This window comes from Streptomyces sp. NBC_01294, from assembly GCF_035917235.1.
Lineage (GTDB): Bacteria > Actinomycetota > Actinomycetes > Streptomycetales > Streptomycetaceae > Streptomyces > Streptomyces caledonius.
This window is the reverse complement of sequence record NZ_CP108423.1, coordinates 1,079,533-1,137,203: the sequence shown is the minus strand read 5'-3', so window position 1 is coordinate 1,137,203 and position 57,671 is coordinate 1,079,533. Positions and strand designations below refer to the sequence as shown.

The window sequence follows — 57,671 nt, the reverse complement described above, 5'->3', positions numbered from 1 at the left end:
CGGGCCGGAGCGTGAGCGGGGGCGCGGTCCATGGCTCCTCCTGCGGGTCGGCACACCCACCCATGGAGCGGGGGCCGCCCCCGCCCCCGGAAGGCCCGGCGCCCGCCGGCCCGTTGAAGATGCGGCGGCGTTGAAAGCCTGCACGGATGTGCGCCCACCCGGGAGTTCGCACAGGCGTGCAGGGCTTCAACCGCCCGCGATTTTCAACAGCCCCCGGGCCGGCGCGGCTACCGCACGTGACGCCCCGCGCCGCACCGTGAGCGTGCAGCACGCTCCGCGTGGACCGACGCAGGGAGGAACCCCGCATGACCGCAGAGGCGCAGCCACTCCTGGACCCCGCCGACGACCGGCGGCTGAGCCTGAGCACCGCCGCGGCCCGCAATCTCGCGACGACCACCAAGTCCGTCCCCCAGATGCAGGGCATCAGCTCGCGCTGGCTGCTGCGCATGCTGCCCTGGGTGGACCTGGGCGCCGGCACCTACCGCGTCAACCGCCGGCTGACCCACGCCGTCGGGCGCGGCCGCGTCTCCTTCGTCCAGGCCGGCGCGGACGACGTACGCATCCTCGCCCCCACCCTCACCGAGCTGCCCGTCCTCAAGGGCTACGCCGACTCCGCCGTACTGGAGGAGCTGGCCCTGCGCTTCGTCACGCGCGACCTGCGCGCCGGAGACGTCCTCGTCGAGGCGGGCGCCCCCGTCGCCGAGGTGTTCGTCATCGCCCACGGCCGCTTCGAGAAGCAGACGCCGGGCAAGTACGGCGGGAGCGAACTCCTCGGCGTCGTCACCGACGGCGACCAGCTCGGCGACGACGCCCTCGGCCAGGCCGACCCGCGCTGGGGCTACGGCGTACGGGCCACCACCGCGGCCACCGTCATGGTGCTGCGCTGGAGCTCCTTCCAGGAGGTGCTCGGCCGCGCGGCGAGCCTGCGGGCCCACCTGGAGCAGTACGTCGAGAACGGCCGGCGCCCCGTCAACCGGCGCGGCGAGGCCGACATCGAACTCGCCTCCGGGCACGCGGGCGAGGCCCTGCTGCCCGCCACCTTCGCCGACTACGAACTGCAGCCGCGCGAGTACGAGCTCAGCCTCGCCCAGACCGTGCTGCAGATCCACACGCGGGTCGCCGACCTCTACAACGACCCGATGAACCAGTTCGAGCAGCAACTGCGCCTGACCGTCGAGGCGATGCGCGAACGCGAGGAGTCCGAACTGCTCAACAACCGGGAGTTCGGCCTCCTGCACAACGCCGACTACGGACAGCGCATCAGCACCTGGTCCGGCCCGCCCACCCCCGACGACATGGACGACCTGCTCAGCATGCGCCGGGGCACCGCGTTCTTCCTCGCGCATCCCAAGGCCGTCGCCGCCTTCCTGCGCGAGTGCAACAAGCGCGGCCTCGTCCCGCAGACGGTCGAGGTCCACGGCAAGCAGGTGCCGTCCTGGCGCGGCGTCCCGCTGCTGCCCTGCGGCAAGATCCCGGTCGTGGGCGGCCACACCAGCTCGATCCTGGCCCTGCGCACCGGGGAGGACAACGGAGGTGTCATCGGCCTGCGCCCGGCCGCGATCCCGGAACAGGTCGAACCGGGCCTCAACGTCCGCTGCATGGGCATCGACCAGAAGTCGGTCATGTCCTACCTGGTCAGCTCCTACTACTCGGCTGCGATCCTCGTGCCGGACGCCATCGGGATCCTGGAGAACGCCGACATCGCCGCCCCCCGCTCCGACTGACTCCGACTGACTCCGCCGGACGGGGCGCACGGGCGGACGGGGCTGCGTAGTTCCCGTGGTCCGCGTGACGTACGTGCCCGGGGCCCGGCCCCTGGGAACGGTTGTCCGGAAGCCGGTAATGGGCTCTACTGCTGTGCAGCCCCCACTCGGGGCATATTCGCGGGAGGGACCAGGATGACAGCGGACCGGCGAACGGACCGGCGAGCACGGCGCCGGGCGGCGCGGCGGACGGAACACACGGACCGGGCGGCCGGGCCCGTGTCCCACCGGCGCCGGCCCGCCGTCCGCGGCGGCAGGCCGCTGCTGGCCCTGCTGCTCTCCGCCTTCTTCCTGGTCGGGGTCTGCGCGGCCACCGGCATCGCCTGGGACCCCCTCAGCGCGGGCGCCGCGGGCAGCCGTTCGGCCCCGGCCGCAGACGTCCCGTGGTCCGCCGGCCCCGGCGACGCCCCCGGCCCGGCCTCCTCGCCACCGGCCACGCCGCCGCCCACCAAGGGCGCGGCCGCCAAGGGCAACCCCAAGGGCGCCACCGACACCGGGGCCGAGCGCCCCACCGGCGCCCTGCCCTTCGACATGCCCCAGCCGGCCGCCCTGCGCTCCGGCGAAGCGGGCAAGAAGCTGGTGTTCGCCCACTACTTCACCCCGTACCCGCTGTCCCTCGACAACGCGGGCGCGGACAACGACTACTACACCCGCAACTACCTGAACCCCGACGGCGAGAGCGGAAAGCACGGGAAGTACGGCGGCCTGCTGCGCGACCGGCCGCTACCCGTGGCGCCGAAGAGCGGCGACTGGGAGTTCGCCAACCTCCAGCAGGAGGTGCGCACGGCCCGCGCCGCGGGCATCGACGGCTTCACCCTCGACCTCCTCTCCCTCTCCGGCAAGAACTGGGACCGCTCCAACCTGCTGATGGCGGCGGCCCGCTCGGTCGACCCGGCGTTCAAGATCATGCTGATGCCGGACATGACCTCGCTGAAGACCGACGACCCGGGCGTGCTCGCCGGGGCGATCGCCACGCTCGCCGACGCCTCCTCCGCACACCGGCTCCCCGACGGCCGGCTCGTCGTCTCCCCGTTCAAGGCGGAGGAGAAGAGCGTGGCCTGGTGGACCGAGGTCATCGGCATCCTCAAGGCCGAGCACGGCATCCGCACCGCCTTCGTCCCGCTCTTCCTCGACTTCGGCGCACACAGCGGCGAGTTCGCCCCGATCAGCCACGGCTTCTCCGAATGGGGCAGCCGCAGCTACGTAGGCCAGGAGAGCTCCACGCGCGACGTCCAGCGGGCCCACGGCATGGGCAAGATCTGGATGCAGCCCGTATCGGTCCAGGACGCCCGCCCCAACCAGGGCATCTACGACGAGGCAGGCAACACCGCGACCCTGCGCGCCACCTGGACGCGCGCCATCGAGGACGGCGCCGACTGGGTGCAGCTGACCACCTGGAACGACTACTCGGAGGGCAGCCAGTTCGCGCCCTCCCTGCACAACGGCCACGCCTACCTGGACCTGACCTCGTACTACCTGACCAAGTTCAAGACGGGCAGCTGGCCGAAGATCGTCCGCGACACCGTGTACCTCTCCGCGCGCACGCAGTTCGCCCACGCCGATCCGACGGGCGACCAGTCGCTGGTGATGTCGCTGCGCAAGGGGAGCGCCCCGCCCCGCGACAGGGTGGAGGTGCTCAGCTTCCTCACCGGACCCGGGGTCGTCCGGACGACCGTCGGATCAGCCCAGGACAGCCACGAGGCCCCCGCGGGAATCCACTCCGAGCTGCTCCCGCTGAAGGCGGGGACGAGCGCGGCGCACGTCGTCCGGGGCGGGAAGGCCACGGCGAAGGTCGAACTGCCGTACCGGGCGGACCACACGGTGGAGGTACAGGACCTCCAGTACTACGCGGCGACGAGCGGCCGCGAGCCGTAGGCCCCGGCGGGGCTGTATTTCAGCCCCGCCGGCGTTTGAGGCGCGGGGTCTGGGGCGGAGCCCCAGGTGCCCGGGCGGAGCCCGGGGCCCTGCGCGGCGGCGCTCTTTCCGGCTGTGGCGGCGCCGGGAGATGATCCGGGCGACAGCCACCCCGCATCCCCGGAGGAACCGTGGCCGAGCAGACACGCCCTGCCGATCCCGATCTCCCCGCCGAGCCGCCCGCAGGGCACCCGCACCCCGCGGAGTTTCCCGGCGGGCCCGCACTCTTCCGCCTCGACCCCCGCGTCGCCCACCTGAACCACGGTTCCTTCGGCGCGGTCCCCGTGCCCGTCCAGGAGGCGCAGGCCGCGCTGCGCGAAGAGGCCCACGCCGACCCGGACGCCTTCTTCCTCGCCGTCCCGGACCGCCTCGCCGCGGCCCGCGCCCGGATCGCCGCGCACCTCGGCGCCGACCCCGACGGCATCGCCTTCATCTCCAACGCCACCGAAGGCGCCAACCTCGCCCTCGACGCCGTCCCGCTCGCCGACGGCGACGAGATCCTGGTCACCGACCACGGCTACGGCACCGTCGTCGCGGCCGCCGCCCGCCGCGCCCCGGTCACCACCGTGGCCCTGGATCCCCACCTGCCCGACGAGGACGCCGTACGGGAGACGGTGCTGGCCGCGCTGACGCCCCGTACGCGCGTGGCCGTACTCGACCACATCAGCTCGCCCACCGCCCGGCTCATCGCCTCCCCCCGGCTCCTCGCCGACCTGCGGGAACGCGGGGTCACCACCGTCGTCGACGGCGCCCACGCGCCCGGCATGCTCGCCGACCCCCTCGCCGGCGGCGCCGACTTCTGGTTCGGCAACCTCCACAAATGGGGGTACGCGCCCTCCGGCAGCGCGCTCCTCGCCGTCGCCCCGCAGCACCGCCACCGGATCCGGGCACTCGTACCGTCCTGGGAGGACCAGCACGGATTCCCGCGGTCCATCGAGAACCGCGCCACCGCCGACTACACCGGCTGGCTCGCCGCCCCCGAAGGGCTGGACCTTCTCGAACGCCTCGACGCGACCAAGGTCCGGGCCCACAACAGCGCCCTCGCCGCCCACGGTGCGGCGCTGCTCGCCGAGATCCGCGGGCTCACGCCGCTCCCGTACACCGCCGGCCTCGCCATGCGCACCCTGCGCCTGCCGCCCGGGGTCGCGGACACCCCGGACCGCTCCCGCGCACTGCGCGAGGAACTCGCGGCACAGTTGCGCATCCGGGTGCTGATCTGGCCCCGGCAGGGCGGCGGCGGCATCCGGGTCTGCGGGCAGATCTACAACCTGCCCGAGGAGTACGCCCGCCTCGCCGCCGCCCTGCCCGACTACCTCGCCAGGGCCGTCAGCCGCGCCTGAGCAGGTACGTGTCCATGATCCAGCCCTTGCGGGCGCGGGCCTCGGTGCGCAGCTCCTCGATCCGCCCCGCGACCTCCGCCAGCTTTCCCGAGACCAGGATCTCGTCCGGGGTGCCCACGTAGGCCCCCCAGTAGATGTAGAGGTCCTGGTCCAGGTGGGCGGTGAAGGCGTGCCGCGCGTCCAGCATCACCACCACGTCGTCCACGTCCTGCGGCCAGCCCGCGGCCAGCCGGCGCCCGGTGGTGATCTGGACCGGGCGCCCGACCCGGTTCAGGTTGGTCCGGTGGCGCGCCAGCAGCGCCGAGATGCTGCTGATGCCGGGCACGACCTCGTGCTCGAAGGCCACCCGGCCGCGCTCCAGCACCTCGTCGAGGATCGCGAGCGTGGAGTCGTAGAGCGAGGGGTCGCCCCACACCAGGAACGCCCCGGTCTCGCCCTCCGCCAGGTCCTCTTCGATGAACCGCTCGAAGAGCGCGGCCCGCGCGCTGCGCCAGCCGTCCACCGTCGGGGTGTAGTCGGCGGGGGTCCGGTCCCGGTCAGGGTCGCGGCCCTCCACCAGCCGGTGGCCGGGGCGGGCGTGCGCGTCGAGCATCGCGCGCCGCAGCCCGGTCAGATCCGCCTTCTCCTCGCCCTTCTCCAGGATGAGAAATGCGTCCGCCGCGCCGATCGCCTTGACCGCCTGGAGGGTCAGGTGGTCCGGGTCGCCCGCGCCGATGCCGATCACTGAGAACTTCTTCACCCGGCTATTCTGCCCGTCATGCGCGTCGCCCTGTTCGTCACCTGCGTCAACGACGCGCTGTACCCGCGGACCGGCATCGCCGTCGTACGTCTCCTGGAGCGGCTCGGCGTCGACGTGGACTTCCCGGCGGGCCAGAGCTGCTGCGGGCAGCCGCAGTACAACACGGGCTACCGGTACGAGACCGAACCGCTGCTGCGGCGCACGGCGGAGGCCTTCGCCGGCCACGCCTACGTGGTCACGCCCTCCGGGTCCTGCGCGGCGATGATCCGCGAGCACTACCCGCGCATCGGCCGGAAGGCGGTGGGGGAGGGGCGCGGCAGCGAGCTCGCCGCGCTGGCGGAGGACCTCGCGCCGCGCGTGTACGAGCTGACCGAGTTCCTGGTCGACGTGCTCGGAGTGACCGACGTGGGCGCGTACTTCCCGCACACCGTCACCTACCACCCCTCGTGTCACGGCCTGCGCGGCCTGGGACTCGGGGACCGGCCGCGGCGGCTGCTGGCCGCGGTCAAGGGCCTGGACCTGGTCGAGCTGCCGGGCGCCGAGGAGTGCTGCGGCTTCGGCGGCACCTTCGCCGTCAAGAACCCGGACGTCTCGACCGCCATGGGCGCCGACAAGATCGCCTCCGCGGCCGCCACCGGCGCCGAGGTGCTGTGCGGGGCCGACAACTCCTGCCTCGCCCACCTCGACGGCCTCCTGCGCCGCGCGGACGCCCCGCTGCGCACCCTGCACCTCGCGGAGATCCTGGCCGCGACCGAGGAGGAGCCGCTGCCGTGACCCGTACCCACCTGGGCATGCCCGCCTTCCCCGCCTTGCCCGCTTTCCCCGCCTTTCCCGACGCGGCCCGCGACGCCGTACGGGACGACGTGCTGCGCGCCAACCTCCGGCACGCCACGCACACCATCCGCGACAAACGGGCCCGGGCGGTCGCCGAACTGGAGGACTGGGACCGGCTGCGGGCGGCGGGCAAGGCCGTCAAGGACCACACCCTGCGCCACCTAGACCGCTACCTGCTGCAGTTGGAGGAGGCCGTCACGGCCGCCGGCGGCACCGTCCACTGGGCCGCCGACGCCGACGAGGCCAACCGGATCGTCACGGAGCTCGTCCGGGCCACCGGGGAGCGCGAGGTCGTCAAGGTCAAGTCCATGGCCACGCAGGAGATCGGGCTCAACGAGGCGCTGGAGGCCGCCGGGATCGCCGCGTACGAGACCGACCTCGCCGAACTCATCGTGCAGCTCGGCCACGACCGCCCCTCCCACATCCTCGTTCCGGCCATCCACCGCAACCGGGCCGAGATCCGCGACATCTTCCGCACCGAGATGGGGAACTGGGGCCGCCCGGCGCCCGACCCGCTCGGCGACGACCCGCGGGACCTCGCCGAGGCGGCGCGCCTGCACCTGCGCGAGAAGTTCCTGCGCGCCAAAGTCGCCGTGTCCGGAGCCAACTTCATGGTCGCCGAGACCGGCACGATGGTCGTCTTCGAGTCCGAGGGGAACGGCCGGATGTGCCTGACCCTGCCCGACACCCTGATCTCGGTCGTGGGCATCGAGAAGGTCGTCCCGACCTTCCGCGACCTGGAGATCTTCCTGCAGACGCTGCCGCGCTCGTCGACGGCCGAGCGGATGAACCCGTACACGACGATGTGGACCGGGCTGGGCCCTTCGAGAGGGGCGGACGGCGACGGCCCCTCCGCCTTCCACCTCGTCCTCCTCGACAACGGCCGCACCGACACCCTCGCCGACGAGACCGGCCGCCAGGCCCTGCGCTGCATCCGCTGCTCCGCCTGCCTCAACGTCTGCCCGGTCTACGAGCGCGCAGGCGGCCACGCCTACGGCTCCGTCTACCCCGGGCCCATCGGCGCCATCCTCAGCCCCCAACTGCGCGGCACCGGCAGCGCGATCGACGCCTCGCTGCCCTACGCCTCCACCCTGTGCGGAGCCTGCTACGAGGTCTGCCCGGTCGCCATCGACATCCCGGAGGTCCTCGTCCACCTGCGCGAACGGGTGGCCCAGGGAGGCCCGGCGACCCGGGACGGCATCCGCGTACGGATCCGCCCCGCGCAGCGCCACACCGCCGAACGGGCCGCCATGCGGGCGGCCCGGCTGCTCATGGACCACCCGGGCGCCCTGCGCGCCGCGGAGCGGCTGCTGGCCCGGGCCCGTCGGCTGGCGCCCCGCAGGCTCCCCGGCGCCGGGCGGGCCTGGACCGACACCCGCGAACTGCCCTCACTCCCGGCGGAGTCCTTCCGCGACTGGTGGGCCCGAGAACGGGGGAACCCGCAGTGAGCAGCAAGGACCGCATCCTGGCCCGCATCCGCCGGGCCGTGCCCGCGACGGGGCCGGGCGCGGGCTCGGGCTCGGGCTCGGGAACGGACCCGGGCTCGGACCCGTATGCGGAGATCCCGCGCGACTACCTCCACGTACACGGCGCGCGCACCGCGCAGCAGCGGGTGGACCTGCTCGCGGCGAACCTGACCGAGTACCGGGCGCGGGTCCACCGCACGGACGGGGACGGCTTGCGTGACGTGCTGGGGCGCCTGCTGGCGGACGCCCGGTCGGTGCAGATCCCGCCGGAGCTCGGATTCGGCTGGCCGGCGGGCCTGTCGACGACGGTGGTACACGACCGCGCGGCCCAGTCGCCCCGGGAACTGGACCGGGTCGACGCCGTGGTGACCGGCTGCGCCCTCGCCATCGCCGAGACCGGCACGATCGTCCTCGACGGCGGCCCGAGCCAGGGCCGCCGCCGCATCACCCTGGTCCCCGACCACCACATCTGCCTCGTGCGCGTCCCCGACCAGGTCGTGGACTCCGTCCCGCAGGCCCTGCCGCTCCTCGACCCGACCCGCCCGCTGACCTGGATCTCCGGCCCCTCGGCGACCAGCGACATCGAACTGGACCGGGTGGAAGGCGTCCACGGCCCCCGCAGACTGGACGTGCTCCTCGTGGCCCCCTCCCAGGAGTGAACCGGGCCGCCCGCACAATAGGGGGCATGCCCTCCCACATCGCCCTCACCGCCCTCGTGGTCCACGACTACGACGAGGCCATCGACTTCTACACGCGCGCCCTCGGCTTCGACCTCGCCGAGGACACCGCCCGCCCGGACGGCTCCCGCTGGGTCGTGGTCCGCCCGCCCGGCGCCACCGAGTCCGCCCTGCTGCTGGCCCGCGCCAAGGACGACGCCCAGCGCTCCCGCGTCGGCGACCAGACCGGCGGCCGCGTCGGCTTCTTCCTCTACACCGACGACTTCGCGCGCGACCACACCCGGATGACAGCCGAGGGCGTGCGCTTCCTGGAGGAGCCGCGCCACGAGGCGTACGGCTCCGTCGCCGTCTTCGAGGACCTCTACGGCAACCGCTGGGACCTACTCCAGCCCGCCGCCCGCTAGCCGGGGCGCTTCCCGTACGGGATCGACCGCCGGAGCGCCGTCGTCCGCCACCCGGCCGGCCAGCTCCCGGGCCCACCGCACCAGCCCCGGTACGTCGATCCCGTACGGCCCCCCGTCCAGCTCCTCGATCCCGGCGGCCCCGCGCCGCAGCAGCCGCGCCCCGCCGACGGCGTTCCCGCGCGCCGCGTGCGTCAGCCCGACCGCGAGCTGCGCGAGCCCCCGCCAGAGCGGGGCCGCAGCCTCGGGCCCCGACTTCCAGGCGTCCTCGAAGACCTCGTGCGCGTGGAACGGCATCCCGGCGTCCAGCAGCCGCTGCGCCTCCCGCACCGTCTCCGAGGGCGAACGCACCACGCCCTCGGCCTGCCGCTCCACCCCGGGCGCCCCGTAGGGCAACGGCCGCCCCAGCCCATCCCTCGGCCGCGCGCTCCGCGCCCGCCCTTCAACGTCCCGATCCCGTGCGTTCACCACCCCATCCTCCCCCTCGCCGATTACCCGTGCATGCACACCCCTCGGCGTGGGGTAATGTTCTGCATGTGCCGCCGAGCACGGGGAAACCCGCAGGTCGAAGGTACAACGGGACGTGGCGCAGCTTGGTAGCGCACTTGACTGGGGGTCAAGGGGTCGCAGGTTCAAATCCTGTCGTCCCGACTGTGCTTTATGCACGTCGGAGGCCGTTCTCTCATCCATGAGAGGGCGGCCTTTTCCATGCCCGGAGTCCTGGTGGTCGCAGTGTGGTGGCACGCCCGGTTCGGGGCTGGTCCGCCGTGGTGCTGAATGCGGGCGTGGCGGGGGAGTGGAGCCGGTTGAGGGCTTCGCGGAGGTGCTGGACGTGGTCGCGTGGTGGTCGCAGCCGCTCCAGCCAGGCCCGTCGGTCGTTTCGCTTCTGGGCCCGGGTGAGGGTGTGGTCGATGGTGTCGACGGCTTCGCGGGCGGCTTGTTGGGTGAGGTGGCTGTAGATGTTGGCCGTGGTCGAGAGGGTGGAGTGCCGCAGGGTCTTGGAGATGACGGTGAGGGGGACGCCGGCGGTGATGGTGATCGTGGCGGCCAGGTGCCGCAGGTCGTGAACGGTCACCCGCGGTACGCCGGCTTCTTGGGAGAGTTGCCGGAGCCGGTCGAGGACGGTGTGGAGTCGCAGGGGTCGGCCGTCGGGTCTGCAGAAGACGAGTCCGGTGAATGGATCGCTGGGATCGCTGTGGCGGCGGGCCCTTGACCGGGCTCGGTGCTCGAGTGCGGTGGCGACGCGGGGTGAGACGGCGACCCAGTTCCGACGGGTACGGGTCTTGGGCGTGGTGATGACGAGGTGGTTGTTGTCGATCGCCGAGAGCGTGCAACGTACATAGAGGACACGCTCGGCCAGGTGGACATCGTCCCAGTGAAGCCCCAAGGCCTCTCCTTTGCGCATGCCGGTGCCGATGAGGAGCTCGACCAGGTCGGCCATGTCCGGGTCTGCCTGATGGCAGTGCTGGAGGAAGCGGACGGCCTCGTCCGCGGTCCAGATCCGTCGCTCGGGCGACGGTGGCCGGTGAAGTGCCGGGGGACTGGCGGGGTTGTGGGCGAGGCGATGCTGGCGGACCGCGTCACCGAGAGCGCTGGAGAGGGTGGCCAGGCAGCGGTAGAGGGTGGTCTTGCCGCGGCCTGCGGCGAGCTCGCTGGTGACGAACGCGGCGATGTGCCGGTGCCCGAGCTCGTCCAGCTTGAGGGTGTCGAAGGCGGGCGCGAGGTCGTTGTGGACGTAGTCCCGGTAACGGGCCATGGTGGTCGGCTTGAGCACGAGGGCCTTGGCGGCGAGCCAGGCGGTCAGGTAGTCGTCGACGCTCTGGTTCGGGTCGGCGTTGAACCCGCCGGCCTCGCCCTCCAGGAACCTCCGCAGCGCCCCCTCGGCCGCGTCGTGGCTGACGAAGCCGCCACGGCGGACGGTCGTCCGGCGGTGGCGCGGTGCCGGGACGTCGACGGCGAAGGTCCACGTCCCGTGGTCACCGTCGGCGAACAGGTGCGGGCAGTGCGCTCCGAGCTGGTGACGCAATGTGTCGCGGCAGCCACACCTGCGGTAGATGCGGCCGCGCTCGGCGGTGGTACGCATGGGGATCGCCTCCAGGAGGCGGAGGAAGGGCCGACACCTCCAGTCTCGTGCGACCACATGCGACCACCACGATCCATGCGCCCCCTGTGACCTGCGTTTTCCCCCTGTCTTTGCGCCAAGGGCAGCGCCTTGACTTACCTCCGCAGACGCCCAGGAGATTCTTCGTCTGCTGGCGGTACAGACGCCGCACCAGGCTGACCAGCCATAATGGCGGACGCTGGGCCAAGTTCCCGCCTCCTGGCCCGCGAATGGTCCGGATCTTGCTGCGCTGATCGGTTTCGGCCTGGACTCGGTCATCGAGGTCTCCTCGGCCGCCGCGGTCGCCTGGCAGTTCTCCGGCCGCGACCACGCTGTCCCCCGAGGCACGGGAGAAGACCATCCTACGGATCATCGCCTTCTCGTTCTTCGCGCTCGCCACGTACGTCGCCGTCGACGCCGTCCTGCCGCTCTCTGGCACCGGAGAGGCCGAGCGGTCCATCCCCGGTATCGTGCTCGCCGCTCTGTCCCTGGCCGTGGTGCCGTTTCTGTCGGCCGCCCAGCACGAGGCCGGGCACGAACTCGGCTCCGCCTCGGAGGTTGCCGACTCGGACGCTTCCAGGGTGCGACCACAGGCGACCACCGCGCTCCCGAGGCCGCCGCGACCAGTGCCTTTCCCTTGTTAGCGCTCGATGAGCGGCTTGGAACCGCCGGGCCGGGTGCCGGGGAGCGTGCGCCCACTGCACCCGCGTCGCTGCCCTGCACAAGGGTTCACGATGTCCGGTCGTAGGCACCGGCTGAGGATGGCGGCTTCGGATCGCAGCGGCCGCAGTCCGGAGCTCGGGGCGCAGCAGGCCAGGTGCGTTTGGTCCCGAGGCCGTCGACGAGCACCGTCTCCGGTCGTCTCGCCGGTACAGCGGCCAGGTCCGGCCCCGCCTACCCCGCGCAGCGGTACTCGCAGCGGGCCGGCGGCACCAGCTCAAGGCCTCGGGCCGTCGCCGCGGTCTACGGACGGCCGTGGCGCTCGACGGGCTGCCCGGGCGGTGAGGCTGCGGAGCGGGTGCCCTGTCTTCGCCGCACATGCTTCAGGTTGCGGGTGTGGCCGTCGTCTGTTCGTCGGTCAGGCGGGCCCGCCAGTCCCTGACGTAGTCGTCGGGCATGGACGCCAGGCGGGCGATTTCCCCGTCGCTGCGCCCATCGGACCAGGCCAGGATCCGTGTCACGGTGCGGTTCCGTGCCGCGCGGAAGTCCTTGAGCATGTTCTCGAGGCGTTCGACTTCCTCGGCTTCGCGGACGAGCTGCTGGTCGACGGCGGAGCGTTCCTCGGCGCGCAACCGGCGCAGATGGGCGTCCAGGCCCGTCAGGACCAGACCCTCCTCGTGCGCGGAGTTCTGGAACCCTTCGGCCAAGGCCGCCAGCACGCAGTCGGGGACGTCGGCGAGGGTGGCCCCGGGGGGCTTGGCCGCCTCCCAGGTGCCCCGACCCGCCTCTGTCGTCTCCAGCCAGACGCGGGCGTCTGTCGGAACACGGTCGCCGCACGCCTGCGCGCGGTAGGCGTACAGGGCGGCACGGTGGCCGTAGAAATTGAAACCGTCCTCGATCTGCCGGTCGGCGGCGCGGCACATCCGCCCCGGTACACCGCCATAGCCGCTCTCGGGACTGTAGCCGGCGTAGGCATCGAGTTCCGCGTCCGTGGCCAGGCCCCAGGAGGGATCGCACAGACCGGGGTTCATGGCGAGGAACGCGCCGACCTCGACACGCCAGGCAGGGATCGGTGTCGTGCGCAGCCTGGGCCAGCGGAGATCGCCGGAGGGATCGAAGGTGTGGGTCGCGGCCTGCTCGATGTCGTCCCAGGCGGTGGCGGCCTCGGCCGACCACTCCAGTTCGTCGCCCGGTCCGATGCGGTGGATGGAGTCCACGAGCCGCTGCACGGCGGGGAGTATGCGCAGGGCGAGCGCGTGCAGTTCCTCAGCGGTGAAGAAGCGCCAGGAGCAGCCGCGCTGTTCGTCATGGGCCAGGTGGCCGAGCAGCTGCACCATTATTCCGGAGGCCGGGACGGCCCCGTCGCCGAGTGCCCTGCGGGGGAGGCCGGGGAGCTGGCTGCCGAGGTCTTCGGACGGGGCCCGCCAGTCGATGTCGCCGAACCATACGGCGCCGTCGCGTGCGTCCACTGCCACCCACTGGTGGTAGCCCGCACCCGGGCCGTAGCGCTGCTCCTGCTGCTCGGCGTGCTCGTCGTGCCATACGTACTCGCCCGGAGGCGGGTCCAGCTCCACGGCCATGAAGCCGTCCTCGGGGCGGTAGCCGGTGAGGACGCGGGCCGTTCGCGGCGCACTGTCGGCGGCGGTCATGAGGGGGTTCCTCTCGCTGGAACGTCAACCGCCGCAAACGTAGGGCGCCCGCCACACAATAGTTTAACTTTCAGCCACCGCGTCCGGTAGTCGGACAAGCCGGGAGAACTGGCGTCACCACCCGGTCTACGCGCGTGCGGCCGCCGTCAACTTGGCGCATTTCACGTGGGTTCACGCTCCGTTCGCCTCCGGTGGCCGCCCGCCGCAGCCTCATGCGAGCGCGGCCAGCGCTTGCGCGGCGAGCATCTGCTCCAGGTCCAGGACGGCGCGCGGGGCGTGCCGGGTGTCGATGCGGACGGCGTAGATGAAGCGCGTCAACTGCGGCTCGGCCAGCGGGCGGGCCACGACCTGGGTGTTGGCGCGGGGCAGGGCGAGTTGCGGCATGACGGCCACGCACAGGCCTGCGGCCACGAAGCCGAGCACGGTGTTGAAGTCGTCCCCCTCGTATTGCAGGCGGGCCTGGAAGCCAGGCGTCTTGGCCATCTGGGAAAGCAGTTCCAGGCGCAGTGCGGCCTCCGGAGCCGCGATCCAGGTCTCGGACGCGAGGCTGGCCAGGTCGATGACCTCCCTGTCGGCCAGGCGGTGGTGTGCCGGGACCACGGCCACCACCGGATCCCGTGCGACCAGCGTCCGGCGCAGCATCCGGGGCGGCGGGACGGGGATGAAGTCGTAGTCGTAGCTGAGGGCCAGGTCCATGTCCCCCCGCTTGAGCCGGTTGTGGCAGGCCTCGGGTTCCAGTTGGCTGAGGCTGACCTGCACGTGGGGGTAGGCCGCGTGGAGTTGGGCCAGCGCTTGCGGAACGATGCTGGTGGCGGCCGAGGCGAAGGCGCCGAGGCGGATCCGTCCGGCCGTACCCGCGCGCATGGCATCGAGTTCCACCGATGCCGTCGCCAACGCGTTGCGGACGCCCTGCTCGGCGTCGAGAAGGACTTCGCCGGCCGGTGTGGCGCGCACGGGTCGGCGCTCCAGCACTCTCAGGCCCGCGCGGCGTTCGAGTTCGGCGATCTGCTGGGAGACCGCGGGCGCGCTGTAGCCGAGCTCGCGTGCGGCGGCGTTGAAGGAGCCGTGCCGCACGACGGCTTCGAGGGTGGCGAGCAGGCGGGGGTCGAGTCCGTGCACGGAGTTAAGGCTCACTTATCTGTCGCGAAGATGTGTTTTCTTGTGATTGCGGATGAACGCCAGCAGGATTCTTGCCAGCGGCAAGAAAAACGCAAGCCCGCGCTCCCGGATCGTGACCGCCCCTCCACCTTGTCGCCGGGGCGCCCTCCGCCAGTGCCCCGTCCGCCCCGTCCGCCTTTTCTGCCGCAGCCCGCCGTGGCCGGGGACGTCCGGCGGGGCGGGTGTGCACCCGGCCGTCGACGATCACCCCTCACGCCCTGAAAGGAAGTGGTATGCCCCAGCCACCACTCATCGGACTCACCACCTACCTGGCCGACGCCCGGTGGGGCGAGTGGGACCTGCCCGCCGCAGTGCTGCCTGCGGCCTACGCCGGCTGTTTCCAGGCCGCGGGCGGCCGGGCCGTCCTGCTGCCGCCGGACGCCCCGTCGGCAGCGGCCGATGTGGTCGCACGTCTGGACGCGATCGTCCTGACGGGAGGTGAGGACGTGGATCCCGCCCTGTACGGCGCCCGGCCCCACCCGCGCACGGGGCCGCCGGTCCGCGAGCGCGACCGGTGGGAGCAGGCTGTACTGGCCGCTGGTCTCGCCCGCGACATACCCGTGCTCGGAGTGTGCCGGGGTATGCAGCTGATGAACGTACACGCCGGAGGCACCCTCATCCAGCACCTGCCCGACAGGGTGGGCCATCACGGCCACAACCCCTACCGGGGCCACTTCTGTGCCCACACCGTCACCACCGCGCCGGGGACCCGGATCGGCGCCCTCCTGCCGGGGACCCGCGAGGTCGCCACGCACCATCATCAGGCCGTGGATCGCCTTGGCTCCGGGTTCATCGTGGCAGCCCGTGCGGCGGACGGCACCGTCGAGGCGATCGAGAGCACCCGGCACCGCTTCGCCGTGGGCGTCCAGTGGCATCCGGAGATGGGTGTCGACACGCCGGTGGTGCACGCCCTGGTGGATGCCGCCGGTTTCGCCGCAGACACCGATCGGGCGGCTTCGGTGGCAGGACGGAAAGTGCGCACGGTACGAAACTCGCCGGGCCGGACTTTCCCGACACAGGTGTCTTGACACCCTCCGGCGCACCCATCAGGATCACACCGTGAACCTGTCAGACAGCCAGACAGGTGGCCAGGCCCCGCGGCGCGTCAGCGCGATGGAAGCGGTCTTCGGCCACCTGCGCAGCGCCATCGAGCGCGGTGAGTACGTCGTGGGCGACAAGCTCCCCTCCGAAGCCGAGTTGTGCCGGACCCTGGAGGTCAGCCGGCCCGTGCTGCGGGAGGCGCTCCGAGCCCTCCAAGCCATCGGCCTGACCGCCTCCAAGAGCGGCAAGGGCACGTTCGTCCTGGCGAGCACGGTCGAGGACCCCACCTTCGGCGACTACGTCGCCAGCGACCTGCTGGAGGTGCGCCGGCACGTCGAGATCCCGGTCGCCGGGTACGCCGCGCTGCGCCGCACCCCGGAGGACCTGGACCATCTGGGCCATCTGCTCGACCGGATGGAGCAGGAGACCGACACCACCGCGTGGGTGGCGATGGACACCGTCTTCCACCTGGCGGTGGCCGAGGCATCCCGCAACCCCGTCTTCCGCCGCGTCATCGAGGAGATCCGCGACGCACTGGCGCGTCAGTCGACCTTCCTCAATGAACTCGGCGGCCGGCGCGAGCAGTCCAACTGCGAGCACCGGGCGATCCTCGAGGCGCTGGCCGACGGCAGCGAGCACGACGCGGTGGAGGCCATGTCCCACCACCTCCTGCGGGTCGAGACGACCCTCACAGAAATCGTGCGCCCCCAGCGCGCGGCCACCTCCACGGAAGGCAGCCCCGAGGCGTGAGCGAGCAGTTCCTCAAAGACGAGAAGCGCCCCACGACCCGTCACGTGGACGCCGGGGACACCGGCTACAGCAAGTCCTTGACACCCCGGCACGTCAACATGATCGCCATCGGGGGTGCGATCGGCACCGGGCTCTTCCTCGGCGCGGGCGGACGCCTCGCCGACGCCGGCCCCTCACTGTTCGTCGCCTACGCCGTCTGCGGGATCTTCGCGTTCCTCGTCGTACGCGCGCTCGGCGAGCTCGTCATGTACCGGCCGTCCTCCGGCGCCTTCGTCTCGTACGCCCGGGAGTTCCTCGGGGAGAAGGGCGCGTACACCGCGGGCTGGATGTACTTCCTCAACTGGGCGACCACCGGCATCGCCGACATCACCGCCGTCGCCACCTACACCCATTACTGGCGCCTGTTCTCCGACGTCCCGCAGTGGGTGATCGCGCTCATAGCCCTGGCCGTGGTCCTCACCGTGAACCTCATCTCGGTGCGGATCTTCGGCGAACTGGAGTTCTGGTTCGCCATCGTCAAGGTCGGCGCGCTGGTCGTCTTCATGGCCATCGGGATCTTCTTCCTCGTGACCCGGCACCCCATCGACGACGCCGTGCCCGGTCCGTCCCTGATCACCGACAACGGCGGGATCTTCCCCAACGGCCTGCTGCCCATGCTGCTGATCATCCAGGGCGTCGTCTTCGCCTACGCCTCCGTCGAGCTGGTCGGAGTCGCGGCCGGTGAGACCGAGAATCCCGAGGAGATCATGCCGAAGGCGATCAACTCGATCATGTGGCGCGTCGGCCTCTTCTACGTCGGCTCGGTCGTCCTGCTGTCGATGCTGATGCCGTGGAACAGCTACAGCGCCGGCCAGAGCCCGTTCGTGACCGTGCTCTCCCACATCGGCATCCCGGCGGCCGGCGACGTGATGAATCTGGTCGTTCTCACCGCGGCCATGTCCTCGCTCAACTCCGGCCTCTACTCCACCGGCCGCATCCTGCGCTCGATGGCCGTCAACGGCTCCGCCCCGAGCTTCACCGCCCGGCTGAGCCGCACCCAGGTGCCCTACGGCGGCATCCTGCTCACCAGCGGCATGTGCGTCCTCGGCGTCGGGCTCAACTTCGTCGTTCCGGCGGACGCGTTCGAGATCGTGCTCAACTTCGCGGCCATCGGCATCCTCGCCACCTGGGGCATGATCATGCTCTGCCACCTCTCCTTCTGGCGGAAGACCCGTGACGGCGAACTCACCCGCCCCTCCTACCGCCTGCCCGGCTCCCCGTGGACCGAACTCGTGACACTGGCCTTCCTCGCCTCCGTCCTGGTCCTCATGTACGCCGACGGAGGGGCGGCGCGCACCACCGTGCTGTGCGTGCCACTGATCGCCGCGGCGCTGGTCGCCGGCTGGTACGCCGTCCGCGGCCGCGTGGCGCGCGCCGCCGCGAAGAGCGAGGGCTGAGCCGGGCGGCGGGCCCGGCCCGTCCCCCCGGGCCGGGCCTGCCGCCGGCCACCCCGGTCAGCAGCAACCCACCACCGAACGAGGCAGTGATGCGCAGCAGTCTCCTCGCGGACGCGCCCGCGATCCGCGAGCCCCAGCATGCACCCGTCGCCCACGTCACCCGGGGCGGCGTGATCGAGGGAGTCCACTACGGATCCGTCGTCGTCCTCGGCGGTAATGGCGACGTCCGGTTGAGCATCGGAGACATCGAGGCCGCCTGCTACCCGCGCTCAGCTCTCAAGCCGGTCCAGGCCCTCGCCATGGTGCGGGCCGGGCTGCCGCTCGACGGCGCCCTGCTCTCCCTCTCGATGGGCAGCCACTCCGGCGAGGAGCACCACCTCGCAGGTACCCGGCTGATCCTCGAACTGGCCTGCCTCACCGAGGACGACCTGCGCAACGTCCCCGACGTGCCGTACGCCCCGGCGGTCCGGGATGCCTGGGTGCGCGAGGGCCGCGGGCCTTCCCGGCTCGCCCAGAACTGCTCCGGCAAGCACGCGGCGATGCTGTACCTGTGCAAGCTGGCCGGCTGGCCCCTGGAGAGCTACCTCGACCCGGGCCACCCGCTTCAGAGGGCGATCGCCGAGGTCGTCGAGGAACTCACCGGCCAGCACATCGCGAACGTCACCGTCGACGGCTGCGGAGCCCCGCTGTTCGCGGTGTCCCTGCACGGCCTGGCCCGCGCCGCCGCCCGCATCGCCACGGCCGGTCCGGACACCGCCGGGCGCCGGGTGGCGGACGCGCTGCGCATCCACCCGGAGATGGCCTCCGGCACAGGGCGAGACACGGCCCAGCTGATGCGCGCGGTGCCCGGGCTGCTGGCCAAGGACGGCTTCGAGGGCGTCCAGGTGGCCGCGCTGCCTGATGGCCGGGCCGTCGCAGTGAAGATCGCCGACGGGGCGGACCGGGCGCGCATCCCGGTGACGGCCGCAGCCCTCGCCCGGGCGGGAGTCGAGCCGCGGCTGCTCGCCGGGTTCGAGGGCGAGCCGATGACCGGCGGCGGCCGGCCCGTCGGCGGCATCCGGCCGGTGGCGGCGCTGAACCCGCCCAGCGTCCCCGCCACCGCCTGACTCCATCCCCTTTCACCACCTTGACCCACCTACCTCAGGAAGAGGGCCGCACACCCATGACCGCCGCCACCCGCAGCGAACACGACCTGCTCGGAGACCGCGACGTCCCCGCCGACGCCTTCTGGGGCGTCCACACCCTGCGCGCCACCGAGAACTTCCCCATCACCGGCACGCCCATCTCCGCCTACCCGCACCTGATCGACGCCCTCGCCGCCGTCAAGGAGGCCGCAGCCCTCGCCAACGAGGAACTCGGCCTGCTGGAGCCCGCGAAGGCCGCCGTGATCGTCGCCGCCTGCCAGGAGATACGCGGCGGCAAGCTCCACGACCAGTTCGTCGTCGACGTCATCCAGGGCGGTGCCGGCACCTCCACCAACATGAACGCCAACGAGGTCATCGCCAACCGGGCGCTGGAGCTGCTGGGCCACGCCAGGGGCGAGTACCAGCACCTGCACCCCAACGAGGACGTCAACCTCGGCCAGTCCACCAACGACGTCTACCCGACCGCCGTTCGGATCGCGACCGTCTCCGCGGTGCGCGGCCTGCTCGACGCCATGGCCGTCCTCCAGGACACGTTCGCCCGCAAGGCCGCCGAGTTCCGCGACGTGCTGAAGATGGGCCGCACCCAGCTGCAGGACGCCGTGCCGATGACGCTCGGGCAGGAGTTCTCCGCCTTCGCCGTCATGCTCGACGAGGACCGCAGCCGGCTCGCTGAGGCCGTCGAGCTGATCCTTGAGATCAACCTCGGCGCGACCGCGATCGGCACGGGTCTCAACGCCCCCGCCGGATACGCCGAATCGGCCCGCCGCCACCTTGCCGACATCACCGGGCTGCCCCTGGTCACCGCGGCCAACCTGGTCGAAGCCACCCAGGACTGCGGCGCGTTCGTCCAGATGTCCGGCGTCCTCAAGCGCATCGCCGTCAAACTGTCCAAGACCTGCAACGACCTGCGCCTGCTGTCCTCCGGGCCGCGCGCGGGCTTCGGCGAGATCAACCTGCCGCCGGTGCAGGCGGGCTCGAGCATCATGCCCGGCAAGGTCAACCCGGTGATCCCCGAGGTCGTCAACCAGGTCGCCTTCGAGGTGATCGGCAACGACATCACCATCACCATGGCCGCCGAAGCCGGACAGCTCCAGCTCAACGCCTTCGAGCCGGTCATCCTGCACTCTCTGTCGAAGTCCATAACCCACCTGCGCGCGGCCTGCCTCACCCTCGCCGAGCGCTGCGTGGCCGGCATCACCGCGAACACCGAGGTGCTGCGCGCCACCGTAGAGAACTCCATCGGCCTGGTGACCGCCCTGAACCCGCACATCGGGTACACGGCCGCCACCGACATCGCCAAGGAAGCCCTCGCCAGTGGCCGGGGTGTGGCCGAGCTGGTCCTGGAGAGGGGCCTGCTGCCGGCCGAGAGGCTCGCCGCCCTGCTGCGGCCCGAGGTGATCGCGGGAACCGGCGCGGCTATGGCCTGACACGGGTCCGCTGTCGGCTTACCGGCCGCGTGCGACTCCGGCGCTGCTCCTCACTCCGGCCGTGGCCAGCCGTGGTGCGGAGGGTGGGGTGGCGGTGGCGGGATGGTGGCCGTTCCCGCTCCACGGCGATGCGCTGGGCGCGGCCGCCTGCGGGTGCGCGGACTCGTCCGAGCGGACGGCGACGACGTAGTCCAGCCCGCGTTCCGCCAGGCCGTGGCGGAACGCGGTGATCTGGCCGTAGCCGGCGTCGGCGACGATCACCATCGGCTCCAGGCCCCAGGCGACCGCCTCGTCAGTGAGGTCCAGGGCCAGGCGCCATTTCTCCCGGTGCCCGACCTCTTCGGGTAGGCCGGCTTTTATGCGGCGTTCAGTGTCGTCCTGCCACTCGGCGGGCACAAGCAGGCGCCAGTCGCCGTGGGACCACGCGGAGGTGCTGCGGGCCGTGTCGCTCCCGTGCTCGTGGACCACGTGCGACCGCAGGCCACGATGCGTCGCCGTCCGAGTCGAAACATCCAGCCACCCGTCAGGCCACTGGCACTTCGGAGGGTGCGACCCGGGAACTGCTGTGGAGGGTGCGGTGCTGGCTGGGTGTCGTTCCGTAGTGCTCCAGGAACACCTGCCTCATCGTCTAGGCGGAGCTGAACCCGCAGCGCCTGGCGATCGAGGCCAGCGGCAGTGCCGTGGAGACGAGGAGTTGTGCGGCCGCCTCGGCTCGGGCGGTCCGTACGAACTGGGCAGGTGTCTGTCCGAGCTGGTCGAGGAACAGCCGGGCCAGGTGGCGCGCGCTGACTCCCGCGTGCGCGGCGAGCGCGGTGGCGCCGAGGTCGTCGTCGAGGACCGTGACCACACCGCTCGTACCAACGTCTCTGCCTGACTGGGCATGGGAGCGCGCAGATGTCCGCCAAGCCCTCCGCACCCGCGATATCGGCACCGTGTTCCGCCACGGCCAGCAGTACAGCAGGGCCAGCCAGGCGCGCATCGCGGCTGCCGTCGGCATGACGCAGGCCCGCGTCAACGCCATGGACAGCAAGGTGTCCCTCTGGAAGATCTTGGCACTCCGCCCGGTGGAGCGCTCGAGCTGACTCGCCAGTTCCTGGCGGGCGGTCGATGTCCTCGCACACCCGATTGAGCCTTTCCGGGGTCGTGCCGGGTGACGATCAGACGGGCGTGGGCTGTCGCCCGTCAGGGTGTTGTGGAGCCTGGCCAGATGGCCGAGGCGTCGTCGCGGTGCGGGTCGGGCAGCCGGATCGGGCGGACAGGGATGGTGCGTTCGCGGCCTTCGGTGGCGGCCGTCCACGGGGCGGGGTGCCCGGAGTAGCACAGGGTGGTCAGGACGAAGAGGCCGTCGGCGTAGACCTCGACGTACTCGCCAATGGTGAGGATGCGCAGCGTGGCGGCGGGTTCGGTCAGGACGGTCTCGCCGAGCCGGGTCCCCTCGGGGCCGGTGACCCAGAGGTTCTTGCCGTCGCAGCCGACAACGAGGGCGGGGCTGCCGTCCGGGGAATCGGTGCGGAGAATAACGTCGACGGGCCCGGTGAGGCCGATGTCGCCGACTGCGTGCGGGGCGGGGTGCTCCGTTTCCTCGCCGAGCCAGACGTCCAGGCCGGGCCACCATTCCAGGCGGGGCGTCGAACCGTCCAGCATGACAAGGGACTTGGGCTGGGCGAGCATCCCGCGGCAGGTCTCGCCGGAGTCAGTGAGGCCGACCCGGCGAGGCGTAGTGTGCAGCACGACGCGGGAGCCATCGGGCGCGACGATGACGCGCGGGGCGTAGGCGCCGGCCGGGCCGAGGGGACCGCGGCGGGTCCAGGGCCCGCGCAGGCTGGGGGCGGTCCACGACTCGAAGCCGCGGGTCGCGCCGATGGAGCCGAGCAGCAGCCAGCTTCCGTCGTCGAGGCGTTCCAGGACCGGGCACTCCAGTTCATCGACGTCACCGGGGGAGATGAGCGGCGGATGGACGGTCCAGTGCTCCAGGTCCGCCGAGGTGGCCAGGGCGACACAGCCGCTGACCTCCACCGGGAGGGAGGCGTCGCTGGCGCAGACGACCATGACCCAGCCGTCCGACGCGTCATCGCGTACGACGAACGGGTCACGCCAGGCCATCTTCTCGCTGGTGCGGTACCAGCGCGGGTCCGCCTCGACGACCGGCCTGGTGCCATGGCGGCGCCAACCGGTGCCGTCCGTGCGGTCCGAGTACGCCAGTCCGACCGACTGGACCGGCCAGCCGCCCGGTGTGAGACCGAAGACGCCGGTGTAGAACATCGTCATTGCGTCGCCGTGCCGGATGGGGTGCATGGTCCACACGGCCTGCTGGTCGAAGCGGCCGGGCAGGCCGTTGCCGAAGGCGGTGCCCTGGGGCTGCCAGTGGACCAGGTCGGTGGAGGTTGCCCGGCCGTAGGAGGTCTCCATCCGCAGATGATCGAACTCCGTTGTCCAGGGCCCCTGCAGGTGCAGCACCGCGTATGTGCCGTCCTCGTCCCGCAGGAGGGCGAAGTCGTTCACGCAGAGGCCGGGCGGGGCGTATCGCATGCACATTCCTGTCGGCTCACAGCGCCCAAACGTATGCGCTGATGCTTGATAACAAAAAGGTCTCTCAAGGATCAGCCCAAGTAAATCCGAACGCAAACGCTTGCGCAACAACGAGGGCGGGTTTACGGTCACGTCACCTGCAGATCACATCGACGTGAAACCAACGGGAGGGAATGCGCCGTGACGGCCAGCATCACCGATGTCGCCCGCGCCGCCGGAGTCTCGACGTCCACCGTGTCCCGCGCGCTGCGCGGACGGCCGGGCGTGTCCGAGGAGGTGCGGACGCAGATCGCGGCCCTCGCCGCCCAGCTCGGCTACACCGCCTCGCGTTCCGCGTCGAGCCTGGCCAGCGGGCGCACCTTCACCATCGGGGTCGTGGTCCCGTACGTGGGCCGCTGGTTCTTCGGCACCGTGCTGGACGCCGCCGAGCAGGTCTTCAGCGCCGCCGGGTACGACGTGCTGCTGTACAACCTGGGATCGCCGGAGACACGCAAGCGTTTCTTCACCAAGCTGCCGGTCCGCAAGCGGGTGGACGCCGTGCTGTCGCTCCTCATCCCTGACGAGGAGGAGTCGGCTGCACTGCGTTCACTCGGGGTGCCGCTGGCCACCACGGTCGGCGGAGCCCGGCCCGGCTTCACCGTCGTCGGCATCGACGACCGGGCCGGAACGGAGAGCGCCGTACGCCACCTGGTGAACCTCGGTCACCGACGGATCGGGATGATCAGCGGGTCCAGTGGGCCGCTGCACTGGACCACCCCCGTCGAAAGGCGCAGCGCCTACCTGGACGTCCTGACCGATGCGGGGATAGAGCACGATGCGGCCCTGGAAGCGGACGGCGACTACACCGTCGAGGGCGGTGAGCGGGCCATGACCGAGCTGCTGGCTGTCTCCCGCCCGCCGACTGCCGTGTTCGCGCAGTCGGATGAGATGGCGATGGGCGCACTGCGCGCCCTGCGCCGCCACCGGCTGAAGGTGCCGGACGACGTGTCCGTCGTCGGCTTCGACGACCACGAACTCGCCGACGTGGTCGGACTGACCACCGTCGCCCAGCCGGTTGCCGACCAGGGCGCCGAGGCCGCCCGGCTGCTGCTGCGGCAACTGGACGAACCCGACGCCGAGCCGCCGGGGCAGGTGCAGATGCCCATCCGTCTCGTCCTGCGCGAGACCACCGCCCCGCCGCGCCTGCGCGGCCCGAGGTAACCCCCCGAGCGCCGCACCCCCACGCCCCGGAAAGCTCCCCCCGCACTTCGAACCCTCGCCACAGCACGGAGGCACAAACCATGAGCTCGACCAACAGAAAGTACCGCCGTACCGTCCGTACGGGCCTGGCCCTCGCTCTCCCCGTGGTGGCGCTGGCCGCCTGCGGCTCGGGCGGCGGCACCGATGCCTCCGCCGAGGCCGGAAGCGGCAAGGGCACCATCAGCGTCTGGGCCCACCAGGGCCAGAAGAACGAGGCCAGTGCGCTGCAGAACGCGGTGAAGTCCTTCAACTCCTCGCAGGGCGACATCAAGGTCGACTTGAAGCTGATCCCCGAGGCCGACTACACCAAGACCATCACGGCCACCGACGCCTCCAAGCTGCCGGACGTGATGGAGTTCGACGGCCCGACCATGGCGAACTTCGTCTACAACAAGAAGCTCGCCCCCATCGACACGCACGTCTCCACCGAGACCATGGACAACGCCACCGACGCGAGCAAGGCGCAGGGCGAGGTCGGCGGCAAGCACTACGGCCTGGGCATGTTCGACTCCGGCCTGGGGATCTACGGCAACAAGAAGCTGCTCGACGCGGCCGGGGTGAAGTACCCGACCAGCCTGTCCAATGACTGGACGGCGACGGAGTTCACCGCCGCGCTGGGGGCGCTGAAGGCCATGGACACCGACGGCAAGACCCTCGACCTCCAGGAGACCGGCGGCTACGCCAACGAGTGGGGCACCTACGGTTTCGCCCCGGTCGTCTGGTCCGCGGGAGGTTCCCTCCTCAAGGACGGCAAGGCGGAAGGCGCCCTCGACACCCCGGCCGTGATCTCGGCCATGAAGACCTTCCAGTCCTGGAAGACGTATGTCGACCCCAACACCGACGGCAACGCCTTCGCCAAGGGCCGCGTCGCCCTGAGCTGGGTCGGCCACTGGATGTACCCCGCCTACAGCGAGGCCCTCGGCGACGACCTCGTCGTACTGCCGCTGCCCGACTTCGGCAACGGCCCCAAGACCGGCCAGGGCTCCTGGGCCTGGGGCATCGGCGCCGACAGCAAGAACGCCAAGGCCGCCGGCACGTTCCTGGACACCCTCCTGAACGACGCCAACATCACCGCCATGACGACGGCCAACGGGGCGGTGCCCGCCACCAAGACCGCGCTCGACAAGAGCGAGCTCTACAAGCAGGGCGGCCCGCTCCAGCTCTACGCCGACCAGCTCGCCAAGCCCTGCGGCGACAAGGACATCACCAAGTCCTGCGTCGCCGTCACCCGCCCGGTGACCGCCGGCTACCCCCTGGTCACCTCGAAGTTCAGCGAGGCCCTGAACTCCATCTACGGTGGCGCCGACCCCGAGAGCGCTCTGCAAAAGGCCGCCCGCGCCATCGACCAGGACTTCTCCGACAACGACGGCTACAAGATCCCGTAGGACCCATCGGCCCGGGCGGCCGCGGCTGCCGCGCCCACCCCGCCAGGAACAGGACCCTCCCGTGACATCCGTGGAACCCGCGCACGCCGCGCCGCCCGGCCCGGAGCAGGCCTCATCCGTGACATCCGTGGAACCCGCGCACGCCGCGCCGCCCGGCCCGGAGCAGGCCTCATCTGTGACATCCGTGACATCCGCGCGATCGACGCGATCAGCGCGGCCGGGCCGCAAGAACCGTGACTGGCTGCACGGACTACTCATGTCCGCCCCGGCCGTCGTCGGACTGATCGTCTTCGTCGGTGTGCCGTTCGGCTACGCCGTGGTGCTCTCCTTCTACAACGTCCGCCTCGGCTCCCCGCTGGAGCCCAGCTTCTTCGGCTTGGAGCAATACCGGAGGCTGTTCACCGACCCCGACCTGTCCGGCCCGTTCCTGCGGGCCCTGCTCAACAACCTGACCTTCGCCGTGTTCGTCGTACCCGTGCAGACGGCCCTGGCACTGGCCCTGGCGATCCTGCTCAACCGCAAGCTCAAGGCCATCGGATTGTTTCGGTCGCTCTTCTTCATGCCGGTCGTCTTCCCCATGGCGCTGGTCGCCGTGATCTGGCGACTCATACTGGCCCGCAGTGACCAGGGCATGCTCAACTCCGCGCTGGACGCGGTGAGTTTCGGCAACTGGGGCGCCTTCGACTGGCTCGGCGACTCCGCCACCGCGATGGCCTCGATCGTCGTGCTGTCCATCTGGCAGGGCGTCGGCTTCCAGATGGTCATCCTGCTCGCCGGCCTCCAGCAGATCCCGGGTGAGCTCTACGAGGCCGCCGAACTCGACCGCGCCAGTCGTTGGCAGCAGTTCCGCCACGTCACCCTGCCCGGCATCCACTCCACCCTCGTCTTCGTTGCGATGCTCACCTCGGTGCTCTCCTTCCGGGTCTTCGACCAGGTGTACGTCCTCGTCCGCGGGGGCGGTCTGGATGAGGACGCCACCCGCACCGTGATGTACCAGGCCGTCACCACCGCCTTCGACCAGAACAACATCGGCCAGGCGTCCGCGATCACCGTCGTCTTCTTCCTGATCGTCGTCGTCCTGACCCTCATCCAGCGCCGCGTCGTCCGGCCCGGAAACGAGGACTGACTCATGGGCACGACCCCTACGCCCCTGCGCCGCTTCATGGACTACGCCGTACTCAGCGTGCTGGCCTCCGTCTTCGTGCTACCGGTGATCTACCTGTTCCTGGGCAGCCTCAAGCCGTCCGACGAGATCCTGAACGGTCTCTCCGGCTTCCTCCCGACCGACCTGTCCTTCGACAACTACTCCGCCGTCCTGAGCAGCCTCAACTCCGACAGCACCGGCTATTTCTGGCGCTTCATGGGCATCTCGCTGCTGCTGGCGTTCGTGGTCGTGACGGGCGGCCTGTTCGTCAACTCGATGGCCGCGTACGGGCTGTCACGGCTGAAGTGGCGCGGACGCGAAGCCGTCTTCACGCTCATTCTGCTGCTGATGTTGGTCCCGTTCGAGTCGGTGGCCGTCCCGCTCTTCTACATGTTCAACGACCAGCGCAACACCCTCTACATCCTGGCGCTCCCCTTCATCGCCAACGCCTTCTCGGTCTATCAGTTCCACACGTTCTTCCGCTCGATCCCACCGAGCATCGAGGAAGCTGCCCGGATCGACGGCGCGGGCCCCTGGCGCACCTTCTTCGCGATCATCGTCCCGATGAGCAAGCCGGCCTTCGCCTCAGTGGCGATCCTGACCTTCCTTATCCAGTGGGGCTCGTTCCTGTGGCCGGTGCTGATGGTCTCCGACCCGTCGGTCCGCCCGCTGCCGCTGGAGATGAGCGTCTTCCAGGGCCAGCAGCCCCCGGACTGGGGCCAGATCCTCGCCTTCGGCGTCCTGCTGGTCCTACCGGTGCTGATCGTCTTCGCGTTCTTCCAGCGGTGGTTCGTCCAAGGCGTGGCCAGCTCTGCGGTCAAGGGCTGAGTCCGGCGCGTGTCCATCCGCAAGGTCAAGGACGAACGCTACGACCGAGCCCCCCGCACTGCGCTTTTACAGAGAGACAGCCCATGAACATCCCCACCAGCAGCGTCACCGTCCTCGGCGAGTGCGTCGCCGACGCCTTCACCGACCCCGCCCTGTGATGCCCTGACCCTCGAAGGCACCACCGACGCCTGCTCCTTCGCCGCCCGCGTCGCCGCCCTCACCTGCTCCGTCCCCGGTGCAGACCCACCCTGGGCAGAACGTTTGGCGCCCCGGCCCGCCCAGAACCCGGGCGCACGAGGGCACATCCACAGCACATGAGCCTGGGAAACGGCGCCAACCCGTGAGAAGCAGGGACTAACCTCCACCTCCACTTCTCAGGACCGGCCCTCGGATACGCCTCGGCCGGCGGGTCTGTAAAGTTAACGGTGGTTCTGGAGTTGTCGGGGGGTTCAGCGGCGGGCGGCTGGGAGTCGGCCGTCGAAGGTGATGTCGAAGGCGTTCAGAGCGGCTTTCCAGCGTGGGGTCCAGCGCTTTCGGCCCTGGCCGGTGGGGTCCAAGCTCATGACGGCCATGCAGACGCACTTCAGAGGACGTTCGCATCGTTAATGCGCCGATATAGGTGAGTTTGCCGCATGCCGGACTCGCCGCCATATAGGGCTTTTGTTGAAATTGCCCCGCTCTTGAAGAGGGGTCGACGATCCCGTTCACCCCGAATTTAGCGATAGCTCCTGTCCGGTTCGAAGATGGGCCAATATTCCATTTTGCCTCGCCCGATCGAGCGATAGCGGCCGTGCGAGGCGCGTGCGTCAGTGTCTCCATGACCTCGCGATCGCCCCGCCTGCCCTACCCCAGTGATCTGTCCGATGCCCGCTGGGCGCTGATGGAGCAGACCTTGACCGCATGGCGGGCCGAGCGGCAGAAGACCTCGCTCAACCTTGGAGGTAAAGTCGCTGACCTGCGGGAAGTCATGAACGCGATTCTCTTCCTCAACCGGACCGGGGTGCCTTGGCGCTACCTGCCCCACGACTTCCCGCCGCACACCACGGTCTTCGGGTACTTCAGCGCCTGGACCGCCGACGGCACGATCGAGAAACTCGGCGTCCACCTGCATCGAATGGTCCGTGAGCAGGAAGGACGTGCCGCCGAGCCCACCGCATGCGTCATCGACGCCCAGTCCGTCAAGACCGCTCCCAGCGTGCCCGCCGACACCCAGGGCGCCGACGTCGGCAAGAAGATCGTCGGGCGCAAGCGCAGCATCGTCGTGGACACTCTCGGCCTGTTATTGCTGGTCATGGTGACCGCCGCCAGCGTCTCGGACAACGAGGCCGGCATGCAGCTCCTCACCCGCGTCGCCTCCGACCACCCCACCATCAGCAAGGCTTGGGTCGACACCGGCTACAAGAAGAAGGCGATCGAACACGGCGCCACGCTCGGCATCGACGTCGACGTCGTCCCGCGAAACTCGCAGGTCAAGGGCTTCTCGGTGATCCCGAGGCGGTGGGTCGTAGAGCGAAGCTTCGGGTGGATCATGATGCACCGTCGCCTCGCCCGCGACTACGAGACCAAGCCCGCTCACTCCGAAAGCATGATCCGTCTCGCGATGATCTCCAACCTCGCGAGATGAGCTACTGGTGAAACAGTCATAGCCTGGCACAAACCATGAACTACCGCTTCTTTAAGCGGAACGTCCTCTCAGGTCGCCCGTGGGAGTGAGAAGCGTCACAATTGAGAGGAGTGGGAGTCCGGCTCGGCTGGGGGAGTGGGCTGAAAGCCCAGGGCGTGCGCGGCCCGCCCAATCCGTCCGAACCTCCCGAGTGGAGCCTTGGGGTGACGACTGGTTGGGGACCAGTTGGGGACCAGTGCCGCTGCACGCAGGTGCACGGCACGCGCATTGGCACACGTTCCTCGCCCTCAAATAGCGCCACATGTCCTGATTATGGGCCTGGCGCAGCCATCTGGGGGTCAAGGGGTCGCAGGTTCAAATCCTGTCGTCCCGACTCGAAAGAGTCGCAGATCAGGGGCCGTTTCAGAGCAATCTGAAACGGCCCCTTGGTCATTTTCGGGACCATGTGGGGGACGCGCGGCCGACTCGGCAGCCAGGGGCTTCGGCCGGCTCTGTGAGCGTCTCCCGGTCGGGCAGAGCCAGTGCAGCACGCGGCCAGGGCTCTCGACTGCGTGGCAGGAGTCGGCGGGCCACGGCCACCAGGTCCATCCGATGGCGCAACGGCTCCGACTCCCCGACGTCCCCAAACTGCCGGAGGCTCAGTCCTGCGGCCGCACTCCGGGCCTGTCGCGGTGTGCCAGGCGCGAAAGGACCTTGGCGTACACCATGGTCGCCGCCGCGGACACGGTCACCATGACCGCCAGCGCGAGGATGCCCAGCAGCGCGGGCCACTGGCGCAGCGGGTCCCGGCACTCGACGTCCTCGGACGACAGGTCGACCAGCGGGCCTCGGCAGATGGCCCTGTCCCCGAACTCGGGGCCGTAGTCGGCGAGCATCAGGAACGCGAACCATCCCCAGATCACCAGGGACAGGAGCATCCACGCGATCGACCACCCCTCGATACGGCGTGCTTGCCGACGCTCTTGTTCGGCATGTGCCTCTGAGGCGTCTGCGGAATCGGGCGTATGGCGGGCCGGCGCGTCGGCAGTCATGTCTCCCTCTCTTGGACAACGGTGAACGCACGGCAGTTCATCACACCGCGCGGGCCCCTACGGCCTCGCCCCGTCCATCCCCGTCCCGGTCACAGCCAGGTCCAGATCCCCTGTCAGTGGTTGTTCATGTACCAGATCGCGCCGCCGAGGCAAATCGGAAGAGTGAACGCGATCTGCAGCATCCAGGGAATACCCGGCCCCTCGTCATCGGGCTTTCCCGGGTTTTCCGCCCGCCACGTCATGAATGCGCGCAGCGCCTTCCCATGGCCCACGACACCTAGGGCGAGGCCCAGCATGATCCCGCAGTAGACAGGAAGCATCTCGTTCAGAGATGAGTCGTAGGTGGCGCTGAAGGCCGTGAGCGCCAGGAACCCTGCCACGGGACCGCATGACACCCAGATCCTTTGCCGCCGGTTCACCGTCCCGGGGAACATCGCGGCGAGATACACCGCCACACTGATCGCGGCGAACAGCCACCACAGCGGAGAGGACTTCTCCGGCATCAAACCCCCCTTGTCCACCCTTTGACCTGCGACTTCAAGCGGGTGGAGGGTCTCTGGCGCGGATGCCCACGATAGACCGTTCGGGCGTGACGCGTTCATGCCGGACTTCGGCAAGGTTCGGCCCGCCGGGCTGCCGTTGGCGACCGTCGGAGTGCTGCCCGGCCCCGGCGAGGGCACTGCGGCGAGGGCACTGCGAAGGTCGAGCGGCTGCCTGCTCACGGGCGCCGGTCGCGCACCTTGCCGACTGCTTTCAGCGTGTGCACGGCTGCGGTCTTGAGCTGGGGCTGCTCCCTCACGAAGCGGCGGGCGGCGCGTGCGGGCTCGCGGCTGAACCAGTGGAGGACCGCACCGGGACTGCGCCGCAGGAGGGCGCCTTCATGAACCGTCAGCTCTCGTGTCTTGAGGGAATCCTTGTAGGCGGCGTCACCTCTGCCGAGGTCGAGCAATTCGATGCCGGCGGCAGCGGCCGCCTCGATCATGCGGAGATGGAGAACGAGACCGGGGGAGAATTGCGCGAAACCCCGGTCGTAGGCGGGAAACCAGTACGACAGCACGGTGCGTGAGCGCAGTCCGAAGTGCGCGGCGACAAGCCTGTCGCCTGCGTAGAGCACCGACAGCAGGCCCGAACAGCCGGGTGTGGCCGTGTCGGCAAGGATGCGGACCAGCTGGCTGATCCATTCCTGGGTGAACCGGTCGCGTCGGCCCGTTCGGCGGTACTGGGCAGATTTCCATGCCATCAACGTCTGCAGGGCCCCCGGGTCTCGTTCGTCGAACACGAACCTCAGAGGCCCGACCCGGCGTCCCAGCCGGCGGTTCTGCGCCAGGGCCGACTTCAGGAACTTGCGGGAGCGTGTTCGGAGCAGGTTCTCGTAGTGGGCGTAGCCGCTGCCGAGATCGATGACGGGCGAGGCGAATCGCCCTGTTGCGAACGGCAGGAACAGGTCCTGGCCGCTTTCGAGATGGTTGAACTCCCAGACGCTCAGGGAACTGGCGCGCAGGAGCTGGTGCGGATCCACGCGTACGTCGGGGTGCAGGACGGCGCCTTGGCAGTCGGAAACGCCCAGGCCGATCGCGCGGCCGCGGCCCCACCGGCCCCGCTCGTAGGAGAAGAAGCCGGCGGCCTCGCCGTCCTCGCGCACGACCGCGACCCTGGCACCCGGCCGGACGCGGCCGACGGCCTGGCAGAACTCGGGGCTCATGAAGGGATTGGCGACGGGCGCCGTCCTGGCCCGCAGCGCGTTCCACGACTGCAGGTCTGTCGGGCTCATGTCGGCAGGGTGCATCACGTCGATGCGTTGAGTGGGCACGTCGGCTCCTGGTTCATCGGATGGCTCGCGGGGCCGTGGCCGAACTGCCGCCACACGGGCAGCGGGTTGCGGCCAGGCCGGGGACAGCGGGCGCACAGGCAGGCACGGGCAGGCACAGGCAAGTACTGCAGTACTGGCAGGCACAGGCAGGCGTCAGCGGCCCGGGAGGGGCCGTCTCCGGCGGCCCCGCTCGAGGGCGAGGCGGCGTCGGGATGCGCGGGCGCCTATGGCTTGACGACTGCCGAAGCGTCGGGCAGCCGCAGGCGGCGCCGCCGAGGCGGACCTCGGCGCACCACCGCGTCGGCGAGGAGGGCTTCGTAAGGGGGCGCGCCCGTCCGGCTGCTTGGAGAGCCGACGAACGGTCTCGGGTCCAGCGAACCGGTCGGTGTGATCCAGGGGACGAAGAGAGCGCGCAGGCGCACGGCCAGGGAGCCCAGCTCCCCTTGCACTGCGTTCCCGAGCCGTGAGCAGGCGGTGTCGGCGGTGTGCAGTGTCCAGCCGACGGCGAGCGTCAGGGCGAGGTAGGACAAGCCCCACGGGCCGTCGTGGGCAGAGGACGGCGCAGATGTGGGGACATCTCCCAGGTGACCGAACCACCAGCAGGTGGCCGCCTGGGCGGCGGCCATGGCGCTCAGGTCGTTGGTCAGCGAGCCCCGCCTGCCGGCTCGCGGCAAGGCTGCGGCGAACAGTCCCAGTACGGCCATCAGACAGGTGCTTGCCGCCAGCGTGCCGGCGGAGATCAAGTGGTGTCCTGCGGCTGCCAGCGCCGTCGCCATGACGGCGAAGGAGGCAGCCCGCGTCACTCCTCTTCCGGACGTCGAAACGAAACGGGGAAGAAGAGGTGAGGGGAGGAAGAAGGAGCACGCCACCATGACCGGACCCATACTCGGCGACGCGGTGCGTGCGGCGCCGTGGAATGAGAAGGCCGGTGTATCCGAACCTTCGCTCTAAGCCGCCTTCGAAAGAGTGGGCCCGGGGTGCAGGCGACCCAGTCGCAGGGGCACCGCCCCCACGTCAGGAATCCGCGGTGGGCGGTCGACTCTGATCAGGCGTGTCCTGCGTGTCCTGCGTGGACGTGTGTCCGGTCACCGGCCGCTCCGTGGGCTGTAGGGCTGGAGGAGCTGGTCGACGGGTGCGTGGTCGTCGGTGAGCAGTTGGGCATCGCCGATCCAGGACGTGAGGGCGTCATCGGTGGCGATCTTCCAGCCGGTGTGCCGGACGTCCAGCGCTTCCTGGGTCGCGCGGAGGTCGACGGGCCGGTTGGAGGCGAGCACCACCAGATTGCCGCCCTCGGGGGTGGAGGTCGGGTCGAGGCCGATGTCGGCGGGTTTGCCGACGAGGGCAACGTGCTCGAAGGTTTCGCTGATGGTGGCTACTTCGGCTCGCGCGAAGGCCAGACCACCGTGATCGATGAGGTTGGCGACGTACAGGCCGTCTTCGTTGAGCACCCGCCGTACGTCCGTCATCGCTTCCACCGTGGTGAGGTGCCACGGCACGCTGACGCCCCCGAAGGCGTCGCCGACGACGAGGTCACGACTGCCGGCGTCCAGGCGTCGCAGGCCGAGCCTGCCGTCCTCCACGCGTACGTCGATACCGCCCTCTGGCCTCAGACCCAGTTGGTCGCGGTCGATGCGTACGACCCCGCTGTCGATTTCGGACACAAGGCTGCGCGTCCCGGGCCGCGTGGCCGCGAGGTAACGGGGAAAGGTGAGCCCGCCGCCGCCCAGGTGATGGGCGGCAAGGGGCTCACCTTGGGGAAAGGCGGCATCGACCACCGACGCGATGGCGCGCACGTACCCGAACTTGAGCGAGGTCGGTTCGTCGATGTCGACGTAGGAGTGCCGCACGCCGTCCAGAACGAGTGTGCGGCCGCTGCCCCGGTCGGGGTCCGCGACCACCCGTGCGCAGTGGTACCTGGTCTCCGCGTCGCAGCCACCGGGCGCGACGATGGTGGCGAGGCCGCCGGCGACGACCACGAGTGCGAGGGCAGGGGTGCCTCTCCACCCGCGCGTTCGCCACTCGACCAGCGCCGAGCCGACCACCAGCAGTGTTCCGAGGCCGATCAGGATGCCGCTGACCGGCAACCGCGCGATGAGGACGAAGCCGGTGAGGAGCGTGCCGACGATGGCGCCGACGGTGCCGACGCCGGACAGCCGGCCGACGACCGTTCCGGTCTGGGCGAGGCTGGTCAGACGCAACTTGGTCACGATGGGCGTCACCGCGGAGAGCAGCGCGCCCGGCACGAGGATGGTCAGAGACGCGATCAGCAGGAGCAGCGCTGGTGCCCACTCCGCAGTGGTGCGCAGCACGGCGGGGGTGAGCGCCACGACCGCTCCCGACACCCCGAGCGCAGGGCCGATGAGCCGGCGTGGATTGACCTGGTCGGCGATGCGCCCACCCAGCCAGGAGCCGACGGCGATCGCGGTGAGGGCGATGCCGATCACCATGGTGCTGGTCTCGAGGGTGAGGCCGAGGTAGGGAGCCAGCAGCCGCAAAGCGACGATCTCCACCACCAGGACCGCGGCCGACGACCCGAACACGAGCACGGCAGCGGTACGGGGACCCAGGCCGGATTCGTGGGGCGTGCCCTCGGCGACAGGCGAGGAGGACGATCTGGTCACGGGCGACATCCTTGCACGCGGCTCATCGACGGCATGGCGAAAGTCCTCATTCCCCGAGGGGGGCTTGACGGTGTCGTTGACCGCCCCGGTGACCTGCCGCAAGGCCCGGCCAAAGACGCTGAGATCTCAGATCCCTTGGGCCGTATCACTGGAAGGTGCCATCATTCCCGGGACATGAGCAGAGACGACAGCGACGAAGCGTACGTGGTTGGCCTGTGCAACCAGGTCCTTGGCGAAGCAGCCCTCACGCAGCGCTTCGAGGCCCGCAGCGCGCCAGGAGGTCCTGGAGGTGCTCCGAGAGGCAGCGCGCACGCTGGGTACTGCGTGACCCAGTCGTCCCGACACTTCGAAGTCGCAGGTCGCAGGCCGTATCGGAAGCATCCGATACGGCCTTGATCGTTGTGGGGATCATTTCCCCCCTCCTGCTCGGCCGGTGGCCCCGCGGAGCCTGGCCCGAGCCCGCCACGTGAGCATGGGCGCCGTCACGTGAGCGGTGCGGATGGCCGGGACGGGCGCCTGCGTCGGTGCTGAACGACCGAAACACACCGAACCCTTCCTGGACCTGCCGCCGCGGTGACGTCGCGGCGTGGCCGGCGCATTGGTTGGAGCCGCGGGCCGTCTCAGGGACTGGACGGTCGCTCGACCGGCCCCGCGGTCGAGTGGCGGCACGGATCGCGGTGCCCGGCCGACGCGGGACGAAGGCGCTCCTGCCCGCCGGAGGCCGCCGCCCCAAGTGCGTCCCTGCCCCCACGCGATCCGCCGATCGGTCTGTCCCGCCGGGCCGTCGGCGAGCGTGCCGACGGCCCGGCCTATTGGGTGCGCGATTCATCTCCATCGGTTGGAAACAGAGCCGTAACTTTGCCCGCAGAGGCGCGACGGGTGAAGGTCCGGACCTGGAGTGATGCATTTTCGGACAAGCTTCGACGTGTCTTGATGCCGTTCATCGCTCCCTGTATGTTCAATTCCCCAAGATCAACACTTGGGCAGGGAGACAGGGTGGTCGCCTGCCGGTCTTCGGCCGTGAAGAGGCTGCGCTGAATTCGCCGGTGACGCCGGCATCTACGGCCGGCCGGACGCCGGAACCCGTCGCGCATTCCATGGAACCGACGCCGGGATCAACGCATCCGTGAAGGTAGCCTCAGAGAGGAGTGAAGCGTGGAGATACTGCAGTTGCCCGATATGGAATGGCGGGCGTTTGACGCGCTCGTACCCGCCGACCCGGAGAAATCCTTAAGGCTGGCGACGTTGGGTCCGAGAGGGACCAGCAGTGAGTACGTCGCGCAGTCGATGTCCCGCATTCTTCGCGACCGGGGACCCCTTCAGATCGTCCTGGAGGACACCTATGAGGCGTGTATGGAAGCGCTCTCAGAAGGACAGGCCGATCTCGCACTGGTGGCCCACGCCTACCAGAAGATCAACGCCTTCTACATGAATCCCCGGCTCGAGCCGGCGATCGTGTTCCGCGGGCACACCCCCGAGTACGGCCTGGCCACGCGGTCCGACTTCGAATTCCGTGAAGAGATGCTCTTCAAGGAGACCATCGTGTCCCACCCGGCCCCCGTTCCGCTGTTGCGGTACCACTTCGACCAGGCCGTGCAAGTGGACACCTCGAATTCGACGAGCCAGGCCGCCTGTGATGTCGCCGACGGGCGCTACGACATCGCCATCACGAACGAGCAGGCAGTGCGGCAGCACAACCTGAAATTCGTCTACAAGTTCTCACGGATCCCGATGACATGGACCGTGTTCTCGCGAAGGGCGGACCGATGACCACACAGACGCACGAACGACGCTACTTCCCGGCGCCCGACGTGGTGCTCCATGACAACGGTGTCCGTCATGAGTCCTACCGGCGTGACGACACGGAAGTCCGTGTCACCTTCGTCCCTCCCGGCGTGGTGGCGATCAACGGGTTCCGTACGGAAGCGCAGGTGGGAATGGTCGTGCGCGGCGAGCTCTCCGTGACGGTCGACGGGGTGACGAAGCTGATGCGGCCGGAGCACGACGTCTACGTCGTCCCGCCGCACGTCGGGCTCACCGCCGTGAATCCGTCCTCGGAGGAGACCGTCCTGCTCGAGATCACGCGCAGCAAGCCGGGGGAGAAGTACCCCGCGCCGGACGGCTACTTCCTCGAACCGCTGGAGTCCCGCAAGTTCGTCAAGATGGACGTGACGTTCTTCCTCGCCGACTGGATCGAGCTGATGGTCGCCGACATTCCCGGCGGCGGCCACATGCCTTACCACAAGCATTCCCACGAGCAGATCGGGATATGCCTGGACGGGCGCTACGACATGACGGTGGAGGAAACCAGTCATGAGCTCCGGTTCGGTGGGACCTACTTCTGCGCGAGCCAGGAGGGGCACAGTGCCGAGAATCCCCACACCGCATTGGCGCGTTCCCTCAACATATTCATCCCGCCGCGGTACCACCGGGTGCCCAAGCCGGAGACGGAGCAGGAAACCCCGTGACACGGGTGGCCATGGTCCTGGGGGCCAGTGAAGGAATCGGGCGCGCCACGGCACTGCATCTGCGGGCCAAGGGATACGCGACGGTACTGAGTGCACGCACGCGGAGCGCGCTGGAAGACGTCGCACGGGAATCCGGCTGCGGACAGGACGTGTTCGTCGTTCCGGGGGACATCACGTCGCAATCGTTCCGCGCCGAACTGGTCGCCGCCGCCGAGCGGCGATTCGGCAGGATCGACGTGCTGATCAACAATGCGCCCGGTCCGGCGCCCGGATCGTTCGACCATACGGATCCCGCGGACGTGACCTCCGCCATGGAGCGGAAGCTCGTGCCGTATCTGGACCTGATCAAGTCCGTGGCTCCGGTGATGACCCGCAATGAATTCGGGCGGATCGTCAACATCGTCGGGAACATGGGAAAGGAGCCGGCCTCCGGCATGTTCCTTTCGGGGTTGGTCAACGCGGCGGTGTCGAACGCGAGTAAATATCTGGCGAGCCAGTACGCCAAGGACAACGTGACCGTGAATTGCGTGCACCCGGGGACCATCCGGACCCAGCGCTACGACCGGGCCGTGGAGCACATCAGCCGGGCCGGCGGAATCACGCCGACCGAGGCTGAGGACCGGTTGCGGACGGCCATCCCCATGGCCCGGCCGGGGAGCACCGACGAGGTCGCCGCCCTCATCGGATTCCTGGTGTCCGACGAAGCCTCGTACCTGACCGGGCAGCAGATCTCGGTCGACGGCGGGCAACTGGCCTGCGTGTAGGCCTCATTGGAAGTTCAACCCGTACAGGAAGTACAGGAGGAGACGAGTCCGTGTTCAAGGACACTGTGGTCGTGGTCACCGGTGCCGCGTCCGGCATCGGGAAGCAGACCGCGATCGAATTCGCCCGGCAGGCCGCGAAGGTCGTCGTCGCGGACATCGACGAGACGTCCGGCACCGCCGTGGTGGCCGACCTCACGCGCGACGGCCACGACGCGATCTTCATCAGGACGGACCTCACCAGTGAGGCGGACTGCCGCCACCTCATCACCACCGCCGCCGAGACGTACGGCACGGTCGACGTCCTCGTCAACAACGCGGGCATCGAGATATCCACGCCCCTGCACGAGATGTCCGAGCAGGAGTGGGACAGGCTGGTCGACACCAACCTGAAGAGCATGTTCCTGTGCTCGAAGCACGCGCTGCGCACGATGGTCGAGGCCAACAGCGGGGTCATCGTGAACGTCTGCTCGGTCAGCGGGCTGGTGGCCTGGCCCGGCATCGCCGCGTACAACGCCACCAAGGGCGGCGTCATGATGCTGACGAAGTCGCTGGCCGTCGACTACGCGCAGTACAACATCCGGGCCAACTGCGTCTGCCCCAGCATCATCGACACGCCCATGACCGACACGTCCATCGGCCACGACGCGTCGGTCAAGGAGGAGAAGGCGAAGCTGAATCCGATCGGGCGCCTGGGAACGCCCGAGGACGTGGCGAACGCGATCCTCTTCCTCGCCTCGGAGAAGTCGTCGTTCATCACGGGCGCCGCGCTCACCGTCGACGGCGGCTACACGGCCATCTAGCGGCCCGGCCCGGCGCCGGCGCCGGCCCGTCAGCCGGCAGTTCTCCCGTAGTCACATCAAGGAAAGGTTGGTTGGAGTGTCGGACCGATTGGGCGGCGAACAACGCGCTGCCGGGTTCCCCGTGTTGACGGTCCTCGCACTGATGGCGGGCATCTTCGCCGTCGGCTCGGAGGAGTTGGTGGTCTCCCCGCTGCTCGCGGACATGGCCGGGTCGTTCGACACGTCGGTGGCCGTGATGGCGCTGTCCGTCAGCACCTACGGCATCGCGACGGCGGTGGGCGCGCTGCTCTTCGCCCCGCTCGGCGACCGCTTCTCACGCCGTCTCGCCCTGACGATCGGCATGGGCGCGTTCGTCCTGGGCACTCTGATGTGCGCGTTCGCCGCCGGGCCCGGAGTGTTCTTCACCGGACGGGCCCTGGCCGGTCTGGCCACGGGTGCATTCGTCCCGACGGCCTACGCGTTCGTCGGCGACCAGATTCCGTACCAGCACCGGGGCAGGGCCATGGGCATCCTGGTGTCGAGCTGGTCGATCTCGCTGGTGGTGGGCGTGCCGCTGGGATCGTTCGTCGGCCAGTCGGTCGGCTGGCGGTGGACCTTCGGGCTGCTGTCGGTCCTGGGCGTCTTCGTGACCTTCGTGATGCTGTTCACGAAGAGCGGCGCCGGCCCGGACCACGAGGACGCTCCCCAGCAGGCGCAGGACGACACCCCGGCACCCTCGGACGGGTGGGTACGGTCGGCGGCCCGGGCCTTCCTGGCGCCCAAGGTGGCCCTGTACGTACTGGCGACCTTCCTGAACATGCTCGGCTTCTACGGGATGTACACCTACCTCGGCACCGCGCTGCAGGACCGGTTCGGCGACGGCAGCTCCATGACCGGCGTCATGATCCTTCTGTACGGCCTGGGGTTCGCGACGAGCTTCGTCACCGGCAGGTGGGCCGACCGGCTCGGCAAGGAGCGGGTCCTCATCGCGCTGCTGGCCGGTCTGGTCCCCGCCCTGGCGCTGATCCCGCAGGTGAGCCGCTGGACGGCGCTGCTGGTGGTCTGCCTGTTCCTCTGGGGCGCGATGCAGAGCCTGGTCGTCACCCTGCTCAGCACGCTGCTGAGCGAGACCTCGCAGACGCACCGGGGGACCATCCTCGCCTTCTACAGCCTCGCCACCAACCTCGCCGTCGCCCTCGGGGCGGCGCTGCTCGGTCCCCTGTTCACCGCGTACGGCTTCTCCGCGGTGGGCTGGGTCTGCGCCGGCGTCACGCTGGTCGCCTTCGCCCTCAGCGGCTGGGCCCGGCTGCGCGGCGCCGGGCGGACGGCGACCCCCGACGACGCTCCGGCCGGGCGTCTCGGCACCAAGGCGGTGGCAGGTGAGAACTGAACCGGCACGACGCCTCCTGGACCTGCCCAGAAGCTCCTTCGCGACGATGGCGGGCAGCATCGCCCACCTCGTCGGGACGGGCGAGGACGTGGTCAACCTGTGCCAGGGAAACCCCGACCTCCCCACGCCGCCCCACATCGTCGAGGCCTTGCGCCGCGAGGTGCTCGACCCCGCCACCCACCGCTACCCGGCATTCTCCGGCCTGCTCGAACTCAAGACCGCCATCGCCCGGTGGTATGCGGTGAACCACCGGGTCGAGCTGGACCCCGAGACCGAGGTCGCGATCCTGTTCGGCGCGAAGGCCGGCCTGGTGGAGATCAGCCAGTGCTTCCTGAACCCGGGCGACGTGTGCCTGATGCCGGACCCCGCCTTCCCGGACTACTGGGCGGGGGTGGTACTCGCCAGGGCGCGCATGCACCCCCTCCCGCTCCTGGAGGGCAACGGCTTCCTTCCCGACTACGGGGCAGTCGACCCGGCCGTGGCCGACGAGTCCAAGCTGATGTTCCTGAACTATCCCAACAACCCGACCTCGGTGACCGCTCCGCCGGAGTTCTACGAACGCACCGTACGGTTCGCGGCCGAGCACGAGGTCATCGTGGCGTCCGACTTCGCCTACGGGGGGCTGAGCCTGGGCGGTGAGGCCCCGGTCTCCTTCCTGGCGACGGCCGGGGCGAAGGACGTGGGGGTCGAGTTCATCTCGCTGTCGAAGATGTTCAACATGGCGGGCTGGCGGATCGGTGCCGTCGTCGGCAACCGCGACGTCATCGCCGCCGTCAACCTCATCCAGGAGCACTACTACGTCTCGCTCCCGCCGTTCATCCAGCGCGCCGCCGTCACGGCGCTGACCGGCCCCCAGGACTGCGTCCACGAGCTCTCGGGGATCTACGCACGCCGCAGGGACGTGTTCGTCGCCGGACTACGGGAAGCCGGCTGGCAACTCGACGTTCCCGGCTCGATCTTCGCCTGGTTGCCCCTGCCCGAAGGGGCGGACTCCGTCGCGTTCGCCGACGAGCTGCTCCACCGGGCCAAGGTGGCGGTGGCTCCCGGCCGTTGGTTCGGCGAGCACGGCGAGGGATACGTACGCGTGAGCCTGCTGGCGCCGGAGGACAGGCTCCGGGAAGCGGTCGCCCGCATGGCCGACTTCCGCCACGCCTACACCCGGGGCACGTACGGAAGGCCACCCGCGCGCTCCGCGGGAACCCGGTAGCGCACACCGACCCCACCGTCGCGGCCGCCCGGCGCGGAGCACACGGATCAGAGACACACCGGGCTTGGAAAGGAACTCGACCATGAACGACCACATCGATGTCAAGGACCGCATCGAGGGGGACCGCCGGGCGATCGACGGACTCGACGCGCGCATCATCGAACTGCTCGCCCAGCGCTCCCACATATCGGACCGCATCCAGAAGAACCGCATCGGCTCCGGTGGGCCGCGGACGGTCCTGGCCCGCGAGGCGGAGGTGCTGAGCCGCTACCAGGACGGCCTCGGCCCCAAGGGGACACCGATCGCCATGAGCGTCCTGCGGCTCTGCCGCGGCGTCGTCCCCACCGACGCCCAGCTCACCCTCACCCAAGACCGCCCCTGAAACGATCCACAGGAGAACCGCTGTGATACGCCACGTCGTACTCTTCAAATTCAAGTCGGGAATCGACTGGAGCGATCCGCGCGCCCAGGCGGCGGAGCGCACCGCGGCCCGGGTCGGCGACGAGGTGCCCGAACTCCACGAATGGCGCCACGGCCGCAACATCTCGGACCGCCCCATCGCCTACGACTTCCTCGTCGAAGGACTCCTGGACGACATGGACGCGGTCGGCCGGTACCTCGTCCACCCCTTCCACCAGGACGCGATCACGCAGTGGCGGGACATCAGCGACTGGGTCATGGTCGACGTCGAGGCGTAGACACCGGGGCCTTCCCGTCCGTCGCCTGAACGAATGTGCTGGAAAGCGTCCTCGAACGCTTTCCAGCACATCGTCGTCACGCGACGCGCGTCACCGGGGCGACGTCACTTGCCGTAGTACGCGTTGTGGATCGTCAGTTGCGCGTGGTTGCCCTGCTTGTCCGTGACATCGGCGAGGACGAGACGGCCCTGTCCCTCGCCGGGTTCTTCGGCAGCGCCGTGGTGGCCGTGACGGGCTTGGAGCGGAAGGTGAAGCCGGTGTCGATGCGGGTGGAGGCCGCGGCGACCTTGACGCCGTTGCGGTACAGCGTCGACGTGGCCGAGGTGTAGCCGAGAAACCCGCGTGGCCCTTGCCGTCGGCGAACAGCGGCAGGGCGCCTACGAGCTGCCGCTCGCCCGTGGCCGGGTGGGGTGCGGTGCGGACGACACCCGACTTCCCGCCCGGAAGCGGGCCGAAGACGCCGGTGTTGAACGTCTCCTGGTACGCCCTGCCGGCCTGGTAGCGCTTCGGCTCGGCCATCTCGGCGTTCTTCGTCTACCGGTGCCCTGTGATCGGCGCGTGCCCCTCCGATTGGCCGTAACCGCACCCGGCGTGCACCCGTGGATCACTGCCCCCGCCGCGGAGTTGGCAGGCGGTGTGGAGACTGCGTGAGCGTGTGGTGATCGGCCGTTGATCGACCGTAGAGCCGTGCCGTGGACCATCGGCGGCAGGGGGGAACACGGCTCGACGGTCACCACCGGTCGCCGCCGTCCTCGGCGTGCCGTACGGCGCCCTGGCCCCCCGGTCCCCGGTACTTGGCCAACCCACGGAAGGTGGACGAGGCATGGACGCTGTTCAGTCGTTGCAGTCGGCGGCGGGCTTCGGAGAGCTGCTCAGGATCCGGCGTGAACGGGTCGGCCTGACCCAGCAGGTGCTCGCCGATCACGCGACCCTGAGCGTCCGGGCGATCCGTGACATGGAGAGCGGGCGGGTGCAGCGCCCCCGGCAGGAGACGGTCCGGCTGCTGGCCGACGCGCTCCGGCTGGAGGGCCGCAACCGGTCGAACTTCGAGGCGGCCGCGCGCCGGCAGGCGCTCGTCGAGGAGCCGCGCGACGAGCCGACCGCGCCGCCGGTCGCCCGGGGCGCCATCGTCGGCCGGGATCTGGAGGTCGAGGTGCTGACCGACGCGCTCGCCGTGCACGGCGACCGGCTGGTCACGGTGGCCGGCCTGGGCGGGGTCGGCAAGACCCGGCTGGTCCTGGAGGTCGCGCGACGTCTGTACCTCGTGTCCCGGTGGTCGGTGCGCTGGATCGACTGCGGCCGGCTGCCGGCCGCCGGACTCGAACGCCGCGCGGACCTCGCCCGGACGATCGGGGAGCGGCCCACGCTGCTGGTCCTGGACGGCGCCGACGCCGGCGTGGACACGGCCCTGCTGGACGAACTGTTCCAGCGCTGCCCCGGCCTGCGGGTACTGATCACCGCCCGCGTCCCGCAGCCGCTGCCCGGCGGCCAGGTGATCCCGCTCGCCCCGCTGCCCACACCCGGGACGGAACTCGACCACGACCCGGGCGCACTCGCCGAGGTGGGCGCCGTCCGACTGCTGCTCTCGCACCTGCGGCGGCTGCGCCCCGGTTACCGCCTGGAGCCCGAGGAGGCGCCCGCCGTCGCCGCGCTCTGCCGCCAGTTGGACGGCCTGCCCGGGGCGTTGGAGCTCGTGGCGGGCTGGTCGACGGTGCTGTCCCCGCGCCAACTGGTGGCGCGGCTGGCGGACGGTCCGTTCCACCTGGCGCCGCCGCCGGCCGGGTTCGGCGGCGGCAGGGCCGACGTGGGTGCGGCGCTGGGGGCCGCGCTGGACCGGCTGACGCTCGGCCAGCGGGACCTGCTGGAACGGCTCGCGGCGAGACCGGGGGACTGGTCGGGCGACGACGCCGTCGAGCTGAGCGGCAGACCGCCGCAGGAGTGCCTGGCGGCCGTGCACGAACTGCTGGCGAGCGGGCTGATCCGCAGCGTCCCGGCCCGCGACGGCGTCCGGTTCACCGTGCTGAACCTCTGCCGGCGCCTGTGCGGGACCGGCGCGTACCCGGAGCTGGCGGCGGCGAGCTGAGCCCCGGCCGAAGGCTCCGGCCCAGGCACCGGCCGATACTGCCCGCATCCTGCCGGGCGACCTGCCGGTCCGGCGCCCGGATCCTCCCTAGCGTTCTGTCCATGGCCGGGCGAACCGGACACCGTGCCCCCCCGGAGACCCGGACCCCGGAGACCCGGAGGCCGTGTCGTCCCGGACCCGCAGGAGGCCCACCACCCCCGGGACTCCCCACCACCTACCGACACAGAGGGTTTGCGCCGTGGAGCAGCAGCATGCCGTGGAGCAGCACGGAAAGGCCGAGCCGGCCGGTCTGGAGGTCGTCGTGACGACCATGGCCTCGGACTCGCACACCTGGAACCTGGTCTTCCTCCAGCTGCTGCTGGAGGAGCTCGGTCACCGGGTCACCAACCTGGGCGCGTGCGTGCCGGACGAGCTGCTGGTCGCCGAGTGCTGCCGGATCGAGCCGGACCTGATCGTGTTGAGCAGCGTCAACGGGCACGGTTTCCACGACGGACTGCGGGTGATCGCGGCGCTGCGCGCCCGCCCCGAGCTGGCCCGGACGCCGACCGTGATCGGCGGGAAGCTCGGGATCGACGGCACTGGCACCGGCACCCCGGCCCGGCAGCGGACGCTGCTGACGGCAGGCTTCGACGGGGTCTTCGAAGAGGGCGGCTCTGTGCTGGACTTCCAGTCCTTCGTCGGCTCGCTGTCCGCCGGATCCAGGGCGCTGCCCGCCAGGACCGGGGCGCTGCCCGCCGGGTCCGGGGGGCAGCCTGCCAGGACCGGGGCTCTGCTGTGACCGGCTCCGGGGGCGACGCGATCGACGCCTTCACCGCGTGCCCGAAGGCCCCCGCCGTGCCGGTCCCCGCCCCCGCCGTCCAGGCGTCCGGCTTCGGCGCCTTCGTCTCCCGCGCCCGGGCGGCCGGCGCCCTCGTGGTCCAGCCCAGGATGGGCATGGCCGATCCGCTGCGGATGCGCGACGGCCTGCTGGCCACCCGGGACGCGGACGCCGTCACCGTCGGCACCATCACGCTCGACAGCTACACCCGCACCGGCGACCTCGCGGCGGCCCGGCGCGCCCTCGCCGACGGGGTCGGTCTGAACGGCTATCCGATCGTCACCCACCCCGCGGACACCACCCGTGCCGTGCTGCGGGGCGTAGCGGACGCGCGCTTCCCGGTGCAGGTCCGGCACGGTTCGGCGATGCCGGAACACATCGTCCGCGCGCTGCTGTCGATCGGCCTCGACGCCACCGAGGGCGGTCCGGTCTCGTACTGCCTGCCGTACAGCCGGACGCCGCTGCGCGAGGCGGTCACCGCCTGGCGGCGCAGCTGCGAACTGCTGGCCTCAGCGGCGGAGTTCGGTGCCGAACCGCACCTGGAGACTTTCGGCGGCTGCCTGATGGGCCAGCTCTGCCCGCCGAGCCTGCTCATCGCGGTCAGCGCGCTGGAGGCGCTCTTCTTCCGGCAGCACGGGCTGCGCTCCATCTCCCTCAGCTATGCCCAGCAGGCCGATCCGCGCCAGGACGAGGAGGCGCTCACCGTGCTCGGGCGGCTGGCCGGCGAACTGCTGCCGGACGTGGACCACCACCTCGTCCTCTACGCCTACATGGGCGTCTTCCCGCGCTCGCCCGGCGGGGCCCGGCTACTGCTGGAGGACGCGGCCCGGCTGGCGGTGCGGGCCGGCGCGGCCCGGCTGATCGTCAAGACCACCGCCGAGGCGCACCGGATCCCGACCGTGGGCGAGAACGTCCTGGCGCTGGAGGGCGCAGCAGCGGCCGCCGCCGACGAGCGCGCCCGCCGACCGCGGACCGCCGGCCCGGACACGAACATCGAGGACACCGGCATCGCGAGCACCGGCATCGACGACACCGGCATCGAGGCGGAGGCGCGGGCGCTGATCGGCGCCGTGCTGGAGCTGGACGCCGACATCGGCCGAGCGCTGGTGCGGGCCTTCGCCGCCGGCTACCTGGACGTCCCCTACTGCCTGCACCCCGACAACGCCGGCCGGACCCGCACCTCGCTCGGGCCCGACGGCCGGCTGCACTGGTCGAGCATCGGGTCGATGCCGATCGCCGGCCTGGCGGACGGGGGCCCGCGCGCGCCGATCCTCGGCTCGGCCGGGCTGATCTCGGCGCTCTCCCACGTCCAACGGACCTACGACGCCCGCGCCGCCGCCCGCTCGCCCCTCGGCGCCGCCGCCGACCCGCCCCGCACGGCCGTACCGCCCCGCATGCCCGTACCCGTACCGCCCCGCACGACGTCCACGCCACGACGAGAGTTGGGACTCACCACACCATGACCACCGACGGGCTCACGGCCCCCGCACCGATTCCGGACCCCGGCCGCCACCTGACCGCCCCGACCACTCGCAGCGCGCTCCGGATCCAGCACCAGCTCCTCTTCGCCGCCCGCGAGTTCCTGCGCGGGCAGGGCTTCACCGAGTTGCTCCCGCCGATCATCGGACCGGTCACGGACCCCGGCTCGCGCGGTTCCAAGCAGGTCGACGTCGACTTCTACGGTCACCGCTACAAGCTGATGACGAGCGCCATCCTCTACAAGCAGGCCTCGCTGCTCGCCTTCGACAAGATCTTCTGCATCGCCCCCAACGTCCGCCTGGAGCCGCTGGAGACCGCCGGGACCAGCCGCCACCTGGCCGAGTTCCACCAGCTCGACGTGGAGGTCGCGGGTGCGACCCGGGACGACGCCGTGCGGCTGGTCGAGGCGCTGGTGGTGCACATGGTCGACAGCGTGGTCCGTGAGCTGCCCAAGGAGTTCGCCGAACTCGGCCGGGACATCGGCGCGTTCACCGAGCTGCTGAAGGGCTCCTTCGGCCGGATGCGGCACGCGGAGGCGGTCGCCGAGCTCCAGGGGCTCGGCCACCCGCAGAGCCCGGACGCCGAACTCGACTGGGCCGGAGAGGCGTTCCTCTCGGCCCGGCGGGACCGTCCGTTCTTCGTCACCGACTACCCGAAGGGCTCGCGCGGGTTCTACGACCGGGAGGACCCCGAACAGCCGGGCACGCTCCGGAACTTCGACCTGATCGCGGCCGAGGGCTACGGCGAGCTGTGCAGCGGAAGCCAGCGCACCAACGACTACGCGGAGATCGTCACCCGGATGCGGGAGAGCGGCGAGAACCCGCAGAAGTACCGCTGGTACCTGGACCTGGTCCGCGAGGGCGTGCCCGGCAGCGCCGGCTTCGGCATCGGCGTCGAGCGGCTGACCCGCTACGTCGCCGGGCTGGACGCGGTATGGCAGGCCGCGGCCTTCCCGAAGGTGCCCGGGGTGGTGTCGCCGTGAGCGACCTCTCGGCGCCCGGCTTCCCCGAGGAGGAGGTCCGCCGGCGCGCCCGGGCCGGCGTGGCGGCGGCCTTCCCGCCGCCCGGCGAGTACGGCCGGGTCCTGTTCGGCGCGGAGCACCGGGGCGACCTGTACCCGGGCGGTGAGCGGGATCCGCTCGACGCGCTGCGGATCGCGCCGCCGGTCTTCGTGCCGCAGCGGCTCGCCCGGCTGATCGACCTCGGTCGCGAGCCGGACTACCGGGACGTCGAGCTGACCACCACCATCGGCGGGTTCACCTCCTCCCTGCCGGCGTACGTGTCCGCGCTCGGATCCACCCGGGCGGCCGGCGGTGATCTCGGCCTCGCGCTCAGCCGGCAGGCGGGCGCGCTGGGCCTGCCCATGGTGATCGGCGAGAACGTCGTCCCGGTGAACGGCTACGGCCGGCTCGGCGAGTCGGCGGACCGGGCGCTCCTCGGCCGCCTCCGGGCCTACACCGAGGAACTGCCGGACGGGCAGGGCGGGGTCGCCGTCCAGCAGTCCACCGAGGACGCCGACGCCGAGGTGTGGAACCTCGTCCACAGCGACCCGGCCGCTCTGCCCCTGCTCGAATCCGGGCGTCTGGCCTTCGAGTTGAAGGTCGGGCAGGGGGCCAAGCCGGGCCTCGGCGGGATGACCGTGCTGGACGCCGACGCGGCCGCCCGGCTCGGCGACCGGTACGGGCTGGACGACGTGTTCGGCGACGGCCGGGTGCTGCGCTCCAGTACCCCCGGCACCTTCACGGCGGAGATCCTGCGCCAGCAGATCCGGATGATGCGCAACAACTTCCCCCGGGTCCGCGTCTGGGTGAAGCTGCACCCCGGCCGGGACGTCGCCGAGGCGGCCAGGGTGGCCGCCGACGCGGGGGCGGACGCCGTCACGGTGGACGGCGCGGAGGGCGGCACCGGCTGGGCGCCGGGGGCCTTCCCGGCGCAGGTCGGCCTGCCGCTGGCGGAGTGCCTGCGCCGGCTCGCGGCCGCCGGTCCACCGCCCTGTCTTCTGGTGTCCGGGCGGATGTGGGAGGGCGGCCGGGCGGTGAAGAGCATGGCGCTCGGCGCCCGCGCGGTGGGCCTGGGCCGGGCGGCCCTGCTCGCCACGGCCGAGGACCCGCAGTCCGGTCTGGTCCGCTTCGCGGAGTGCCTCGCGCTCGAACTCCGCTTGCTGATCAGCGCGCTCGGGAAATACGCGCCGGCCGCCCTGGACCGGGACGACGTATGGTCCCCGGATTTCCCCGGAATTCCTGTCACCGGATAATCGAAACGCTTTTCCCGCAGCCCGCCGAGGCGCCCGTGCGCGCCTCGGCGGGCTGCCTTGTTCGCATCGAGCCTCCAGGTCAGGCGGCAGTTGAAACTGCCGATGGACTTCCGAACAATCTGCCGATCGGCCCGGAAATGCCGCCCTATCGTCGAGACCACTACCCGCAGCGTCGTTAATTCATCGGGGTTGGATGATGGAATCTCGCGGTTTGCCCTTCATATCCGTCGCACGCCGGTTCCCGGACCGCACGGCCCTACGGCTCGGCGCCCGGACCGTTGCCTACCGGGAGCTGGACGAGCTGAGCGGCGCCCTCGCCGCCCGGATCGCCCCCGGGCGGACGGTGGCCGTCACCGGCTGGGATCGGCTCGATCACGTGGTCGGCCTGCTCGCCGCCCTCCGGGCCGGCGCCACCTACCTGCCGCTGGACCGGGAGGCGCCCGAGGAGCGCAACCGCTGGATCCGTGAGGACGCCGGCGCCACCCTCGCCTACACCGACGGCGAGCTGGTCGAGGTCGAGGCCAAGGCCGAGGCCGATGGCCCCGCCGGCCCCGCCGGCCCCGCCGGCCCCGTCGCACTCGCGGCCGCGCCGGACCCGGACCCGGACCCGGACCCGGACCCGGGCCGGCGCGGCCGCGAGTCCGCCGCGGGCTACCTTGTCTACACCTCCGGCACCACCGGTCGCCCCAAGGGCGTGCACGTCCCGCTCGCCGCGCTGGCCGGCCACCTGGCCGCCGCCGTCGACTGCTTCGGCCTCACCGAGGACGACGTGGTGCTGCACTTCGCCCGCCCGACCGTGGACGTGGCCGTCGAGCAGGTTCTCACCGCCCTCTCGGCCGGCGCGTGCATCGTCGTGCCAGAGGAACAACTCCTCGCTCCTGCCGCCCTGTTGGACCTGCTGGACGCCGAGGGTGTCACCGTGGCCAACCTCGCCGCCGGCTACTTCCAGGAGGTGGTGGCCGCGCTGCGCGCGGACGGCCGCCCGCCGCGCACCCTCCGGCTGATGATCTCCGGCAGCGACCGGCTCTACCCGGACGCCGCGGCCGGCTGGTGGGCCGCCACCGGCGTGCCGCTGCTCAACGCCTACGGGCCGACCGAGACCGTCGTCACCGCCACCGTCCACGAGCCGGCGGGTCCGACGGTGGGGGAGGGCGACACGGTCCCGATCGGCCGCCCGCTCGGCGACCGCCGCGCGTACGTGCTGGACGAGCGGCTGCGGCCGGTGGCGCCCGGGGTGCCCGGCGAGCTGTACCTCGGTGGCTCGCTGCTGGCCTCCGGCTACCACGGACGCCCGGGCCTGACGGCCGGCCGGTTCGTCGCGGACCCCTTCGCACCGGAGCCGGGCGCCCGGATGTACCGCACCGGTGACGTGGTCCGGCGGTCCGGTACGTACGCTCCGCTGGAGTTCGTCGGCCGCGCGGACCACCAGGTCAAGATCCGCGGCTTCCGGGTCGAGCCCGGCGAGATCGAGCAGGTGCTGGCCGGCCACCCGGACGTCGCCGGAGCGGTCGTGGTGGCGCACGAGGGCCGGCTCGCCGCCTACGTGACCCGTACGGCCCCGGACGCGGCCGGTAGTACCTCTGACGTGGCCGGTGCCGCCCCTGACGCGGCCCGTACCGCCCCCGACGCGGCCGGGCTGCGCGCCTACCTGGCCGAGCGGCTGCCCGAGCACATGGTCCCGTCGACCGTCACCACTCTGGACGCCTTCCCGTTGACCGCCGGCGGCAAGGTGGACCGGGCGGCGCTGCCCGAGCCCCAGGCCGCGCCCGCCGCACCGGCCGCCGGCCGCCGCCCTCCGCGCACCCCCGCCGAGCAGCTGATCGCCGCCGTCTGGGCGGACGTGCTCGCGGTGCCCGAGGTCGGCGCCGACGACAACTTCTTCCACCTGGGCGGGGATTCGCTCACCGCCGTGCGCGTGGTCGGCCGGGTCTTCGACGTCTTCGGCATGATCTCCCCGTACACGATCTTCGACGCGCCGACCCTCGCCGAGTTCGCCGCCGCGGTCACCGCGGCCTCGGACGGCGGCGAGCGCCCGGCGCTGACCCGGACCGGTGCCACCGAGGCGCCGCTCGCGAACTTCCAGCGCGGGCTCTGGTTCCTGGACCAGTGGAATCCGGGCGCCCCGACCTACATCGTGCCCTGGGTGTTCCGCTTCGCCGGGCCCGTCGACCCGGAGCTGCTCCGCCGGGCCCTGGCCGGCGTGGTCGACCGGCACGAAGCGCTGCGCACCACCTTCGAGCTGGGCGAGGACGGCCCCCGACAGGTCGTCCACCCCTCCGTCGAGCTGCCGTTCACCGTCCTGGAGACCACCTCCGCCGCCCTGGACGACCAGCTCGCCGAGGCCGCACTGGCGCCCTTCGACCTGGAGAGCGGTCCGCTGGTCCGCGCCCACCTCTACCGCACCGGCGGGACGTCCACCCTGCTGCTGCTCTGCCACCACATCGTCTGGGACGAGGGGTCGCTCCCCGTCCTGGAGGCCGAACTGGCCGCCCTGTACGACTCCCTGGCCACCGGCCGTCCCGCCGATCTGCCCGAACTCGCGGTCCAGTACGCCGACTACAGCACCTGGCAGCGCGAGGACGGCACGGCCGAGCGGCAGCTCGACCACTGGCGCGAGCACCTGCGCGACGCGCCCGCCGAGCCTGTGCTCCCCACCGACCACCCCCGCCCCGAACTGCAGGCCTTCCGCGGCGCGTTCCACCGCTTCACGATGCCCCGCCCGGTCGCCGAGGCCGTCCGGGCGCTGGCCCGCAGCGAGGACGCGACACCGTTCATGGTGCTGCTCGCCGGGCTCGCGCTCACCCTGCACCGGCGGACCGGCCGGCGCGACCTGGTGCTCGGCTCCCCGGTGAGCGTCCGCGGCCGGGCCGAACTCGACGCGCTGATCGGCTACTTCGTCAACCTGCTGCCGCTGCGCGTCCGGCTCGACGAGGGGATGGACTTCCGCGACCTGGTCCGGCACGTCCGTGAGGTGGCGATCGACGGCTACCGCCACCAGGAGGCGCCGTTCGACGCCATCGCGGGCGCCGTCATGGAGGAGCGCCCCGACGACCGCACCGAGGACCGCAACCCGCTCTGCCAGGTGCTGCTGGAGCTGCACCCGCTGGACACCCGCCCGCTGACCATCGGCGGCACCGAGGTCACCCGCGAGCTGCACTCCAACCCGGTCTCCCGCTTCGACCTGTCGATCTCCGTCGACGACCGCGGCACGGACTTCACCGGCCGCTTCGAGTACGACTCCGACCTCTTCGACCCCGCCACCATGGCCGAGCTGTGCGAGGCCTGGCTCGGCACCCTCGCCGCCGCCGTCGACGCGCCCGTGCACAGCCTGTTCGAGGACCGGGCGGCCCGTGACCCGCACGCCCTCGCCCTGGTCTCCGGCGAGGACCGCCTCGACTACGGCGCCCTGAACGAGCGGGCCAACCGCCTCGCCCACCACCTCGGCGCCCTGGACATCGGCCGCGGCGACACCGTCGCCGTCCTGGTCGAGCGCGGACCGGACCTGGTGGTCGCCCTCCTCGCCGCGCTGAAGGCCGGCGCCGCCTACACCCTGCTCGACCCGGACTTCCCGGCCGAACGGCTGGCGGGCGCGGTCGCCGACAGCGGCGCCGCCCTGCTGGTCACCCACCGCCACGCGAGCCCGCCCTTCCCGGTCGCCCGCCACCTCGACCTGGACGCCGAGGCCGCCTCCGTCGCGGCCCGCCCCGGCCACGACCCGGGCATGCCGGTCACCGGCACTGACCTCGCCTGCGTGATGTTCACCTCCGGCTCCACCGGCCGCCCCAAGGGCGTCGCCGTCCCGCACCGCGCCCTCACCACCACCTACCTCGGCCAGGACTACGCCCGCTTCGGGCCCGACGAGGTCTGGCTCCAGTGCTCCCCGGTCTCCTGGGACGCCTTCGCCCTGGAGCTGTACGGCGCGCTGGCCTTCGGCGGGGTGTGCGTGCTCCAGGCCGGCCAGCGGCCCGACCCGCAGGCCGTCGCCGAACTCACCCGCCGCCACGGCGTGACCCAACTCCAGCTGTCCGCCAGCCTGTTCAACTTCCTCCTGGAGGAGTTCCCGGAGACCTACGACGGCCTCAAGGTCGCCTTCACCGCCGGCGAGCGGGCCTCCGTCACCCATGTCGGCAAGGCGCTCGACCAGTACCCGGACCTGGTCGTCGCCAACGGCTACGGCCCGGTCGAGAGCCTCGGCCTCACCACCTGCCACCGCGCCACCCCGCAGGACGCCGCCGGCGCCTCCATCCCGATCGGCCACCCGCTGCACGGCAAGGCGATCCACGTCCTCGACGAGCGGCTGCGTCCCGTCCCGGACGGCACCACCGGTGAGCTGTACGCGGCCGGCGCCGGGCTGGCCCTCGGGTACGTGGGCAGGCCCGGGCTGACCGCAGAGCGGTTCGTCGCCTCCCCGTTCGGCGCGTCCGGCGAACGGCTCTACCGCACCGGCGACCTCGGCCACCGGACGGCGGAGGGCGTGCTGGAGATCACCGGCCGGATCGACGACCAGGTGAAGATCCGCGGCTTCCGGGTGGAGCCCGGCGAGATCGAGGACGCGCTCACCCGCCACCCGTCCGTGCGGGAGGCCGCCGTCACCGTCCACGAGCCCGCCCCGGGCGACCGCCGGCTCGCCGCGTACGTCACCACCACCGCCGGAGCGCCGGCGCCCGACCCCGACACGCTGCTCGACCACCTGGCCGGGATGCTGCCCGAGCACATGGTGCCCGCCACCCTCGACGTGCTGGACGCGCTGCCGCTCAACCAGAACGGCAAGGTCGACCGCCGGGCCCTGCCCGCCCCGGCCGAGCGCCCCGAGGCCGCCCCGGCCGACCCGCTGACCCCGGACCAGCGGCTGGTCGCCGACGCCGTCCGCGCGGTCCTCAGGCTGGCCGAGGACCCCGGTCCCGACGCCGACTTCTTCCGTATCGGGGGCAACTCGCTGGCCGCCGTGCGGGTCGCCATGCGGCTCTCCCAGGAGACCGCCACCCGGGTCCCGCCGCAGGTGGTCTTCCGCGGCAGGACGGTCGGCGCCATCGCCGAACGACTGGCCTCGCGATGACGCGTCACCCGGCCCGCCGCCGGCCCGCCAGACCACCCATCCGACCGAAGGGAACGAGGCCGTGAGCCCGTCCGCCGCCCTGCCCGCCGCGCCGCCGACCGCCCCGACGGCCGCCGCCCTGCCCGCCACCCCACCCGCCACCCCACCCGTCGACCCGGTCCGTACCGCGCCCGTCTCGGGCCTCCAGCGCGGCCTCTGGTTCCTCGACCGGTGGAACCCGCGGGCCGCCACCTACACCACCCCCTGGACGTACGAGGTCACCGGCCCGCTCGACCTCGCGCTGCTCCAGCGGGCGCTGGACGGCGTGGTCGCCCGGCACGAGGCGCTGCGCACCACCTTCGCCCTGCACCCCGACGGCCCGCGCCAGCACGTCCACCGCACCCTCGCCGTGCCGCTCGCCGTCACCGACCTCCGCGAGCTGCCCGAACCCCGACGGGCGGACCGCGCCGAGGAGTTGATGACGGCACGGGCCGCCGAACCATTCGACCTGACCGAGGGCCCGCTGCTGCGCGCCGAGGCGTTCCGCCTCGCCGACGACAGCACCACGCTGCTGTTCGTCGTCCACCACATCGTCTGGGACGGCTGGTCGGCCGACCTCTTCGACCGCGAACTCGGCGAGCTCTACAGCGCGTCGATCGAGGACCGGGCCCCCGTGCTGCCGGCGCTCACCACCCAGTACGCCGACTGGGCGGAGGAGGAGCAGCACACCTCGTACGAGGAACACCTCGCCCACTGGAAGCAGAGCCTCGACGGCGCCCCCACCCTGCTGGAGCTGCCCGGCGACCGGCCGCGGCCCGCCGAGAGCAGCCGGCTCGGCGCCACCGAGCCGTTCGACCTCGCACCCGGCACCGCGGCCCGGGTCCGGGAGCTCGCCGAACAGGAGGGCGTCACCCCGTACACCGTCCAACTCGCCGCCTTCGCCCTGCTGATGGGCCGTTGGACCGGCGCCGACGACCTGCTCGTCGGCACCCCGGTCACCACCCGCAACCGGCCCGAAGTCGCCGATCTGCTCGGCTACTTCGTCAACCTGCTGCCGCTGCGCGTCCGGCTCGCACCCGGCGCCACCTTCCGCGGGCTGCTCGCCGACCTCCAGGACGGCGCCTTCGACGCCTTCGGCTACCTCGACGTCCCCTTCGACCAGCTGGTCGACCTGCTCGCCGCCGACCGCACCCCGCAGCACCCGCCGCTGGTCCAGGTGGTGTTCGGCGCCCACGCCGAGGACCGCACGCCGCTGGCGCTCGGCGACGCCACCGCCCGGCGCACCGTCCGCTCCAACGGCACCAGCAAGTTCGACCTCACCTGGTCCGTCTTCGAGAGTGCCGACGGAGGCGAACTGCGCGGCGAGGCCGAGTACAGCAGCGACCTCTTCGACGCCGGTACCGTGCGCCGGCTCGCCACCGACTACGCCGACCTGCTGGACGCAGCCCTCAGCGACCCGGACGCCACCGTCCTGCGGCTCACCTCCGCCGGGCAGTCGCACCGCCCCGCCCGGCTCGACCCGGGCCACTGCCTGCACCACCTCTTCGAGCGGGCCGCCGACGCGTACGGCGACCGGCCCGCCGTGAGCGACCAGGACGGCACCCTCGGCTACGCCGAACTCGACCGCCGCGCCAACCGGTTGGCCCACGCCCTGCTCGCCCGCGGGGTGCGCCCCGGCGACCGGGTCGGCCTGCTGCTGGAGCGCACCGCCTCCGTGCCGGTCGCGATCCTGGCCGTGCTCAAGACCGGCGCCGCCTACGTGCCGGTCGACCTCGCGGCCCCGGCCGACCGGGCGGCCCTGGTCTTCGGCGACACCGCCGTCACCCTGGTCCTCACCGACCGGCCCGACCGCGCCCCGGACGGTCCCTGGCAGACCCTCGACCTCGCCGCCCGGGCCGAGGAGATCGCCGCCCACCCGGCCGTCCGGCCCCCCGCCGCCGGCCGCCCCGGCGACCTCGCCTACCTCATCTTCACCTCCGGCTCCACCGGCCGGCCCAAGGGCGCCGGCGTCGCCCACGAGCACGTCAGCCGCCTCCTCGACTCCGGCCGGGACCACTTCGGCTTCGGCCCGGAGACGGTCTGGACGCTGTTCCACAGCTACGCCTTCGACTGGACGGTCTGGGAGCTCTGGGGCGCCCTGCTGCACGGCGCCCGCCTGGTCGTCGTCCCCTACCTCACCAGTCGCTCGCCCGACGAGTTCGCCGCCCTGCTCGACGAGGAACGGGTCACCCACCTCTGCCTGACCCCCTCGGCGCTGCGGCAGCTCGAACCGGCGCTGCGCCGCCACCCGCGAGCCCTGCCCGCACTGCGGTGGATCATGCTCGGCGGCGAGGCGCTCGACCCGGCCGTGGTCCAGCGCTGGCACGAGCTCGACCCGCTGCCGCCCGCCCGGCTCTGCAACCTGTACGGCATCACCGAGACCACCGTCCACGTCACCGTCCACGACGTCGCGCAGGGCGGCGCGGGCTTCGAGCGCAGCCTGGTCGGCGAACCCATGCCGCACCTCACCGCGCTCGTCCTCGACGACTGGCTGCGCCCCTGCCCGCCCGGCGTCCCCGGCGAGCTGTACATCGGCGGCGGCAGCCTCGCGCACGGCTACTGGGGCCGCCCCGGCCTCACCGCCGGCCGCTTCGTCGCCGACCCGTACGGCCCGCCCGGCGCCCGGCTCTACCGGACCGGCGACGTCGCCAGGCGGCTGCCGGACGGCGGGATGGAGTACGTCGGCCGGGCGGACTTCCAGGTGAAGCTGCGCGGCTTCCGGATCGAGCTCGGCGAGATCGAGAACGCCGTCGCCGCCCACCCCGAGGTGGACGCCTGCGTGGTCACCGTGCACGAGGACCGGCTCGCCGCGTACGTCACCGGGCGCGCGCCGGACGAGCCCGGGGACCTGCGGGCCTTCCTCGGCCGCTCGCTGCCCGAGTACATGATCCCGGCGAGCGTCACCGTGCTGGACGCGCTGCCGCTCACCGTCAACGGCAAGGTCGACCGGGCCGCGCTGCCCGCCCCCGACCGGGCCGCGCCCACCCCCGCCGCCGGCCGGCACGTCGAGCCGCGCACGCCGGAGGAGGAGCTGTTCGCCGGCGTCTGGACGGACGTGCTCGGAGTCGGCGGGATCGGCGTCCACGACGACTTCTTCCACCTCGGCGGGGACTCCATCCGCGCCGTCCAGCTGGCCGGCGCCCTGCACGACCGGGGCTGGCAGGTCACCCTGCGGGACGTCTTCAACGCCCCCACCGTCGCCGAACTGCTGCCGCTGGCCCGCCCGGTGGCCGCTGACCCCGCCGCGGACCGGCCGTTCGCGCTGATCGCCGAGGAGGACCGGGCGGAGCTGCCGCCAGGGATCGTCGACGCCTACCCGATGGTCTCGATGCAGCTCTCCATGGTCTTCCACATGGAGGTCGCCGGCGGCACCGACAGCTACCACAACGTCAATTCCTACCGGATCACCGGCGACCTCGACGAGACCGCGTTGCGGCGCTCGGTCGAGGAGGCGATGACCCGGCACGCCGTCCTGCGCACCGGCCTCGACCTCTCCGGCTACGGCGAACCGCTCCAACTGGTGCACGGCACGCTGCCCGTGCCGATCGAGTGCGCGGACCTGCGGGGAGCGACGGAGGACGAGCAGGGGAAGCGGATCCGTACGGTCTTCGACCACCACCGGGACCGGCCCTTCGACCTCGCCGAACCGCCGCTCTTCCGGATCACCGTCCAGCGGCTGGCCGACGACGCCTTCCAGCTCACCGTCTCCGAGCACCACGCCATCCTCGACGGCTGGAGCTTCACCTCGCTGCTCACCGAGATCCTCGAACGGCACACCGCGCTCGCCGCGGATCCGGCCTCCGCGCCCACCCCGCCGCCGCGCACCGCCTTCCGGGACTTCGTCGCGGTGGAACGCGCGGCCGCCGCCGACCAGGAGTCCCTGGCGTACTGGCAGCGGCGGCTCGACGGGGCCACCGGCCAGCTCTGGCCGGGCAGCGAGCACGTCC

Annotated in this window: 47 protein-coding genes, 1 tRNA gene and 3 pseudogenes (2 of these 51 only partly in view); 36 read left to right on the top strand and 15 right to left on the bottom strand. The window is 71.3% G+C overall.

What is annotated here, in order from left to right; translation table 11 throughout:
• On the bottom strand, positions 1 to 32 hold the 5' end (the start) of the coding sequence (locus OG534_RS05315) for a family 2 encapsulin nanocompartment cargo protein terpene cyclase (RefSeq protein WP_326586908.1). 1,111 nt of this gene lie to the left of the window's left edge; the window shows 32 of its 1,143 coding nt (coding positions 1-32); the start codon lies at positions 30 to 32; its stop codon lies off the left edge, out of view.
• A 273-nt stretch (positions 33 to 305) separates the two neighbouring features.
• Here OG534_RS05315 and OG534_RS05310 point away from each other — a divergent pair, with 273 nt between their 5' ends.
• From OG534_RS05310 to OG534_RS05300, 3 genes are all read left to right on the top strand, one after another.
• Positions 306 to 1,724 (top strand): family 2B encapsulin nanocompartment shell protein, encoded by a 1,419-nt coding sequence (locus OG534_RS05310; RefSeq protein WP_326586907.1) that lies wholly within the window; start codon positions 306 to 308, stop codon positions 1,722 to 1,724.
• A gap of 258 nt (positions 1,725 to 1,982) precedes the next feature.
• Complete coding sequence (locus OG534_RS05305) at positions 1,983 to 3,638, top strand: glycoside hydrolase family 71 protein (protein WP_326586906.1); 1,656 nt, start codon at positions 1,983 to 1,985, stop codon at positions 3,636 to 3,638.
• 170 nt (positions 3,639 to 3,808) lie between these two features.
• Positions 3,809 to 5,017 carry an aminotransferase class V-fold PLP-dependent enzyme gene (locus OG534_RS05300; protein WP_326586905.1) on the top strand — a complete coding sequence of 403 codons (1,209 nt, stop codon included), beginning with the start codon at positions 3,809 to 3,811 and terminating at the stop codon, positions 5,015 to 5,017.
• On the opposite strand, the gene cobF is transcribed toward OG534_RS05300, so the two are convergent.
• Positions 5,004 to 5,756, bottom strand: coding sequence for a precorrin-6A synthase (deacetylating) (gene cobF / locus OG534_RS05295; RefSeq protein WP_326586904.1), 753 nt, complete (start codon positions 5,754 to 5,756; stop codon positions 5,004 to 5,006). The two genes, OG534_RS05300 and cobF, sit on opposite strands and share 14 nt — an antisense overlap.
• Positions 5,757 to 5,774: 18 nt before the next feature.
• Here cobF and OG534_RS05290 point away from each other — a divergent pair, with 18 nt between their 5' ends.
• From OG534_RS05290 to OG534_RS05275, 4 genes are read left to right on the top strand one after another with little or no spacing between them, the layout of a single operon-like run.
• The gene (locus tag OG534_RS05290) at positions 5,775 to 6,530 is read left to right on the top strand and encodes a (Fe-S)-binding protein (protein WP_326586903.1); all 756 of its coding nucleotides are present in this window, start codon (positions 5,775 to 5,777) and stop codon (positions 6,528 to 6,530) included.
• Positions 6,531 to 6,547: 17 nt separating this feature from the next.
• On the top strand, positions 6,548 to 8,038 hold the full coding sequence (locus tag OG534_RS05285) for a lactate utilization protein B (protein WP_326593469.1): 1,491 nt from the start codon (positions 6,548 to 6,550) through the stop codon (positions 8,036 to 8,038).
• Positions 8,035 to 8,715, top strand: a complete 681-nt coding sequence (locus tag OG534_RS05280) for a LutC/YkgG family protein (protein ID WP_326586902.1) — start codon at positions 8,035 to 8,037, stop codon at positions 8,713 to 8,715. The genes OG534_RS05285 and OG534_RS05280 overlap by 4 nt, the downstream gene beginning before the upstream one ends.
• A 26-nt stretch (positions 8,716 to 8,741) precedes the next feature.
• The gene (locus OG534_RS05275; RefSeq protein ID WP_326586901.1) at positions 8,742 to 9,137 is read left to right on the top strand and encodes a VOC family protein; all 396 of its coding nucleotides are present in this window, start codon (positions 8,742 to 8,744) and stop codon (positions 9,135 to 9,137) included.
• Here the strand turns inward: OG534_RS05275 and OG534_RS05270 are convergent.
• Positions 9,114 to 9,509, bottom strand: a complete 396-nt coding sequence (locus OG534_RS05270) for a DUF309 domain-containing protein (protein ID WP_326586900.1) — start codon at positions 9,507 to 9,509, stop codon at positions 9,114 to 9,116. The genes OG534_RS05275 and OG534_RS05270 overlap by 24 nt on opposite strands.
• 202 nt (positions 9,510 to 9,711) lie before the next feature.
• Here OG534_RS05270 and OG534_RS05265 point away from each other — a divergent pair.
• Positions 9,712 to 9,785 (top strand) — tRNA-Pro (locus OG534_RS05265).
• A gap of 31 nt (positions 9,786 to 9,816) precedes the next feature.
• On the opposite strand, the gene OG534_RS05260 is transcribed toward OG534_RS05265, so the two are convergent.
• Positions 9,817 to 11,217: a tyrosine-type recombinase/integrase gene (locus OG534_RS05260; RefSeq protein ID WP_326586899.1), complete on the bottom strand. Its 1,401-nt coding sequence runs from the start codon at positions 11,215 to 11,217 to the stop codon at positions 9,817 to 9,819.
• Positions 11,218 to 11,482: 265 nt separating this feature from the next.
• Between OG534_RS05260 and OG534_RS05255 the strand changes: the two are divergent.
• A pseudogene (locus OG534_RS05255) lies at positions 11,483 to 11,804 on the top strand (cation transporter); the annotation flags it as partial.
• Between the two features lie 474 nt (positions 11,805 to 12,278).
• Here OG534_RS05255 and OG534_RS05250 read toward each other — a convergent pair.
• The gene (locus OG534_RS05250; RefSeq protein ID WP_326586898.1) at positions 12,279 to 13,544 is read right to left on the bottom strand and encodes a hypothetical protein; all 1,266 of its coding nucleotides are present in this window, start codon (positions 13,542 to 13,544) and stop codon (positions 12,279 to 12,281) included.
• Between the two features lie 210 nt (positions 13,545 to 13,754).
• The gene (locus OG534_RS05245) at positions 13,755 to 14,663 is read right to left on the bottom strand and encodes a LysR family transcriptional regulator (RefSeq protein WP_326586897.1); all 909 of its coding nucleotides are present in this window, start codon (positions 14,661 to 14,663) and stop codon (positions 13,755 to 13,757) included.
• Between the two features lie 272 nt (positions 14,664 to 14,935).
• On the opposite strand from OG534_RS05245, the gene OG534_RS05240 reads away from it, so the two are divergent.
• From OG534_RS05240 to aspA, 5 genes are all read left to right on the top strand, one after another.
• Positions 14,936 to 15,730: a gamma-glutamyl-gamma-aminobutyrate hydrolase family protein gene (locus OG534_RS05240; protein ID WP_326586896.1), complete on the top strand. Its 795-nt coding sequence runs from the start codon at positions 14,936 to 14,938 to the stop codon at positions 15,728 to 15,730.
• Positions 15,731 to 15,761: 31 nt separating this feature from the next.
• Positions 15,762 to 16,493 carry a FadR/GntR family transcriptional regulator gene (locus OG534_RS05235; RefSeq protein ID WP_326586895.1) on the top strand — a complete coding sequence of 244 codons (732 nt, stop codon included), beginning with the start codon at positions 15,762 to 15,764 and terminating at the stop codon, positions 16,491 to 16,493.
• Positions 16,490 to 17,929, top strand: coding sequence for an amino acid permease (locus tag OG534_RS05230; RefSeq protein ID WP_326586894.1), 1,440 nt, complete (start codon positions 16,490 to 16,492; stop codon positions 17,927 to 17,929). Before OG534_RS05235 ends, OG534_RS05230 begins: the two co-directional genes overlap by 4 nt.
• A gap of 89 nt (positions 17,930 to 18,018) precedes the next feature.
• Positions 18,019 to 19,035, top strand: a complete 1,017-nt coding sequence (locus tag OG534_RS05225) for an asparaginase (protein WP_326586893.1) — start codon at positions 18,019 to 18,021, stop codon at positions 19,033 to 19,035.
• A gap of 56 nt (positions 19,036 to 19,091) precedes the next feature.
• Positions 19,092 to 20,501 carry an aspartate ammonia-lyase gene (gene aspA, locus OG534_RS05220; RefSeq protein WP_326586892.1) on the top strand — a complete coding sequence of 470 codons (1,410 nt, stop codon included), beginning with the start codon at positions 19,092 to 19,094 and terminating at the stop codon, positions 20,499 to 20,501.
• Positions 20,502 to 20,519: 18 nt separating this feature from the next.
• Here aspA and OG534_RS05215 read toward each other — a convergent pair.
• Together OG534_RS05215 and OG534_RS05210 are read right to left on the bottom strand one after the other, a co-directional pair.
• A pseudogene (locus OG534_RS05215) lies at positions 20,520 to 20,909 on the bottom strand (transposase); the annotation flags it as partial.
• 220 nt (positions 20,910 to 21,129) lie between these two features.
• Complete coding sequence (locus OG534_RS05210; RefSeq protein WP_326586891.1) at positions 21,130 to 21,348, bottom strand: helix-turn-helix transcriptional regulator; 219 nt, start codon at positions 21,346 to 21,348, stop codon at positions 21,130 to 21,132.
• Between OG534_RS05210 and OG534_RS05205 the strand changes: the two genes are divergently transcribed.
• On the top strand, positions 21,341 to 21,583 hold the full coding sequence (locus tag OG534_RS05205; protein WP_326586890.1) for a hypothetical protein: 243 nt from the start codon (positions 21,341 to 21,343) through the stop codon (positions 21,581 to 21,583). The two genes, OG534_RS05210 and OG534_RS05205, sit on opposite strands and share 8 nt — an antisense overlap.
• A gap of 100 nt (positions 21,584 to 21,683) precedes the next feature.
• Here the strand turns inward: OG534_RS05205 and OG534_RS05200 are convergent, their stop codons facing one another.
• Positions 21,684 to 23,030 (bottom strand): hypothetical protein, encoded by a 1,347-nt coding sequence (locus tag OG534_RS05200; protein ID WP_052872400.1) that lies wholly within the window; start codon positions 23,028 to 23,030, stop codon positions 21,684 to 21,686.
• Positions 23,031 to 23,210: 180 nt separating this feature from the next.
• Between OG534_RS05200 and OG534_RS05195 the strand changes: the two genes are divergently transcribed.
• The 4 genes from OG534_RS05195 (at position 23,211) to OG534_RS05180 (ending at position 27,626) form a co-directional block, all read left to right on the top strand.
• Complete coding sequence (locus OG534_RS05195; protein ID WP_326586889.1) at positions 23,211 to 24,230, top strand: LacI family DNA-binding transcriptional regulator; 1,020 nt, start codon at positions 23,211 to 23,213, stop codon at positions 24,228 to 24,230.
• 80 nt (positions 24,231 to 24,310) lie between these two features.
• Positions 24,311 to 25,654 carry a sugar ABC transporter substrate-binding protein gene (locus OG534_RS05190; RefSeq protein ID WP_326586888.1) on the top strand — a complete coding sequence of 448 codons (1,344 nt, stop codon included), beginning with the start codon at positions 24,311 to 24,313 and terminating at the stop codon, positions 25,652 to 25,654.
• Between the two features lie 256 nt (positions 25,655 to 25,910).
• A complete protein-coding gene (locus tag OG534_RS05185; protein WP_257553322.1) occupies positions 25,911 to 26,780 on the top strand; it encodes a carbohydrate ABC transporter permease in 870 nt (289 codons plus the stop codon).
• 3 nt (positions 26,781 to 26,783) lie between these two features.
• Entirely contained in the window at positions 26,784 to 27,626 is an 843-nt protein-coding gene (locus tag OG534_RS05180; RefSeq protein WP_266613692.1) for a carbohydrate ABC transporter permease, read from the top strand.
• A 449-nt stretch (positions 27,627 to 28,075) separates the two neighbouring features.
• On the opposite strand, the pseudogene OG534_RS05175 reads toward OG534_RS05180, so the two are convergent.
• Positions 28,076 to 28,213, bottom strand: a pseudogene (locus tag OG534_RS05175) (IS256 family transposase); the annotation flags it as partial.
• A gap of 230 nt (positions 28,214 to 28,443) precedes the next feature.
• On the opposite strand from OG534_RS05175, the gene OG534_RS05170 reads away from it, so the two are divergent.
• Positions 28,444 to 29,250 (top strand): IS5 family transposase, encoded by an 807-nt coding sequence (locus OG534_RS05170; protein ID WP_326586887.1) that lies wholly within the window; start codon positions 28,444 to 28,446, stop codon positions 29,248 to 29,250.
• 638 nt (positions 29,251 to 29,888) lie between these two features.
• Here OG534_RS05170 and OG534_RS05165 read toward each other — a convergent pair.
• The 5 genes from OG534_RS05165 to OG534_RS05145 form a co-directional block, all read right to left on the bottom strand.
• Positions 29,889 to 30,167 (bottom strand): hypothetical protein, encoded by a 279-nt coding sequence (locus OG534_RS05165; protein WP_326586886.1) that lies wholly within the window; start codon positions 30,165 to 30,167, stop codon positions 29,889 to 29,891.
• Positions 30,168 to 30,394: 227 nt separating this feature from the next.
• Positions 30,395 to 30,784 (bottom strand): hypothetical protein, encoded by a 390-nt coding sequence (locus OG534_RS05160; protein ID WP_326586885.1) that lies wholly within the window; start codon positions 30,782 to 30,784, stop codon positions 30,395 to 30,397.
• 215 nt (positions 30,785 to 30,999) lie between these two features.
• Positions 31,000 to 32,067, bottom strand: a complete 1,068-nt coding sequence (locus OG534_RS05155; protein ID WP_442807215.1) for a GNAT family N-acetyltransferase — start codon at positions 32,065 to 32,067, stop codon at positions 31,000 to 31,002.
• Positions 32,068 to 32,315: 248 nt separating this feature from the next.
• Positions 32,316 to 32,894, bottom strand: coding sequence for a hypothetical protein (locus OG534_RS05150; protein WP_326586884.1), 579 nt, complete (start codon positions 32,892 to 32,894; stop codon positions 32,316 to 32,318).
• Positions 32,895 to 33,176: 282 nt separating this feature from the next.
• Positions 33,177 to 34,712, bottom strand: a complete 1,536-nt coding sequence (locus OG534_RS05145) for a fused MFS/spermidine synthase (RefSeq protein WP_326586883.1) — start codon at positions 34,710 to 34,712, stop codon at positions 33,177 to 33,179.
• A gap of 1,155 nt (positions 34,713 to 35,867) precedes the next feature.
• On the opposite strand from OG534_RS05145, the gene OG534_RS05140 reads away from it, so the two are divergent.
• From OG534_RS05140 to OG534_RS05065, 16 genes are all read left to right on the top strand, one after another.
• Positions 35,868 to 36,482, top strand: a complete 615-nt coding sequence (locus OG534_RS05140) for a hypothetical protein (RefSeq protein WP_326586882.1) — start codon at positions 35,868 to 35,870, stop codon at positions 36,480 to 36,482.
• On the top strand, positions 36,479 to 37,180 hold the full coding sequence (locus OG534_RS05135) for a cupin domain-containing protein (protein ID WP_326586881.1): 702 nt from the start codon (positions 36,479 to 36,481) through the stop codon (positions 37,178 to 37,180). Before OG534_RS05140 ends, OG534_RS05135 begins: the two co-directional genes overlap by 4 nt.
• Positions 37,177 to 37,944, top strand: coding sequence for an SDR family oxidoreductase (locus tag OG534_RS05130; protein ID WP_326586880.1), 768 nt, complete (start codon positions 37,177 to 37,179; stop codon positions 37,942 to 37,944). The genes OG534_RS05135 and OG534_RS05130 overlap by 4 nt, the downstream gene beginning before the upstream one ends.
• A gap of 50 nt (positions 37,945 to 37,994) precedes the next feature.
• The gene (locus tag OG534_RS05125) at positions 37,995 to 38,744 is read left to right on the top strand and encodes an SDR family NAD(P)-dependent oxidoreductase (protein ID WP_326586879.1); all 750 of its coding nucleotides are present in this window, start codon (positions 37,995 to 37,997) and stop codon (positions 38,742 to 38,744) included.
• A 76-nt stretch (positions 38,745 to 38,820) separates the two neighbouring features.
• On the top strand, positions 38,821 to 40,113 hold the full coding sequence (locus OG534_RS05120; protein ID WP_326586878.1) for an MFS transporter: 1,293 nt from the start codon (positions 38,821 to 38,823) through the stop codon (positions 40,111 to 40,113).
• Positions 40,103 to 41,320 (top strand): aminotransferase class I/II-fold pyridoxal phosphate-dependent enzyme, encoded by a 1,218-nt coding sequence (locus OG534_RS05115; RefSeq protein WP_326586877.1) that lies wholly within the window; start codon positions 40,103 to 40,105, stop codon positions 41,318 to 41,320. The genes OG534_RS05120 and OG534_RS05115 overlap by 11 nt, the downstream gene beginning before the upstream one ends.
• Positions 41,321 to 41,402: 82 nt before the next feature.
• On the top strand, positions 41,403 to 41,702 hold the full coding sequence (locus OG534_RS05110; protein WP_326586876.1) for a chorismate mutase: 300 nt from the start codon (positions 41,403 to 41,405) through the stop codon (positions 41,700 to 41,702).
• Positions 41,703 to 41,724: 22 nt separating this feature from the next.
• On the top strand, positions 41,725 to 42,018 hold the full coding sequence (locus tag OG534_RS05105) for a Dabb family protein (protein WP_326586875.1): 294 nt from the start codon (positions 41,725 to 41,727) through the stop codon (positions 42,016 to 42,018).
• A 143-nt stretch (positions 42,019 to 42,161) separates the two neighbouring features.
• On the top strand, positions 42,162 to 42,347 hold the full coding sequence (locus OG534_RS05100) for a hypothetical protein (protein WP_326586874.1): 186 nt from the start codon (positions 42,162 to 42,164) through the stop codon (positions 42,345 to 42,347).
• Positions 42,348 to 42,841: 494 nt separating this feature from the next.
• Entirely contained in the window at positions 42,842 to 44,101 is a 1,260-nt protein-coding gene (locus tag OG534_RS05095) for a helix-turn-helix domain-containing protein (RefSeq protein ID WP_326586873.1), read from the top strand.
• Positions 44,102 to 44,339: 238 nt separating this feature from the next.
• The gene (locus tag OG534_RS05090) at positions 44,340 to 44,879 is read left to right on the top strand and encodes a cobalamin B12-binding domain-containing protein (RefSeq protein ID WP_326586872.1); all 540 of its coding nucleotides are present in this window, start codon (positions 44,340 to 44,342) and stop codon (positions 44,877 to 44,879) included.
• Between the two features lie 56 nt (positions 44,880 to 44,935).
• Positions 44,936 to 46,381, top strand: coding sequence for a methylaspartate mutase (locus tag OG534_RS05085; protein WP_326593466.1), 1,446 nt, complete (start codon positions 44,936 to 44,938; stop codon positions 46,379 to 46,381).
• Positions 46,378 to 47,379 (top strand): asparagine synthetase A, encoded by a 1,002-nt coding sequence (locus OG534_RS05080; RefSeq protein ID WP_326586871.1) that lies wholly within the window; start codon positions 46,378 to 46,380, stop codon positions 47,377 to 47,379. Before OG534_RS05085 ends, OG534_RS05080 begins: the two co-directional genes overlap by 4 nt.
• Entirely contained in the window at positions 47,376 to 48,650 is a 1,275-nt protein-coding gene (locus OG534_RS05075) for a glutamate synthase-related protein (protein ID WP_326586870.1), read from the top strand. Before OG534_RS05080 ends, OG534_RS05075 begins: the two co-directional genes overlap by 4 nt.
• A gap of 196 nt (positions 48,651 to 48,846) precedes the next feature.
• Positions 48,847 to 53,706: an amino acid adenylation domain-containing protein gene (locus OG534_RS05070; RefSeq protein WP_442807037.1), complete on the top strand. Its 4,860-nt coding sequence runs from the start codon at positions 48,847 to 48,849 to the stop codon at positions 53,704 to 53,706.
• Between the two features lie 61 nt (positions 53,707 to 53,767).
• On the top strand, positions 53,768 to 57,671 hold the 5' portion of the coding sequence (locus OG534_RS05065; RefSeq protein ID WP_326586868.1) for a non-ribosomal peptide synthetase. 626 nt of this gene lie beyond the right edge of the window; the window shows 3,904 of its 4,530 coding nt (coding positions 1-3,904); it begins with the start codon at positions 53,768 to 53,770; its stop codon lies off the right edge, out of view.

What these genes read in the sequence shown, in the direction of transcription:
- OG534_RS05310 (WP_326586907.1), top strand. Translation starts at nt 306, where the DNA reads ATGACCGCAGAGGCGCAGCCACTCCTGGACCCCGCCGACGACCGGCGG.
- OG534_RS05290 (WP_326586903.1), top strand. Translation starts at nt 5,775, where the DNA reads ATGCGCGTCGCCCTGTTCGTCACCTGCGTCAACGACGCGCTGTACCCG.
- OG534_RS05285 (WP_326593469.1), top strand. Translation starts at nt 6,548, where the DNA reads ATGCCCGCCTTCCCCGCCTTGCCCGCTTTCCCCGCCTTTCCCGACGCG.
- OG534_RS05275 (WP_326586901.1), top strand. Translation starts at nt 8,742, where the DNA reads ATGCCCTCCCACATCGCCCTCACCGCCCTCGTGGTCCACGACTACGAC.
- OG534_RS05260 (WP_326586899.1), bottom strand. Translation starts at nt 11,217, where the DNA reads ATGCGTACCACCGCCGAGCGCGGCCGCATCTACCGCAGGTGTGGCTGC.
- OG534_RS05250 (WP_326586898.1), bottom strand. Translation starts at nt 13,544, where the DNA reads ATGACCGCCGCCGACAGTGCGCCGCGAACGGCCCGCGTCCTCACCGGC.
- OG534_RS05240 (WP_326586896.1), top strand. Translation starts at nt 14,936, where the DNA reads ATGCCCCAGCCACCACTCATCGGACTCACCACCTACCTGGCCGACGCC.
- OG534_RS05225 (WP_326586893.1), top strand. Translation starts at nt 18,019, where the DNA reads ATGCGCAGCAGTCTCCTCGCGGACGCGCCCGCGATCCGCGAGCCCCAG.
- aspA (WP_326586892.1), top strand. Translation starts at nt 19,092, where the DNA reads ATGACCGCCGCCACCCGCAGCGAACACGACCTGCTCGGAGACCGCGAC.
- OG534_RS05200 (WP_052872400.1), bottom strand. Translation starts at nt 23,030, where the DNA reads ATGCGATACGCCCCGCCCGGCCTCTGCGTGAACGACTTCGCCCTCCTG.
- OG534_RS05190 (WP_326586888.1), top strand. Translation starts at nt 24,311, where the DNA reads ATGAGCTCGACCAACAGAAAGTACCGCCGTACCGTCCGTACGGGCCTG.
- OG534_RS05185 (WP_257553322.1), top strand. Translation starts at nt 25,911, where the DNA reads ATGTCCGCCCCGGCCGTCGTCGGACTGATCGTCTTCGTCGGTGTGCCG.
- OG534_RS05180 (WP_266613692.1), top strand. Translation starts at nt 26,784, where the DNA reads ATGGGCACGACCCCTACGCCCCTGCGCCGCTTCATGGACTACGCCGTA.
- OG534_RS05170 (WP_326586887.1), top strand. Translation starts at nt 28,444, where the DNA reads ATGACCTCGCGATCGCCCCGCCTGCCCTACCCCAGTGATCTGTCCGAT.
- OG534_RS05165 (WP_326586886.1), bottom strand. Translation starts at nt 30,167, where the DNA reads ATGCTCCTGTCCCTGGTGATCTGGGGATGGTTCGCGTTCCTGATGCTC.
- OG534_RS05160 (WP_326586885.1), bottom strand. Translation starts at nt 30,784, where the DNA reads ATGCCGGAGAAGTCCTCTCCGCTGTGGTGGCTGTTCGCCGCGATCAGT.
- OG534_RS05155 (WP_442807215.1), bottom strand. Translation starts at nt 32,067, where the DNA reads ATGCACCCTGCCGACATGAGCCCGACAGACCTGCAGTCGTGGAACGCG.
- OG534_RS05135 (WP_326586881.1), top strand. Translation starts at nt 36,479, where the DNA reads ATGACCACACAGACGCACGAACGACGCTACTTCCCGGCGCCCGACGTG.
- OG534_RS05110 (WP_326586876.1), top strand. Translation starts at nt 41,403, where the DNA reads ATGAACGACCACATCGATGTCAAGGACCGCATCGAGGGGGACCGCCGG.
- OG534_RS05095 (WP_326586873.1), top strand. Translation starts at nt 42,842, where the DNA reads ATGGACGCTGTTCAGTCGTTGCAGTCGGCGGCGGGCTTCGGAGAGCTG.
- OG534_RS05080 (WP_326586871.1), top strand. Translation starts at nt 46,378, where the DNA reads ATGACCACCGACGGGCTCACGGCCCCCGCACCGATTCCGGACCCCGGC.
- OG534_RS05070 (WP_442807037.1), top strand. Translation starts at nt 48,847, where the DNA reads ATGGAATCTCGCGGTTTGCCCTTCATATCCGTCGCACGCCGGTTCCCG.